The following is a 57,671-nucleotide window of genomic DNA, read 5'->3' as shown; positions in this document are numbered from 1 at the left end:
ACCTTGTCAAATAGCCAGATTTCAAACAACTATTTGAGACTTTCAATTAACTGACCTTGATTACTGCGGCCACATAGCGATAATCAATAGATCACTTCAAGGAACTAACGCATGACAGAACAAGAGTTTTTCACCGTTCACCACAGCCTCACCGCGAATATTGAACCAATGGACAGCGGCTTCACTTTACCTTCTCAAATTCAATTCGAATCTGAGATCCCTGCCCCGTTTGTCGTGGCAAGTGAATTTAGCCAATTGGATCTATTAGCTGACAGTGCTCGCAACGAACTGAAAAACAGCGACTTGAAGAATGTCATCAGTTTATTGGATGCACAGAACTCTAAATTAAACCTCTTGTTGAGCTTTATGTTATCGCAACAAGATGATGAACAATTTCGTACCCACACGTATTCATTTGGCGCGAGTCAGTTCTCTTGTTTTTCCAAAACAGATATCGAAGCGGGTCGCTTAGTTAAAGCCAAGCTCTTTATCGAGCACCCTGCCGCCGCTATTTATTGCTACGCGGAAGTCTTCGCTAGTGAACCTAAAGATTCAGGTTTCGAAATCAAATTCAAATATGCTCATCTTCGTGATACTGACCAAGACTTGTTGATCAAAGCTGCGCTTCATCAACAACAAAAGCTCTTACGTCAACGCTCTCTAGAACGAGATAACAAGTAAATAGACATGACAAAACAATCCATTTTTACACTACCTAAGCTCAAAGGTGCCGGTGATAAAAAACACATCGGTAACCTAGTTGGTTCATCTCTCGCGCTTGCTATCGCTAGACTTGCGGAGCAGCATAACAGCCATACTTTACTTGCAGTGCCCGATCCTCAAATCGCACTCAAGCTTCAATCAGAAATTGAACAGTTTACGTCACATGAAGTGGCACTATTCCCTGATTGGGAGACTCTGCCATACGATAGCTTCTCACCGCACCAAGAGATCATTTCTGACCGTATCGCTCGCCTTTATGCATTGCCAACGTTAAAAGATGGCATCACGATCGTTCCGATCAGCACGCTACTACAACGTCAGTCGCCACGTGACTTCTTGTTGCAGCACACCTTAATGGTGAAAACGGGTGATCTGTACTCGCTTGAGAAGCTGCGTCTTCAACTTGAAAAGTCTGGCTATCGTTATGTAGACCAAGTGTTTGGCCCAGGTGAGTATGCGAGTCGAGGTTCAATTCTCGACTTGTTCCCAATGGGCAGCAAAGACCCGTATCGTATCGACTTCTTCGATGACGAGATCGACACCATCCGTACTTTCGATCCTGAAAATCAGCGCTCTATTGAAGACATCTCTGAGATCCGTTTGCTGCCAGCTCACGAGTTCCCAACCTCTGAAAGTGCTATTGAAGATTTCCGAATTCGCTGGCGCCAACAGTTTGATGCGCGCCGTGAACCAGAATCGGTTTATATGCAGGTTTCAAAAGGCACTTGGCCCGCAGGTATTGAATACTGGCAGCCGCTATTCTTCGACCATACTGAAACCTTGTTTGATTATGTTGCCGATGAAGCGCAAATCCTCGTTCTAGGTGATGTCGAGACCGCGGTAGATTCATTCCTAACAGACGTTTCTCATCGATACGAACAACGCGGTGTTGACCCGTTACGACCACTGCTGAAACCTGAACAACTTTGGCTACAAAAAGACGAACTGTTCGCACATTTCAAACAAAAACCACAGGTCAATCTGAGCTTAGATTCAATTGAAGAAAAAGCCGGACGTACCAACCTTCCGGTTGTGTCTCTGCCTGATCTCAGCGTTCAACATCAGAATAAAGAACCACTCGCAAACCTAAGAAAGTTCACTGAAGCCTTCGAAGGAAAAGTGGTCTTTTCGGTTGAATCAGAAGGTCGTCGTGAAGCGCTGAGTGAACTGCTTCGTGGTATTAAAGTACGACCAAGCGAAGTTGAAAACCTCGATGCCTCAATTAAAGGCAAAGACAAGTTCAGCCTCATCCTTGGCTCTGCTGAACACGGTTTTATCCATGAAGAGCAAAACATCGCCCTTATCTGTGAAAGCGACCTGTTGGGTGATCGCGTTGTTCAGCGCCGTAAGAAAGACAAAAAAAGTGTTAACAGCGACACTGTCATTCGTCACTTAGCCGAACTTAAACCAGGTCAACCTGTAGTGCACATTGACCACGGTATTGGTCGCTACATCGGCTTGCAGACACTCGAAGCCGGTGGCATGAAAACCGAATACGTGACACTTGAGTACCAAAACGATGCCAAGCTGTACGTGCCCGTTGCGTCTTTGAACCTTATTGGACGTTACTCTGGTGGCGCCGAAGAGTCTGCACCGCTACACAAACTAGGTGGTGAGGCGTGGCAAAAAGCGCGTAAGCGTGCCGCTGAAAAAGTACGTGACGTTGCTGCAGAGCTGCTGGATGTTTACGCCAAGCGTGAGCTTAAACCTGGCTATAAATTTGTTTTAGATCGCGGGCAATACGCAACCTTCAAATCTGGCTTCCCATTTGAAGAAACCGATGACCAAGCGATGGCAATCAATGCGGTGATGTCTGACATGTGCCAAGCAAAAGCCATGGACCGCTTAGTGTGTGGTGATGTTGGTTTTGGTAAAACAGAAGTCGCAATGCGCGCAGCATTCGTTTGTACGGATAACAGTAAACAAGTGGCGGTGTTAGTTCCTACTACCCTACTTGCTCAGCAACACTTCGAGAACTTCCGTGACCGTTTCGCCAACTTGCCGATTCGTGTTGAGGTTCTATCCCGATTCAAATCAGCTAAAGAGCAGAAGTTGATCATGCAAGATGTCGCCGACGGTAAGGTCGATATCTTAGTGGGTACTCACAAGCTACTTTCGAGTGATATTAAGTTTAAAGACCTTGGCTTGCTGGTTGTCGATGAAGAACACCGATTTGGTGTGCGTCAGAAAGAGAAAGTGAAAGCGATGCGTGCGGATGTCGATATTCTAACGCTTACTGCGACACCGATCCCGCGAACGCTGAACATGGCAATGAGTGGCATGCGTGACCTTTCGATCATCGCTACACCACCCGCACGACGCTTGGCAATTAAAACCTTCGTTCGCGAGAGTGATGATGCCATCGTCAGAGAAGCGGTGCTGCGTGAAATCATGCGTGGTGGCCAGGTTTACTTCCTACACAACCAAGTCGACACGATTGAGAAAACAGCAGAGTCATTGCAAAAGCTGATTCCAGAGGCGCGCGTGACTGTAGCTCATGGCCAGATGCGAGAGCGCGAACTGGAACGCATCATGAATGACTTCTACCACCAGCGCTTCAACTTACTGGTGTGTACAACCATCATTGAAACCGGTATCGACGTACCAACGGCAAATACCATCTTGATGGACAGAGCCGATAACCTTGGTTTAGCACAGCTGCACCAATTACGTGGTCGTGTAGGTCGTTCGCACCACCAAGCTTATGCTTACTTGTTAACGCCACACCCTAAAGCAATGACCAAAGATGCGATCAAGCGATTGGATGCGATAGCTTCGCTCGAAGACTTGGGCGCAGGCTTTACCCTAGCAACTCACGATTTAGAGATTCGTGGTGCGGGTGAGCTGTTGGGTGATGAACAGAGTGGTCAAATCCAGTCGGTTGGTTTCACCTTGTACATGGAGATGCTTGAACAAGCGGTTGAAGCGTTGAAAGAAGGTCGAGAGCCTTCGCTTGATGATCTATTGCGTGAACAAACTGAAATTGAGATGCGTCTGCCTGCACTATTGCCAGACGACTATATTCCAGACATCAACACGCGTTTATCAACATACAAACGTATTGCGACTGTGAGTGACACCGACGAATTGGCAGAGTTGAAAGTCGAGCTGATTGATCGCTTCGGCCTTCTGCCTGATGCAACCAAGAACTTGTTATCAGTTTCTGAGCTAAAATTAGCCGCAGCGTCTATCAAAGCGAAGAAAATTGAAGCCCACGATAAGGGTGGATTCTTAGAATTCTACCCGGATGCTGACATAAACCCGACCTACCTTGTTAAACTGTTGCAATCTCAACCGCAAAAGTTTTCAATGGAAGGACCAACAAAGTTCAAGTTTACGATACCATTGGTCGACAGACGGAAGCGAATTCAATTTGTTAGTGATTTATTGGGCGAATTCAGACAAAACTTGCTGCCTTCAGCATAAGACCCAATCCACTTGCACATATAAATTATCCAGCCGGTAGTTCGGCTGGAAGACGGAGTAAAAATGAAAAGACTGATCCCACTGCTACTATTGTTCGTCTCACTGCCAAGTTTGGCGCAGAGACAATTTGATATAGAAGTGATCATTTTTAAGCGCGCTGTTGATGCAGAGAAGGTGAACGAATCTTGGCCAAATACACAGCCTAAGATTTCACTTGAACGCGTTGGTTCATTTCAAGATACCCAATACCGAGCAAAGAAAGGCGTTCAAATGCTACCTTACTCGGAATACAAGTTAACGCCTCAGAAAGACAAGCTACGTAAACACGCTGGCTTTGAAGTTCTGATGCATACCGCTTGGCGTCAAGGCGACCAAGGTAAGAGCTCGGCACCTGTTTTCCATATTCAAGCAGGTAAAGATTTCTCTAAACAGTTTAATGCTGATGGCTCTGAAAAAGGCGCAATCACTGCAGGCAGCGCTGATGGGTTCCAAGAAGAGACCATTGATAAGCCACTCTACGAATTAGACGGCAAGCTGCAAATCTACGTTCAGCACTACCTATACGCTGAAACGACATTAGATTTAAAAGCGCCAAGCGTTCGTGAAGTGACTCTACAAGAGCAACAAATTGAGCTAGATTCACCAGTAAGTGGCGCAGAAAGCAACGTCCAGGTAGGCAATCTAACTGAAATTTCTCCGACGGTTGAAGTCCAAGAGTTCCTTAAGAGCTACCGCATGGACCAAAAACGTCGTATGCGCAGTACAGAAACTCACTACCTTGACCACCCACTTCTTGGAATGGTGATTCAAGTTCGACGTGTAGCGCAGTAAGTTACTTGCCGATTCGGCTATAATTATATAAATAATTCAATCCGCCCTCCTAGTGAGGGCGTTTTATTAAGTGCTATCTATCTTTATTCTGTACTGACTCTCTTGGTTCAGTACTTACACGTTACTTGGTACGTCCTATGAGCCCTGAATTTCAGATCAACACACAAAATCTTAGCCTTAAAATCATTGAGGCCTCAGATGCTCAAGAATTTTCTCAGCTGGTTAAGTCCTCCCCTAGCTTGCTGCCATGGGTCGACTGGTGTCATAAAGAGTTTTCTATCGTCGAGGCCGAGAAATTTATTCTGGCAACTCGCCTGAACTGGGTGAAAGCCGATGCGTTTGGCTTTGGCATCTTTGAACGAAAAAGCGATAAGTTAGTCGGTATGGTTGCCATTAATGAGCTTTACCACACCTTTAATATGGCGAGTTTAGGTTATTGGGTCGGTGATGACTTTCAAAGGAGAGGGATCGCCAAAGAAGCGATGTTCGCCCTATTTGAATTTTGTTTCGCGCAACTCAAGTTAACGCGTTTGGAAATTGTCTGCGATACCGAGAACCTACCCAGCCAAAAGTTGATCGAGAAGTGTGGCGCTGAGCGAGAAACCATTGCCCAGAATCGATTTCTGTTTAACGGTAAGCCGAAAGATGGCGTGGTTTATTCTGTGCTACCTCCAACGTCTTAACAGCAGAAATGAGTTCAACACCTGCGATAATCCATAATCGACACGATCAAAAAAGAGCTCCGAAGAGCTCTTTTTTATTATCAGCGTAATGCTCTGAGAAGGCTTACCTGATTAGTGAAGCTTTAGGTTTGGACGAAGTACACGGTTAATACGACCAACCAGCATCATCAGTGATGTTTTGATTAAGCCGTGAAGCGCCATCTGGTGCATGCGGTACAAAGAGATGTAAACCACACGAGCAATACGACCTTCGACCATCATCGAGCCTTTCGTCAGGTTACCCATCAAACTACCTACCGTAGAGAAACGGCTAAGTGAAACTAGCGAGCCTTTGTCTTTGTAGATGTAGTCTTTCAGGTCACGACCGTTCAACTTAGCAATGATGTTGCTGAATGCACAGCTTGCCATTTGGTGAGCCGCTTGTGCACGTGGCGGAACGAATGAACCGTCTGCTTGTGTACATTGCGCCAAGTCACCGATTGCAAAGATGTTGTCATCCAGTGTTGTTTGCAGCGTGTTCTTCACAACCAACTGGTTGATACGGTTGGTTTCAAGACCACCGATATCTTTCATGAAATCTGGTGCTTTGATACCTGCTGCCCATACCATGATTTGAGCTGGGATCTTGTCACCATCTTTGGTTGTTAGGCCGTCAGAATCCGCCTGAGTCACCATCGTATTCGTACGAACGTTCACACCAAGCTTGGTTAGCTCAGAGTGTGCTGCACTTGAAATACGAGGAGGTAGAGCTGGAAGAATACGCTCACCCGCTTCAACTAGGTTTACGTTCAGCTTGCTTGAATCTAGGTCGCCGAAGCCGTAAGTACGAAGTTCTTTAACTGCGTTGTGTAGCTCTGCAGAAAGCTCTACACCAGTTGCACCAGCACCAACAATCGCGATGTCTACCGTGCCTTGACCGTTCTTAGCGTGAAGCTTTAAGAACTGATTGTTCATTTCTGTACGGAAACGGTGTGCTTGCTCTGGGCTATCAAGGAAAATACAGTTGTCACGAACGCCTGGAGTGTTGAAGTCGTTTGACGTTGAGCCTAGCGCCATCACTAGAATATCGTATTCAAGTTCACGGCTTGGCATCAGCAGTTCACCGTGCTCGTCTGTAAGCTCGCTTAGTGCAATCACTTTACGCTCACGATCGATGTCGTTCAGGCTGCCCATTTGGAAATCGAAGTAATGGTTTTTTGCGTGCGCACGGTAGCTTAATGCATCAACACCTTCATCCAGTGAGCCCGTTGCTACTTCATGAAGTAATGGTTTCCATAGGTGGCTTGCTTTACGGTCTACCAGAGTAATCTGGGCACGTTTCTTACGACCTAAAGTGCGGCCTAGCTTAGTGGCTAGTTCTAAACCACCAGCACCGCCGCCTACTACGATAATTTTTGTCACAATGACAATCCTCTACAAAATGAACAAATGGGGTTCGGCTCGATTACTCCAACCGATAAATTCTATGTATCTACTCGGCCTTGAATGCGAAGGCTGTTACAAATTGGGTTACCGCGAAAAAGAATAACGACAGCTCACCGAGTAGTTAGAGGGGTTACAAACAACAAATAATGGTTTGTTGCTTTGCTCACGTGGATATAAAAGGTGACTACCTGAGAGGCAGAACACAAATTATGGGCAAGTTTTTTCACTCGCTCTCAATTTTTTTTGATATTTGTCAAAATATTTTGCTTGGGAACATTATATATAGCAAAAAGATGACCGCAACAAAAAAATCCTTACCCTCAATGAGGATTCGCGACTAATTAGTTAACGTTTGCGCAAACTGATCTATAAATGCACAAACCGACCGATAAAACATATACAACTACTTTATCAATACCAATCTCTAAGATTCAGATGTGAAAAAGCAGCACTCATTGAGCACTGCTTTTATAAAACATCTGAATTGATTAAGCGTTTTTGAACGCTTTCATTGCTTGAAGATGTTGAGAGATCTTTTTGAATTTATGACTCTCTTTCTCATCCCAGATTACATCATAGTAATCTTCTAGCGCGGCAGCTGTTTTGGTATTGTCGTGAATTTCATCTTCACGAGAAAGCACCACTAAACAGCGTCCTTTGTTTTTCATACGGTACTGAGCAACACATTTAGTTGCGATGTCTTCGTACTCTTCTGGACGGTCAATTCGACCTACCATGTTGTTCTCAGGGTGCAGATTAGGGTTGAACACCACCTGCTTAATCCCACATAAGAAACCAATACGCTCAGACCAAAAACCACCTAAACCTACACCACAAATAATGGGATGCGGATCATCGGATTGCTCTATCACCTTATGCACTTCTTTTAGCAGATGCTGCATATCGTGTTTTGGATGCAAAGTACTGTAGTTGATGAAACGAACGTCATCATCAATGAATTGCAACTGCAGTATTTTTTCGTGATTGCCCGGGCTTGTTGAGTCGAAGCCATGTAGATAGATAATCATTGTACCTCCCCCGTTGAATATTGGTACGTTTTGATCAATCTAACACGAAAAACAAGGTTTTAAAGGTAACAGCTGAGAAATTATATTTTTCACTTCCTAAACGTGATCCTAGCTACATAAAGTGTGACTCAGAGCCTCCGCTTCACGCAGATAACTTTCATCGCCCCAAAGCTGATGAGCAAGTAAATACCATAGCATCGCCATCATCTGGCTTCTTGGTAACCATGCTTCTACACCATCAAGCCAAGGCTGAACATCATGGATTCCTCGCAGCTGACAGTACTTCTCAACCGCTTCTGTGACTGGCGCGCCAGCAACCGCAATGGTTAATGTTAAATCGAGCCTAGGGTCTGCGAGCGCAGCGTATTCCCAATCAATAATCTTAATGCAGTCACTGTTTCTCACTAGGTTATAACCACCTAAGTCAAAATGGCACAAAGACAGGTCAACATTGGTAATACTCGGAGCCACGCGCCACTCTTGATAAATCTTAGTGCAGGCTTCGGTCTTATGAATCGCATCAAGCTGCAGCCAGTAATGGTCGACTCGCGCCGTGAAACTAAATGGTTGCAGTGGTAATCGCGCAGTATTAACCAGATGAACAGAGATCAGCGTTTTCAACAGGTCATCGAGTTCTAGATCTTCGTAAAGTGTCTCACCCGCAATCCACTCAACCAGTAACCCCTGCTCATTCACTACCATTGGGCTTGGCCCGATACCGAGTCGCTCAATGGCAGACAGCACTTGGTACTCTTCATGGCGAGAAATGAAGAACGCTTTGGTGATAGGTGTGGTTGGCCGCCAAACATACGCAGTACCATCGGCATCGACCAACTTCCAACATCGATTGGTCAAACCGCCTGTTAATGTCTGTGCTCTAACTGGAGGCTCAGAAAAGTAACCGTCAAGCGAACTCAAACTGGTATCAAGAAGCTTAGCCTCAGACCAAGAAAAAATTGCCATATTTACTCCCTATAAACGTCTTCATTCCCTACAAAAAAGACACTGACCAAAAGCCAGTGTCTCTTCATAAACAGCACATCATGCACTGCATTGGCGTGTGACCAAGCTATACGCTGTCAAGATTAAGCGCTGCCAATACTAGACATTGTCAAATCCGGCTGCACATAGTTGGCAAGTAAGCGAAATTAAAGGCCTAGTAGGCTCTTAGATTGTTGCTTACGGATTTCAGTCTCGTCAGCCCATTCAATCAAGCCAGACTCAAGATCCATTAGACGCATCGTCATTTTGTAGTATACGTCTTCATCGCTACCCGCTTTCTTAACGATGCTTGATAGGTTGCCGTACAGCATGTACTGAGCACCAACCATTTTACCGAATTGAATCGCTGAACTTTGGTTTACAAGCTCATCGTTGTTTTGGAAGTTCAATTGGTCACGAACAGACTCTACACGGTCCATATCAACGAAACGGAACTTACCAGAGTTCAGCATCTTAGTACTGATAGTGTCAGTGATTGACTCAGTATCGATGTGCTCACTTGTTTTGTTCTTGATTCGCTCTACAAACACGATTGGACGCTGTTCACGAGTAATGTAAGACACAGAACCAGACGCCATCATGCTATCGACCATTTCACCCGCAATCGTTTGAAGGTCAGTTGAACCGAAATCGATTGTCGTGGTTTCTACTGCTTGTGCATCACCGTAGCTTACCTTGTTTGAACAACCGCCTAAAATAACCGCTAAACCTAGTAGCGCAATGACACTCTTTTTCATTTTGTTTCCTCAACTTATCACTGAGCGGGGTTACCCACACTCTTAAATTCTTGTATTTACGAATCATGAGACCCGTTTAATCTAACTTACTGCTCTCGGAACTGGACTCTGAACTGAGTCGCTTTCGGGTTTACCGACACTTCCGACAACGAAATACTTTCAAAACCACGAACAATCGCTTGCTTCCAAGGACCTTGTTTAAGGTTGACCTCAAGCCCGGCATCGTCGTACCAGTAAAAACGATAAAGAATATGTTGATCGCCTTTATAGTTACTGTTTAAACGAACGATTCCTCGCGTATGACCGTCGACCAGATCGGTGCGAATATCTTCAACCTGTAAACGGCTGCCCAATACCTTGTCACCAAAGAAAACGTTCTGAGTCAGACTATCGACCCTTACGCCAGCTGTATTATCAGCACAACCAGCCAGAGCCATAACCGCTGCTAAGCTCACTAACCACTTTTTCATTACAGCCTCCCTAGCTGTTTATGCCACATTGTTGCATTGTTTCCTTGTCGAGAAATCCACACCAAGGTGGTCTGCCCTTCTCGAATATCAAAGTCGTACGTTTTAGCGCCCGCTTCCAACGTATATTGACCGCTATTTGCTACAAACGTACTGCTCTTAATCTCTGCAGGTAATGATTGCCAACTGCGAGTGTCTGGTTGCTCTGTCAGTGTGTTCCACACGTTGAACAGAATATTACCGACATCATCGCCTTTGGTTGCTTCTTTTCGAATGCGATCTTTCGCGACTACACGTAGCGCTTGGCGAATAACAATGCTTGTCATACGTTCCGATAGATCGTTCTGCGCCATCGCGTTTACATCAGTGATCAAATGTTCTTGTAGCGGCTGTCCGCTGATTCGCAAGGCAGAAAAACGCTCTACGTTTTGACTTGGGTAATATGGCAGCGCAAGAGAGTATATTGCCCCCTGATCGCGACTGTCATAAACAGGCAAATCCAGTCGCCAACTGTCCATAGCTTGCACAGCGCTCTGCTCTTGAAGAACAATCACTCGCCCTTCACCTGCACTAAGTTTAGAAGATTGCTTATAGCGTTTTTCTAATGTTGCTAAATCTTGTCGCATCCCTAAACGAGCGGCTGTTGCCATGGTTCTATCGATGATTTCTTGGTTATCTGGCATCACAGCCAAAGCACGACGATAGTCAACGTAGGCGCTGTTTAAATCATTTGACGCTTCATAAAGCAGACCAGACAAGAACATCAGATACGCATTCTGTACTGACTGCAGTTTCTTACCCGCATCAGGGTAATTGGCAAGGATGCTACCCACATTGGCAGACAAGCCTTGCTTCTTCGCATCGCTGGCTGCTTTGTCTAACTCAGCCTCGCGTTGCTTCTTCGCTTGTTCTTGAACTTGGTTGGCGCGACGCATTTCAATCACCGCACCTTCTAAATCGTTTTTCTTGAGGTAATTTAAACCGAGATACAGATGAAGAAAGCCCAACTCGTAATCGGCTGGCACATACTCGGTAATATTATCATTCACAGCCAACGCACCCACACTGGTTGCACTGTCTGAGATTGAGATCACGGCTTTGCGTTGCTGCTCAGTAACCGCCTGATCAGCCACTTCAAACGAAGCCTTACTCTCAGGGTATTTTTGATCCAGCAGATTAATTCTGCCTCTTTCAAAGTTATCAAGGATGTCGCCTGCCGCGTAATCTGGTAGCTCTTGCTGAGCCTCTGAATAATCTCCAGATTTAACGGCTTGGTAGATCGCTTTGTTTTGTGCGCTGTAATGACTGAACAGGCTTCCTGCAGACATACTCGCACAACCTACGGTCAACGCCGATAACAGGGCAATGGAAGCGAATCTAAACTGTTGCTTCACTTATCGTCTCCGTGCATGTTTAAAATGCCTACTTTATTAGGGTCTGCTGACCTTTAATGGTCTCATTATCAAAACGAAACGCGTTGTAAAAAGGATCTCAAGCCAGTTGAAACCCTACTGATTTAGCCTCTGCCTAGGCGATGCCGATGTTCAGACAACAGATAGAACTTAAAGTTGGCATACAAACTACAAATTTTCCAACTAACTACTTGTGTTAACCCACTAATGAGCGCGTTTAAACTAGCTCATTAGTTTTCATTAACTCGTTAGCTTTTCATTAGCTCATTAACTTTTTATTAGCTCATTAATAGGGGGCCAAGTGGACGGCCGCCAACCAAGTGCATGTGAATATGATAAACCTCTTGGCCACCGTGAGAGTTACAGTTCACGATAAGACGATAGCCATCTTCTGCAATGCCCTCTTCTTTTGCTAACTTGCGAGCAACAGTAAACATGCGCCCCATCATCGCTTCATCTTGGACTTCAACATCGTTAGTTGTCGGAATCAGCTTGTTTGGGATGATTAGGATATGGCTTGGCGCGCGAGGGTTAATATCGCGAAATGCGGTTACTAAATCGTCTTGGTATAGTAGATCTGCTGGGATTTCTTTGTTGATGATCTTAGTAAAAATGGTTTCTTCAGCCATGTTTCTCTCCGATAAAACATTTATTTTTTAATGCTTTGAGTATGCGCTATGCCGCATCAAACCACAATAAATCTGCTTTAAAGCATAATAAAAAACACCGTTCAAATCAAAGAAAACGAGCCTTAGCTCTCAAGAATGGCATGTTGGTTATAACTGAGCGCTATTTTTGACGTGTGCGTCATAAAATGCGTAAGCCGAGCTCAATAGAATGCTGATAATTTTGTTAGTTTTACTTTGACCTGACATTAGGTCTGCATTTTTATTTAGGGAGAAAGCCATGAAGGGATCTGTGATCAAGCGTATGTACGCTGGTTTCGCACTGATCATCATCATGTTCGCAGTCACGATAACCATCATGATGAACAGCATGAATCAGATACACAGCAATTTTGAGAGTGTCTCAGAAACCTCATTACCACTTGTCGCGCTTTCAAATCAAACGAGTGTTCAATTGCTTTCTGCTGATAAGTCATTCAAAGATTTCTTAACCACACAAAACGCTGAACGCATGTCTGCAATGCGTACAGAATTTGCTGCATCACAAAACTCGTTTTCAGAAGTTCTCGGTAGTTTAGAAGCGGCAAGCCAAAACAATGCTTCACTTGTTGAACGTATCGCGCAATTAAGAGCAATGGAAGAACGCTACTTCGCCGAAGCTGACGAAGCGATGAACAACTACGTCGCGATGTTCGAAGCACAAGAACAAGTACAAAAAGCGTCTCGTGACTTCCAACGCTTACATTCAGAATTAACCGTTGGTATGAAAGAGTACGTTGCCGACCAAAAAAGCATCTCTGTAAAAGTGATGGCAAAGAGCTACTTCATCAAACTGCAAGACGCAGAAGTTATTACCTCTGATGCACTTGCTAGCTCTGATGTTGCCTTCGTTCAAAAAGCCCTTAACCAAAACAAAAAGGCCGTTACTCATCTTAACTACGCTTATCGAGGTCTATCAACACAACTACCAGCACTTAAAAATGTCTTCGATGAGTCGGTTCAGAAGTTCACCAAAGACGTTGGTCAGAAAGGTGGCGTACTAGACAAACACAACAACTACCTACAAGCCAAACAAGCGTTGTACGTGAACATCGCTAACCTAGCTCTAGAAGTTGACCAAGCGATGGCTGTTTTGGACTCATTCAACGTGACCGCTGAAGAGCAACTTAACTCATCACTCGCTGACGCAAGCAGCATCTACGACAAAGGCCTATTCAACGCGATTGCCATTGGCATTGTTGTGACTGTGTTCGCTGCTGCGATTGGTTACCACATTGCACACAGCGTACGAGAGCCATTAACTCGCATCCTCGGTACATTAGAAGGTCTAACTGAAGGTGATATGACTCAGCGTATCGATATTCGCTACGACAACGAATTCAGCCGCGTGAGCCGTCACATCAACACCTTGGCTGACAACCTGCACAATATCCTTGTGAAGTTGAATGATGCTTCAGATGACTTAACTAAGACTGCAAGTGTCAACCAGAAGACGTCATCTGAAACGCAGGCACAATTGAACAGCCAACGTGAGCAAACCGCGACTGTTGCGACCGCAATGACAGAGATGTCTCATTCTGTACAAGAAGTGGCGAACAGCGCGCAAAGCTCACTCACCATGGTTCAACAAGTAGAATCGGCTTCTGAGTCTGGTCGTCAGATCATGAACACCAACATCAGCACCATTAATCAGCTTGAAGTTCGCCTTACTGAATCAGTGGGCGCTGTAGGCGAGCTACAACAGATGAGTAGCCAGATTGGTTCAATCCTTGACGTTATTCGTGGTATTGCTGAACAGACCAACCTACTTGCACTTAATGCGGCAATCGAAGCAGCGCGTGCAGGTGAACAAGGTCGTGGTTTTGCAGTCGTTGCCGATGAAGTACGAGTGCTAGCACAGAAGACCACTCAATCAACCTCTGAAATCGAGACTATGATCAGCAATCTGCAATCAAGCTCGAAAACTGCAAGTAACGTAATTGAAAGCTGTATGAGCGATATGGACATGTCGGTTCAACAAGCTTCAAGTGCAAACAGTGCGATGGAAGAGATCCAAGCCTTGATTCTAGAGATCAGCCACATGAGTACACACATCTCTCAAGCAGCCGCTGAGCAGAGTGAAACGTCTGGTGATATTGCACGCAACATCGAAGACATCAACCACATCGCAGATAAGAGTTACCAAGCGATGTCTTCAATTGCGGAGGCAAGCCAAAACCTAACAATTTTGGCGAATCAACAAGGTGATTTAGTACATCAATTCAAACTATAGATAAATGAAGAATCGATAGATATTTAGTGAGATTGTTGAGACTTCTTACCCAATAGTGGTGACTAATTGAGCTAGGGCAACTTTTATCAAGGGTTGCCCTTGTTTTTTATGAGCTTTGTCATTATATGATTATTAAGGCTTGCTGCTTCCCGTTTTTTCTTTCACCTTTATGAGCGAGCCGCTATTAAGGAATTTATATGGCTGTTCATGTTGGCATTATCGATCAAGACCCCATTCGCTTGCTCACCCCATTACTTGATAACCGAACGGTCAGCACTCACATCGTGTTTATCGGTGACAAAAATCAAGTCAGTATGTACAAACGTTTAGACAGCGTTTTGCACAAGCGCGACATTACGAGTGAGTTTTTCGAAATTCCGACCATCGTAAATACATCTGTCATTAAAGAATCTATCCAAACCCTTGCCGAAGACCTCAAAGCACGCGGTCAAGAAGTGAAGCTCAACGCAAGTTGTGGCCTCCGTCACCGCCTACTTTCTGTGTACGAAGTATTCCGTACTTACCACTGGCCAATCTTCGTGGTTGAACCAAATAGCGACAAGCTTTGCTGGTTGTACCCTAATGGTAAAGAAGACGCACAAGTTCAAGACCGCATCACTATCGACGACTACCTAACTGTGTTCGGTGCTCGCGGTGAATTCAGCGATGTTCAGCTGTCTCCGCAACTGGATCAGAAACTTTATGAACTGGGTGAACGTTGGGCAAGTAACGCACTCGAACTAGGCCCTGGCCTTGCGACATTGAACTACCTAGCAACGACCTGCCGTAAAGAACAAAAACTTGATGTAGGCCTATCTGAGAAGCAACAAGGCTATCGCGAGCTCAACATGCTGTTGAGCGATTTGGTTGAAGCTAAAATTGCGACTTACGACAATGGTATTTTGACCTTTGCCAACGAAGACGCGCGCCGCTTCTCAAACGGTGAATGGCTTGAAACATTGGTTCACAGCACAGTTAAGCAGATCCAAGATGACATGCCGACCATTCAAGACCGTTCTTTGAATGTTCAGGTATACCGTCAACTGGGTGAACGTGAGGTTCGTAACGAGCTTGATGTTGCCTCTGTGGTGAACAATAAGCTGCACATCATCGAATGTAAGACCAAAGGCATGCGTGATGATGGTGATGACACCTTGTACAAACTGGAATCGCTTAGAGACCTGCTAGGTGGCCTACAAGCACGTGCAATGTTAGTGAGCTTCCGCCCTCTTCGCCATAACGACATCACACGAGCTGAAGATCTTGGCCTTGCATTGATTGGCCCTGACGAATTGAAAGATCTTAAAACACACCTAACGGCATGGTTTACAGCTGCGGGTGGCAGTGAAGATCTAGAGTGCTAAAAACCAATAAGCTCATGAGAGCTCAATGCTCTTAAGCAGATTGTTAAAAAGGCGAATGACGATTAAATCACTCGCCTTTTTTGTTGTCTGTTTTCTCTATTGATTACTTTCAGACGGCACAAAAAAATGGCCGCATCATACGATGCGGCCATTTTCAAAATTTAATGTCACTTGAAGACTTAATGCTCTCTAAAACTCAGAGCACTTTAAGACTTAAAGCATTTTACGAGCGGCTTCTACAACCACTTTGATTGAACGTGCTTCTGTTACTTTTAGAGTGTCGTGATCAGGCGTCTCTTTTTGAGTACGGTTGATGATTACACCAGCAACACAACCTGCTTTCAGACCAGAACTTGCACACATAGTTAGCAGTGTTGCAGATTCCATCTCGAAGTTTAGAACGCCCATGTCTTGCCATTCTTGCATAGAGCCTTGGAAGCGCTTAACAACGCGACCAGAGAACGTGTCGTAACGCTCTTGACCTGGGTAGAACGTATCGCTTGATGCCGTTACGCCCATGTGAACTGTTGCACCTGATTCATCAACTGCCGCTTTCATTGCTGTTGCAACTTCAAAGTCAGCCACTGCTGGGAACTCCATAGGAGCAAAGTGTAGGCTAGCGCCGTCTAGACGAACAGAACCTGTAGAAACAATCATGTCACCCACGTTTACGTGAGGTTGGATAGCACCAGTCGTACCAACACGTAGGAAAATGCGAACACCAAGTTGAGCAAGCTCTTCAACTGCGATAGAAGTCGATGGACCACCAATACCTGTTGAACATACAACAACTGGTTTGCCGTCTAGCTCTGCGCGGTAAAGCGTGTATTCACGGTGACTAGCAAGGAATACTGGGTTCTCCATCTCTTCTGCAATTTTTTGCACACGAGCAGGATCACCAGGGATGATCGCAAGAGTAGCACCGTTAAGATCTGCTTCAGTAACACCTAAGTGGAAAACAGCTTGAGACATAGTTCGCTCCTTTTGGCTTATTGGGCTTTTTACCCTTATTTAAGCTCATAGTAAATTCGTGGGGTACGAACACACTCTAACCAAGCTCATCACAAAATGAAGTGACACATGTCACATGAATGATCGCAACAATAATTCAAGTTTCACAAAAAACCGATTGGCATCACAAAAATAAGCAATCCGCACGCCTATGTTGCATACTAATGAGACAAAAAGCGCCTTTAACGTATTACCGCTAAAGGCGCTTTTATATTAAGAATGCTCTATGTCGGTGAGCTCGATTTAGTCCGCTTTAGATTTAAATCGAAGCAGACGCAATGCGTTCAATGTCACCAATGCAGTTGCACCACTATCCGCTAAAACTGCCACCCACAAACCGGTAATACCTAACAAGCTTGTCACCAAGAATACGACCTTCAAACCAAGCGCAAGGGCTACGTTTTGACGGATGTTGTTCATGGTCGCTTGCGACAGTTCAATCATCGCTGGCAGCTCAGTTAAACGGTTATGAGTCAGTGCTGAATCCGCCGTTTCCAAAGCGACATCCGTACCACCACCCATTGCGATGCCGACATTCGCCGTTTTCATTGCTGGTGCATCATTAATGCCATCACCGACCATCGCCACGTGCGACTGTTGAGATAACTCCTCAACGTAAGATACCTTGTCGCTTGGCAATAGGCTTGCCTTGTACTGCATACCAATCTTGCTACTGATCGCTGCTGCACTGCGCGGATTATCGCCGGTCAACATGATAGATTGAATACCTAATTCATTAAGTCGTTCAATCGCAAGCTTAGCGTCACTGCGTAACGTATCTTGCCAAGCAATCAGACCAATCACCGTCGTAGCTTGCTCTGTTGATTCTTCTTGATCTTTAACCTCAAGAGCAACCACAACCGTCTTGCCCTCACCTTCTAATGCTTCTACCTGAGAAACCACATCGGCACCAAGTTCGAACGTGACTTTAGACGGTGACAGAACCTGATACTTAACACCATCAACATCCCCTTCAACACCACTACCAATCAACGCTTTCTTGTTGTGTGATTCAGGAATCTCAATATTCAGGTCTTTTACTTTAGCGACAAGTGACTGCGCCAACGGGTGAGTAGAGCCAACTTCAATCGCCCCAACCACACGCAGCATCGCGTCTTGTTGCCACCCCGATAGAGGTTGAATATCCGTAACCTGAGGCTTACCTTCGGTCAGTGTGCCTGTCTTATCGAAGGCGATGGTTTGGATTTTACCAAGCTGCTCTAGCGCTGCGCCGCCTTTAATGAGCGCGCCACGTTTCGCTGCTGCTGCTAAGCCAGAGGTAATCGCTGCAGGAGTCGAGATAACCAAGGCACACGGACAAGCAATCAACAATAGCGCTAGGCCACGGTAAACCCATGTTTCCCATGGCTGCGCAAACAACAATGGTGGTGTGATGATGACCAACAGAGCCACTACCATCATTAACGGTGTGTACCAACGGCTGAACTTATCGAGGAATCGCTCTAGTGGTGCTTTACGAGACTCTGCTTCTTCAATCAGATGAAGAATGCGATCGATCGCGTTCTCACCCTGTTTTGAAGTGATGGTGATACGAACCACTTTATCGACCACCACAGCGCCAGCCATGATGCTATTGCCTTCGATGTGTTCAACAGGAACAGATTCACCGGTTAACGCACTTTCATCAAAGCTTGCCGCGTCTGTAATCAATTGGCCGTCAGCAGGTAAACGAGAGCCCGCGGCCACTTCAATCACATCACCTGGAACCAGTTCACTGACTGCTACTTCTACACGCTCGCCGTTGATGATCTTAGTCGAGTTTTCTGGTACCAATGCCATTAGCGCTTGAACGCCACTTCTTGCTCTTGATGAAGCAAACGCTTCTAAGCGCTCACCAATCAAGAACAACAATAGAACCATCGCTGCTTCCGCAGTTTCGCCAAGGTACAAAGCACCCAGCGCGGCAACACTCATTAAGGTTTCAATAGCAAACGGTGTACCTGAACGCGCCAGCTGAACCGCTTTCTTCGCCACCGGATATAAACCAAGCAGACAAGTTACCGTAAACAAGCCTTCACTTAATTGAGGTGAGGTGATTTTTACAAGCGCCGCAAACAGCATTGCCGCTGCAATCGCGATAATCTGTAAATTAGGTTGGATATAAGCTTGCCAAAAAGTCTCAGGTTGTTGTTTTTCTTTCTTTGAACCGACTTCCGTAAGAGGGAAACCCGTTTTGATAGAGACCTGTTCAATGGTGTCAGCAAGGCTTTCATTATCGAATTTCACAACCAGCTTTTCGGTAGCAAAGAGAACCTTCGCTTGAATAACACCGTCAATATTGCTGATCGCGTTTTCTATTTTTCTTGCACAAGCTGGGCAGTCCATTCCGGCAACCAGCCAACTTTTCGAAAATTTGGCATCGAGAGATAAAGTTGAGGACTGACTGTCTTCTTCTCCACTATCCGACGAACTACAACAATCATCTCCAGACGATGACGAAGCAGCAGAAGAGCTACAACAACCAGATGAAGTACCTGCTGCTGTGATGCTTGAAATTTTAGGGCTAGAGCAACTTGCTCCTGCCGCTTGAGGTTGAACGTCCACTTTTGCTGAGCGGCACGCTGCATGTTTTGCGCACATAATGTATCTCCTTAATACTCAAAAGCCTTGAGGTTGTTGCTAACTTACGAGCAACAGAACCTTAAGTTCATCAAAAGTATAAACCTTGGAGGCTACTCCAAGGTCAAGAAGAAGTTTTCAAGAAAACAAAAATATTATGCCAGCGCCGATGGCTTACTGAGATTTAAGCTCCGCACACTCTTCACGGTTAGCGGATACATCATCAATAAGAACCGCATCGTGTGAACAGAATGGCTGAGTGTTCAAGCTGACAATCGACACATCATCTTCCACTGGATCAACTTGAGATCCTTGCATCAGTTCAGCGATATGATGTCGAAGCACCAAGATACCTAAAATTCCGAACAAAACATTACCCAAAGCTTGACCATAGAGAACACCCAAAGCGCCATACCACTCCGAACCTAGATAGACGAACGGCAGAGTACCTAACGTCGCTTTACCCAAATTCAATGCTGTCGAGTAAAGCGGTTTACCTAGGTTATTAAAAGAGGTGTTGGCAACAAATAGTGCACCGTTAAAGGTGAAGGTTAACGCCACATAGGTACAGAAAGCCGCCACAATGATTGCTGCATCACCTTGTAAGCTAAAGCCTTGAATGACATAACCTTGAACGAAGTACAACAGAATACAAACAGCGATGGTGTATGCCGTAGTAACCAGCAATGAGTTATTGAGTGTTTCTTTTACTCGGTCCATGCGTTCAGCACCAAAGTTCTGACCAATGATTGGCCCCACAGCGCCAGACAAGGCAAAGATAACCGCAAAACAAACTGGCGTCAGACGACCTATCACGGCAAAGCCCGCGACAAAATCCTCACCATATTGTGCGATACCCGTTGTTACAATCGCATTACCGATAGGCGTTGCGGTATTGGTGATAATCGCAGGCAGCGCAATCGCCAATATTGGTCGAATATTAATGCGCCATTGCACAAAAGAAGGCGGAGCTACCAGCTGATGGCTGCGAATAAGAGGATAAAGCGAAAAGAATAGCACCGAGAAACGAGCGACAACCGAAGCGATAGCCGCCCCTTCGATGTTCCAACCAAAACCAAAAATAAACAGAGGATCGAGAATCGCGTTAACAATGCCGCCAGACAAAGTTGCCCACATCGAACGCTTAGCATCACCTGCCGCTCTTAAGCCCGCACCCGCTGCCATCGCTAACGCCAAAAATGGACCACTAGGTAGCAAAATCTGTAGGTAAGCTTGAGCGCGTTCGGCTGCAATGCCTTTGGCGCCTATCGCGGCTAGCAGCTCTGGAATATAAGCGAACATGATTGCAGTTATAGTTGAACTGATAACAAACGCAGTCAGCATGATACTGGTGCTTAGGTTTCGAGCGTGCTCTTGATTCTTGGAGCCGATGGCTTTGGACACTAATGCGCCCATGGCAATGGAAGTACCGATAGAAACGGAGGTAGAAAAGAAAGTCAGCGTACCTGCAAAGCCTACCGCAGCAGCCAATTCAACCTGTCCGAGCATACTGATAAACAGCATGTCGAGCAGATCGACCACAAATAACGCCATCAAACCGACAGAGCCAGCCCCCGACATCACCAATATGTGGCGCATCGTTGAACCTTCAACAAACTTTGCCGTTTGATTTGACATGAAACCTCCAAAAGTTGGAATACCCAAGAGCTAAAGCCTAATCAGCTGTTCAACTGTTCAACTGTTCAACTGGCTAGGGATCCAAAAAGAAAGGATCGACCAAGAAAAGCGCTATACAGAAAAAAGGCGCTAGTGCGCCTTTTTTCAATTGAGAGTATTGAGAAAAATAATCGTTCTTAACACGCTACTATACCTGATGTTTGAAGCATTCTTCCAAGTTCTTGCCAATTGCTCTCAAAACATCAGTTCTGGTGATAATACCCACCAGTTTTCGATTATCGATCACAGGGTATGCTTTAGGTTTTCCAACCTGCATCATGTCCGCCAATTCAATAATGGATAAGTCAGGTGACACCGACAGCACTTCTTGGTACATACAGTCACCCACAAGGTGTGTGTCTTGGCAGAAGTAACTGACCTTCACAAGTTTCTCGAGTAAATCCTGCTCTGAAAGGAAGCCAATCACTTGTTCGTTATCATCGATTACGGGCCCACCCATATGGTGGCTACGCATCACTTTGTCTAACGCTAGACTTAACGGCATATCAGGAGTAAATGTCACAACCTGCTGCGTCATGTAATCTTTCACTTTAATAGAATGCATTGCGTTCTCCCTAAATACTTTGCGTCATATATTTTCTATCTTGTTAAGTTAATTGTTGTCTAAAATCTTGATTTTACTAAATGGATTTCAACAATTTTATTGATAGGCAAAACCTAACAAGACAAAAAAGTGAGACAAACAAAGGGTTGAGCACGTTTTCGAACGCCAGAAAAAAGAAAAAAAAGAGCCCTTACAAAGCCTTACTTTCCCTTGCTTAACCTTACTTAGCCGAGCTAGCCTGCGTAAATAAACCCTGTAATCTTCACCTCACTAATAATTAGAAATCCCGTTTTAGGAAGTTTATGCAACACGACAACAACATGTACGCGTATATTTACGCAGGTAACGACGGCACAGAAAACACACTCATCGCCACTATCGATAATCAAGAAAAACCGCTGATATCAAGCTGCGTTGATGAGATAAAACGCATGTCATGCTTAGCCATTGATTTAGCAGCAAAACACGACCTAAAAGTGAAGCTGGTGAAATATCAAAGAGAACAAGAGATCGACTTCGGCCTATTCGTTAAATAGTGAATCCGACACTGATTTGGTTAATCTCTAACTGGCAGCCATAGTAGCATTAGCAAGCGCAATAGCCGTGAATGGCTGCCGAATTCGACCTGACAAGCCTAACGGGTAAAGGCTATAATGATCAGACGGCGCCCTTGCCGATTTTCATTGTCCAAATACGGTTTACTATGTCTTCCCAAACCCCACCTAAAACGTATCTAACGAATTCCTTATCTAAGTTAAAAAGCTACTTTAGTGAGTTATTGGATTTCCAATCACGCATTTGGGTGGTTCATATCTTTGAAGACTCTATTACCGATCAGTCGTTTGTGATTAATGAAGATGGCTTTAAAGAACCGCTAGAGTGGATGAAAAAACGTGATTACCAAGCAAGAATGCTTGATCGTGTTGATAAGATGAAAATCTCACAGGTGATTGAGATTCAGTTCGAAGACAAAATGCATCGCTTGATGCGAGTGAAGTAGCTCTATTGTTTGGGCACGTACGAAAAGCCATTACTAGAAATTAAGCATAAAAAAGGCCAGCGCTCGCTGACCTTCTCTCATTGATTACAAACCACCATCTAACGCGCACAATACTCATGCCACAGGCGCACCGCTTTCTGGTATGCCTCAGTTTTATCGTGCGTTTCTGCAAAGAGAATAGCTGTCATGCTGTCGACAACGGTATTCGCCATTAGCGCCATCTCTTCAGCCGATGTGCCAAGTACACATTGACTAGGAAGTGGCAGCTCTAGGTTCATCATCTCTTCCCAGTAGAACGATTCGACTTTGTCAGGAGAGCTCATCCACACCGTTTGGCTAACTTTAGGATTATATTCCGACTCACCGTTCATCCCTTTGAATGAAATCACCGAGTGGGATTTATTTCCGATAACATGCTCAACTTCCGCATGAAGTTGTGGAAAGCCAGGATGGAAACTGCCACGCAGACCTAAACGGCCACCACCAGGATTCAATGCTCGAACTACCGTGTTAATTGGTGTTCTCAAACCGTAGCGGTGTTTCCAACCAATCATGGTTTGTGCTTCGGGCGCAAAGTTAGCTAGCGGTAAATAAGCAATGCCGTCTTGTTCAAGAATCGACTTAGCATGTTCAGGGCTCTCAGCACTTTGCACACCGACATCTTGCAAATGGCTTTCAACGTGCGTCCTACCGCTCGGCTTATCCATATAGCCATGCATTAACACTTTATAGCCATTGTCAGCTAAGATTTTTGCCGCCAACAAGTTCCAAGGCTTGCCACTGGCGTTATCGTTACGCTTACCTGCATAACACGGCCAATCAATATCAGCGCCTAAATCTGGCACTCGAGATTGAAACGCTTTTACAAAGCCAGCGATCTCTTCATTGGTTTCATTCTGCACACGAATCAACATCAGTAGCATAGCCATTTGGTCGTCACCGACTTCTCCGCTTAAATACTCATCCATGATGCGGTAGGCTTGTTCGAACGATAAAGGCTTACGCCCTCTTTCTCCTCGTCCAACTGTACGAATACACTCTAAAATACTACTCATTGATTGTTTATTCTCTTCCGTTGATATCAATAAAATTCGAATACACTTTCGATTCTATGATACCCACCGTGCATTGCAAAGCGATTCAGTTGCTCTCGACCGAATTACCAATACGCGGATTGGTGTTCTAAAAGTAAACTTACTGGTGTAAAATTAGCGTATGTAATGCTAACCGCGACATATTGAGTAGTATCCCGATGACTGTAAAAAAAACGCTGAGCCAAAGAAAACGTGAATCGATCGTTGCCGCTGCTATCGCAGAGTTTACTGAGCATGGCTACAAGGCCACCAGCATGGATAAAATATCGAGTCGCGCAGAAGTATCAAAGCGCACCGTATACAATCACTTTGCCAGCAAAGAACGGCTTTTAGATGAGATTCTAGACAGCATTTGGAGCAAAACTCTGGCCGCAACGCATTTCCCTTATCAAGCAGAACTGCCACTTGAAGAACAGCTTTCGTCGATAGCCAATCAAGAACTTGAGTTACTTGAGTCTGAAGGCTTCATCGACCTGTCACGCGTGTTGTTCTCAGAGTATTTCCATAACGCCGAACTGGCGCATCAAGCGATGGAAAAATATTCCCAAGCAGAAAGTGGACTTACAACCTGGATTAAAGCCGCGTTGGCAGACGGTCGTTTAGTAGAACTAGACCCACAATTCGCCTCCACGCAGTTCATTGGTCTGCTTAAGTCTTTTGCGTTTTGGCCGCAAATCATTGGTCATGTGCCGTCACCGGATGCTGCACACAAGCAAGTGCTCATTACTTCAAGTGTCGAGATGTTCCTTAAACAATATCAGGCGTGATTTTGGTGGTTGACGAGAATTCAACCACAATAAAACCATCACTAGTATCTGCTGTTATTTTCCCTATACTGCAACCCACTTTCGTCATTACGACTCAGTAAAACTTCAACTTTAGGTAACCCTATGATTACTTTCACCACCAACTTTGGCGATATCGAGATTGAACTGAACCTTGAAAAAGCTCCAGTAACGTCGAAAAACTTCCTTAAATACTGCCAAGACGGTTTCTACGAAGGCACGACATTTCACCGTGTTATTGAAGGTTTCATGATTCAAGGTGGTGGTCACACTATCGACATGACAGAAAAACCAACTCGCGCCCCAATCGTCAACGAAGCAAACCGTGGTTTGAAGAATGTGATTGGTTCTGTGGCAATGGCTCGGACTGATGCACCACATTCTGCAACGGCGCAGTTCTTCATCAACCTTGATGACAACGATTTCCTAGATCACACCTCAACAACCAATGCTGGCTGGGGTTACGCGGTATTCGGTAAGGTTTCAGCAGGTATGGATGTGGTAAACAAAATTGCGAAAGCACCAACAACCATTCGCTGGGGACACGAAGATGTGCCTTGCGAAGATATTGTGATTACAAAAGTCACTATTCGCGACTAGTTCATTCACGTCCTTTCCCGCCCCTAGTGCATTCGAATTGATGGCATAAAGAAAAGAAGGCTGTGCGATAGGACTATGGTGGTAAGGGTTCGACTTTACCACCTGTATTTAAAGCTCGTTGTTAGAATAGTTACCAGCGAGAACGATAAGTACGGTGACACCCTTTGCACGTCTTATTTGCAGAATTTAACCCTTGCTCTGCACTCGACAAGTCTTGTTCAACACTCGCCTGATAAGGCTCAGAAAAGCACTTGAAGAACAACTCGTTCCTATCCCCGTTCGTTTAAACAAAGAGTTGATGAACGAGTTAGATGCTGAAGAGCAACAACAAATGCTCAAGCTACTTCAGAAAGTAGTCGCGGCAATCTGATCTTACCGCGTTCACTGCTTAGCAAGCTTAGTGCTTAGAAATTATTACACTCTGAACGTGTATTGAAAAACAACCCACACTCGGCCTTGCGCCGAGTGTTTTATTTTCGTCTCGACCATTTGATATAGCAAAATAGTGAAGCAATGATCACCGCCCCACCGAGCAGCTTCTGCATCTCTACACTTTCGCCAAGCACACTCACACTTAACAGCAGCGTCCACACAGGCTCAAGAATCATGATCAATGCCGCCACTTCCATGTTCACGGAGTGCTGACCGACCGTTTGTAGCAAGTAACGAATAGACGTTGCGATCACCGCAGAGACAATAAACCAGAAGACTAAGGTTTTGGTGATTTCGAACTCCGGCTGAGCTGTCATAGAAGCAAAGGCTAAACCACTCACACCCACCACAAACAGTTGCACACAGATTGATGCGATAGGCTTGATATTGGTAATCACACGCTTGTTCATCACAAAGTGAACAGACAACAACATCGATGCTAGTAAGAAATAAATCTGACTCTGCTCAACATGCCAGCCGTTACCCAAAGTCAGCAACAGCATGCCAATAATCGCGATCGGGAAAGACATCCAAAACGCGCGATTAGGCTTAACTCGAAACAAAATCCAAGACACAAACGGTGCAATGATCATGGCTAAGCTCATGATGAATGCCCCTTCCGACAAGCTTTCAGTCACCGAAACTGCAAACACCCATACCTGCAATGAGGCAGACAACAACAAACCCACGCCGCAAAGAGACAGAATCTGCTTAAACGAAAGCTTACGAATATGGTGAATACAAAATGGCAGAAGAATAAGACTCGCGACGAGGAATCGCACACCAATGAACACTGGCCCAGGCATTTCTAATACCACCAGCTTAGATGCAATCCATCCCACCCCAGCTAGCAGGGTGGCAAATAGAAGGTAAAGCTCTCCGCGCATCGCTTTCACGTTCATCATTTTACTTAGTCCAATAACAAAAAAAGCAACCCGACTCTGCAAGGTTGCTTTTTATAAACATTCAACAGGATCGAGATACTATCTCAATACTCTGCTTCAGGCAGCTGTTTTTAGCCTGCGTATTCTGGGTAATCCGTTAAACCTTTTTCAGCACCACCGAACAATGTGTTTGGATCGTGCGCTGCAAGTGGGTAACCATTTTGAATACGAGCTGGTAAATCTGGGTTCGCAACGAATGGACGACCAAAGCCAACCATGTCAGTTACGCCTTCAGCAACGGCTTTTTCGCCACGCTCGCTATCGTATTTACCCGCATAAATAAGGACACCCTCGTAGGCTTCACGAACTGCTGCTTTAAATGCTTTTGGCGTTTCAGGTGCATCGTCCCAATCAACTTCTGCAATGTGTAGGTAAACAATTTTGTATAGGTTAAGTAGTGCTGCCGCCGCTGTGTAAGTCTCTACTGGTGTAGCGTCAACCGTACCATTCAACGATGTGAACGGAGCAAGGCGTACACCAACACGGTCAGCACCAATCGCTTCAACCATAGCTTCAACCACTTCGCCTAGGAAACGTAAACGGTTTTCAATTGAACCACCGTATTCGTCAGTGCGGTTGTTTGCTTCAGAATCGATGAATTGGTTGATTAAGTAACCATTCGCTGCGTGAAGTTCGATACCATCAAAGCCTGCTTCAACCGCATTCAAAGCCGCTTGGCGATACTGTTCAACCACCTCTTTGATGTCTTGTTTCGTCATTTCACGAGGTTCAACCACATCAACAAAGCCCGGTTCATCAGTACCGTTATCGATGAATACCTTTACGTTTTGTGCTTTAAGTGCAGAAGACGAGATTGGCTGTTCACCACCAATGTTGTCTGGGTGTGTTACACGGCCTACATGCCAAAGTTGAGCGAAGATAACGCCCTCTTTTTCATGTACGGCATCAGTCACTTTTTTCCAACCAGCGATCTGCTCATCAGAATAGATACCCGGAGTCCAAGCATAGCCTTGACCCATAGGTGAAATTTGTGTGCCTTCAGCAATAATCAAACCTGCAGAAGCACGCTGAGCGTAGTAAGCCGCCATCATATCGTTTGCTGAATTACCAGGTTGCGTTGCGCGAGAACGCGTCATCGGTGGCATAACAATACGGTTTTTAAGCTCGATATTACCAAGTTGAATTGGTTGAAATAGTGCGTTTGTCATTGTTATATCCTCGATTAACCTAGTTGAATCAGTTCGATTTGGTAGCCGTCTGGGTCAGTAATAAAAGCGATATGAGTTGAGCCGCCTTTCACTGGACCCGCTTCGCGAGTGACGTTGCCACCTAGCGATTTGATTTTGTCACATGCTGCGTAAATATCTTCTACACCCAATGCCAGATGACCAAACGCGCTGCCCATCTCGTACTCATTCGTATCCCAGTTGTACGTTAGCTCGATAGTCGTGCCGCCTTGCTCATAGCCAACAAAAACCAATGTGTAGCGGTACTCTTTGTTTTCGTGGCGTTCAAGTTCCTTCATTCCCAATACCTTGGTGTAGAACTCGATAGACTTGTCTAAATCAGTAACTCGGATCATTGTGTGTAGGAATTTCATATTTCGCCCTTATTAGCACCACAAGCATGGCGCCGTTATTATTTTAAGTGGAGGTTATCCACTAATCTCTGAGTGAAATAATACGATTCATCGGAGAATTAAGGAAATTATCAAAAATTCTCAATGTGATAATTTTTTGTTATAAACCTCATGACTAACACGAACTCAATGACACAAAAAAGGGAAGCCAATGCTTCCCTTCGGGTTAGATTCCAATTAAAACCGCAAGCGCCTATCTTTAAGCGCCTTCGACATTGCATCTGACGTACTGATGACTTGTTCTCTGAACCATTTATGAGCAGGGTCACTGTTCTGCTTCTTCAACCAAATCAGGTAGTGAGATATCGGCTGATATTCAAAGGGTGGTTTGAACAGCTGCAAACTTAACTTTTCTTGGAACTGCACGGCCATAGATAAAGGCACTACAGTAATGTAATCGGATTGGCTACACAGCAAGATATTACTGAACAGCGAGCGTCCATGAAACACGATTTTACGTTGGGATAAATCCAAAGACGTATAGTGATTCAAACTGCGAACTTTGCGTCGGGTTCTGTCTAGTACAGCATGTTTTTCACTGAGGAACTGCGCTTCGCTGATTTCCCCTTGAATTCGCGGGTGATCAGATCGACATACGATCACAAACTCCCCATCATACAAGGTTTCAGTGACGATACTTGGATGTTCAGGCACCACAATATCGATCATCGCATCAAACTCTTGAGTCAAAAGATCTTCGTAAATTCGCTCATCACTGTCTGGTTGATCAAAGACTTCTAGCGACAAGTTTTGATTAGGAAGCGCCGCGAAACTGTTGAGCAGAACCCACTGTAAGTGCTCAGGTGCAGAAATCACAAACTTACGCTCAGAGGATTGCTCATCAAAATTAGCCATCGACTGAAACACGCCATTGAGTTCATTGATCGGCGCTTTTATCTGTTCGTATAAGCTTTGGGCATAAGACGTAGGCGCAACACCTCTTCCTTTACGAACAAAAAGCTCTTGGCCGATCTCTTTTTTTAGGCGCGCTAATGCGGTACTGATGGTCGATTGATTGGTACTGAGTTGATCCGCAGCCTTACTCAAACTGCCCTGCTCCATCACCGCAGAAAACACAGCAAGTAGGTTGAAGTTGGGGATTTCGTTGCTCATATATCATTACTCGTTAGGCGACCATGAGCACTATGCTATCGTAAAAACGATTAAATAAAATAACAATCCCTCGTTTAACGTCGCAAATTGAGACAGTAGCACCCCTTCATACCGATCACTTTTGAAGAAGGGCCTCATCGATGAGTGATTCTCCAATAACAACGAAAAATGCACAATTGTCTCGTTTGTCATGACACTGTGTTGAGTGTCATTGAGATATACATTTGAGTAACTAGCGCTACAATATTCAAATTGAATCTTCTACGAAGGGAGCTTATCTAAAAACTAAACCCATATATTTGACACATCATCGGTATAATTTTCTAACCTTTAGTGAATATTTTTCCGACAGGCAAAACTTATTATCAGTCATCTATAATTCATCATTCATATCCATCACTCCTTTTATTGTAAAAACTGTGTAAAAAGATTAATTTCGACAAATTACTTATTGATGCTTTTATTAATCATTTCATTGATCCAAGCCAATTTAACTCACAATGTTTTAAAGCCGAATTTGAGCGCTAGCAAATAATTCAACCTGCCAATTCAGAACCACAACAACTCATCGTAATTACGATATTATCAAATCGTATTTCTGGGTAGATACCGCTCAAAACTCTTCCTATTATCCTGCCAACAAATCAATTATTAACCCAAACAGAAAGCTGACGAATATTTTTACTGCAATGTGTCAACTGCCATGGAAGAGCCCCTCGATAATTGAGGTATTACACATAATAACGACAGCGGCTAATAAAACAGGTCGAATATATTTTCGATAGCCAAATAGCCATTCAGTTTACGTCTGCCAACAAGGATTGATTTGTAATGAAGCACATTAGCTTCTTGATACCGAGAATCCGTTGTCTGGACTGCGTAGTATCACTTTAAATACCATCTAATACTTTTGTTTATTATGCGCATCAATCAACCCAAATAATAAACACCTACTTTTTAAGATGTTGTTAAAGTTAAACTTCTAGGCTGCAAATTCTCTCTTCTTATTTATGTAGGTTGAGATATGAACTTTATAAAAATCGTTTTGCAGAAAATCTGGGCCATTGTGATGGTCTTGGTCAAATTCTGTCTGTTTATGGCAGTGATGTTTGCTGGTGCATGGGCGCTTGCACCATTAGGCACAATCCACTCTAAAGACATCGACATGTCTCAGTTCAACAACCACCCCAATGAAATGATGATGAACTTCTTCCAGATGGAGTCCTTCTCTGGCTACTTGTTCTCAGTGACAATTGCTGTGGTATTAGCCGGTGTTTACGGCATGTGGCAGTTACATGAACTGGGTGTGCATAAAGCAAAAGAACACAAAAGCGCTCACGTTCAAATCGTGTTTGCACTGTCACTTTGCGGACTCTTCATCAGCAAAACATTCTGGGTTATCGCCTTGGTTATCGCGCTAGCGAACTGGAAACATATTGGTCAATCACTGAGTGATGTTATTCGCCGTGGTGTTCAGCCTAAACAAGACGCGACCAATACAGAGACAGCCGCAGTCCACGTATCACCTGAACAACCGGTAACAGAGCCGTCTTCAGTAGAGCAATCTTCAAAAGAACAGGCTTCAGAAGAAAAGACTCCAACAACACCATCCGCTACAGAAAAAGAGGTCGCATAATGAAAGAGATGATGATTCCATACATCCTAATTGTATGGTCACTGTTTGCGACAGGTGCACTGAAGAAGAACTTCAAAAACTACACGTGGGCTGCCATTGGCGGCGTAACAATCCTTGCCGTATTAGCGGTTATCTCTCGCTTATGGGCACCGGTTGATTTAACCAACTCAACCACAGTGAAAGCACCACACGCGGTAATGTCACCTATCTTTGGTCAGCAGATCGACAAAGTGCTTGTTGAGCACAACCAAATTGGTTAAAGAAGGCGACGTAATTTACACACTCGTCGACATCGATTCTGCCGCAGACAAAGCAAAGATCGAATCTTCAATTGTTCAGAAAGAAGAAGAGATCAAGCAAATGAATCGCGACTTAGAGCGTGCTGAAACGTCACCTGAAATTTTCAATATGCGTGACGTAGAAAAGTACGACTCTGATCTTCGAGTGCTGCATGCTGAACTGGTGTCGTTAAAAGCCGATTTACAAAAAGTAAATTGGGCGCAAGAGAAAAAGACCATTAGAGCTGAGTTTGATGGTCAGGTATCGATAGTGAATATTGCTGAAGGTTCTGTCATGGGTAACATGCACCTCTACAACACCAGCAAAAAGTTTCTTGAGATGCGTATTTCAGACCAAACTTATGGCTATGTTCAAGTAGGAGACTTCGCTGAGTTCTTCGTTGATGCATACCCAGGCCACGTGTTCCGAGCAAAAGTACACAGCTTTAATGCCGGTACCGGTGAGTCGAGTATTTCTCCACTTCAGGGGCCACAAAGCGTCGGTCAACACGTGGTAAGAAACGGCAATGGTTTAGGTCGTACTATCGTACTTGAGATCATTGAACCAGAAGGTTACAACATCCCTATTGGTTCAACTGGCGCGGCTTGGATCTCAGCTGAGAAGCCACATCCGTTCTGGGGCTTCATCGATGTAATCGGTGCAGCAACGGTTCGCCTACAATCTTACAAGTCATACTTAGGTGCTTGGTAAACGATTAGCTCTTGATAAGCAATTAAATATTCAATGATTTGGCTGTTATTCACTCGTATCACAGCCACTCATGAACTAGCGACTAGTTGTAAAACAAATGCCCTGAATTTCAGGGCATTTTTGTATCTGTTGCAAGCTCATTTACTAATTGATTTAGATCAAAATTAATCGCCAATACAATCGTTTATCAAACAAATCATCGAAAAAACGATAGATTGAAATATTATTAGCGCGTAGATAGCGACCTCCCCCACCTCTATCATTTGGCTCAAGAAATCCAATTCCTGTATCCAAATATAAGGTCACTACCATGACTAATACATTCAAAAAAATGGCGCTTCCTGTTGCTATTGCGAGCACTCTACTTGCTTCTGGTTTTGCATCTGCAACGCCAACTGTAGAAGCGACATCGAAAGTCGGCCAAGAACTTCAGACGGCAAATGCTGCGCAATACCAAAACATTGATCTTGATGCTCGCTACAAGAGCGAGGTTCTATTCGAACACAAATCAAACATGTTCTGGGGAAAAGGCGAACGTATTCAAGTTGTTTCTAAAACAGGCGATTCTCTAGCTTACACTGCTGAGTCTGACCATGTTCACCCAATCCTCACCAAGCATGGTCGTAAAATGGACCAAGCAATCATCAAAGTTGATGACAACATTTACCTTGGTTACGGTTTTGGTCTCGATACACCAGTAATGATCGAAGGTACTGACGGTATCATTATTGTTGATCCAGGTGAGTCGGTAGAAATGGCTCAATCGGTTAAAGAGCAGTTTCGTCAAATCACAGACAAGCCAGTTAAAGCCATCATCTACTCTCACAACCACATCGACCACATCTCAGGTGTGCGTGCATGGGTAACGGATGAAGAAGTGGCATCAGGTGAAGTAAAAATCATCGCTGAAGAAGGCCTAACCGCTGCAGTGGCTAACTGGTCTTCAAACCTAGGTACTCTATTTGGTCACCGTACTTCTTACACAGGTGCTAAGCACGTAGAAGAAGGCGAGCACGGCACAGTAAACGACGGCCTTGGTCCACGCTTCATGCAAGGTGCTATCTCGTTCATCGAACCAAACCTGCTTGTACCAAGCCAAAGCCACATCGAAATCGAAATTTCTGGCGTGAAAATGCACATCGAGAACGTGCCATCTGAAACTAAAGATGAGTTAGTGGTTTACTTCCCAGACCAGAAAATCCTGCACGCGGCTGAAGTACTTCAAGGTGAGAACTTCCCTAACCTTCACACCATCCGTGGTACTAAATTCCGTGACCCATCAATGTGGTTCAAGGGCATCGACGTAATGCGTCAATTCGATACAGAAATCATGATCAACTCGCATGGTCGTCCTGTTGAAGGTAAAGAAGCAGTAGCTGACGTACTAACGGCTTACCGTGATGCGATTCAATACACTCATGATCAAACTATCCGTTACATGAACAAAGGTATGACGCCAGACGAGCTAGTTGAAGTAGTTAAACTTCCTAAGCACCTTGCAGAACACCCTTGGTTAGGTGAACACTACGGTACTGTTGCACACGCCGTGCGTCAGATTTACGTAGGTTACAACGGTTTCTTCGAAGCGGATCCATGGCAGCTAGAGCCAATGGCTTACGAGCAACGCGCTAAAGCCTTCGTAGAGGTCATGGGCGGTCGTGACAACATCCTTACGACTGCACAAGCAGCAATTAAGGCAGAAAATTACACATTTGCAGCAGAAATTCTTTCTTACCCGATCACGGTAAACAAGCAAGATATGGAAGCTCGCGAAATGAAAGCACAAGCTTACAAAGCATGGGCTGCTGACCAAGTGAACATCAACTGGCGTAACTGGGCACTTAACGCTGCTGCTGAACTTGAGAACAAGCGTGACTTCTCTAATATGATCAGCTTCGCTTCTGTTGACGTTCTTACTGCGCTACCAAGCAAGCAGATCTTCGACATGATGACCTCAACGCTTATCGCAGAAAACTCGTTAGACGTAAACATGATGCTAACGTACAACTTCTCTGATACGAACGAAGCATTCACTATCGAAATCCGTAACGGTATTGCTCAGTTACACGAAGAAGCAGTGAAAGGTGCAGACGTTCAAATCGACACTACTCGTGCCGTACTGAACCAAATATTGATTGCGGGTCCAAACGCTCAACAAGTGATTGGTACTAACCTACAGTCTGGTGCATTCAAGTTCTCGAATGGCGACATCAAAGGCTTCGGTCAATTCATGAGCTACTTCGATAAGCCAATGACTCCAGAAGAGATCATGCTCATCGTTCGCTAATAGCGAGTTCGAACGGTCGCTCTTCGGCGATAGCTCTTCGATGATAACTCTTCGATGATAGCGTGTTAGTAAACAATCACTAACACGCTATCAACCAATACGCTGACCGCTTCACATGGACGACAAACAAATACAGGGACCCTTTGTGGTCCCTTTTTTTATCGTCAGGTTCGGCTTCTGCCGTCAGATTCTTAACCCTGTTATAGGTCTCGATAACCATTATGTTAAAACGATTTGCTCTGATTCTTTCACTTACCTCTTCACTCACGTTTGCCTGCGGTCTTCACCAAGAGACAGGGTTTAGTTTAGTGACAGAGCCCGGTTCACTCGAGGTATTTGGCAACGTCATTACAGCCAGACAAGACGATGAATTCAACAACCTCAATAAGCCAGATCACTTTCGACTCTTTGCCATCAAGGCTGCGCTTGCGAAACCCCACCCAAGCAAAATTGAGTTCAATTTATTCGAAGCAATTAAAGGTCATTACAGCCAAGTGAAGATCGAGAAGGGCGTCGATGTGTCAGGCAGAGATACTTTGCCTACTGAAGAAGATCTATTGTTAATTACTGAATTAGATGTGTTCGATGCGCTAGCAACTGGCACCATATCTTGGGATCACGCGACACTAAACGGTTTGGTGATCATCAACGGCCCACAAGATAAACGAGAGCAGCTTGAAGATTGGCTTAGTGATATTTTTGAAGGGTAATAGCTTAAAGCGGGACAGATAAAAAGTCGTCAAACCCTCGGACTTCAGAACATTGAGGGTTCAACGACAAACTTAAATCAAAAAAGCGTAGGCAACGGAATCAACTCCAGCCCCAGTACACCACTGATGCTCATGACCACCAGCAGAGAGACCTTGAAGACGGTCTTTGACCACTGGATGTAGTTGAGGCAATCGACTTTGCGGAATGTCACTTTGGTCCACATAAAACAGACTGCTGCCGACACCGCTAGGTATTCATAACCTGCTTCCCCGAGTAGGAACAGCGCCAACGAGACTGCGCCAAACGCTACCACATAGGCTTTCATGTGCTGATGCGCTTTGTCGACGCCCTCTTTCACCGGTAACACAGGAATGCCTGCATCTCGATAATCTTGAAGGCGGAACATCGCGATCGCGTACGAGTGTGGCATTTGCCATAAACAGAACATCGCGAACAACAAAACCGCTTCCAAACTAATGTAATTCGTCACCGCCAAGTAACCCACCAATGGTGGAACTGCGCCCGAAATACTGCCGACTAAAGTGCCGTAAACCGATGTACGCTTGTACCACATGGTGTAGAAAAAGACGTAAAACACATAGCCAAGCAACACCATGACCGCAGAGATCGGATTAGCGAACTGAAACAGCAGCGCTGTGCCTGCTAGCAGTAAAACCAAGGCATAGACGAAAGCGACGTCTGTATTGATGTTGCCCTGAACCAATTCTCGATTTTGTGTGCGCTTCATCTTCTGGTCGATGTCTCGATCAAAGATGTTGTTCACAACACAACCTGATGCAATCACAAGTCCCACACCCGCTAATGTTGTCAGTAACAACATCGCACTGGCTGGTTCTGTTTTTGCGGCGAGGAAGAACCCCGCCGCAACAGAAATCAGGTTGCCGAAAATGATGCCCGGTTTAGTGATAGACAGATATCTTTTCAGCATACCCTAGCCTACAACTTCATGTTGACGTTCATGTTGTAGATGATCCATACCGAGCCAGCGATAAGAATCAATACAACAATGGCGGTAAACATCAGTGACACCAAGTTCCAACGCCCATCGGAAGATTTCGCTTCCATATGCAAGAAGTACTTAAAGTGCACAAAGATTTGCACCAGCGCACAACCGAACAAGATCACGTAAGTTTCCGTGCTTGGTAGCGCATGTGACCACACAATGTAGAACGGAATAATGGTCAGAATTAGTGACGCAATAAAACCTTTCACATAATCCGTTGCACCGCTGTCTAGATGCTGTTCCATTACATCACCCCCATTAAGTACACGATGGTAAATACGCAAATCCAAACGATATCAAGGAAATGCCAGAACAGGCTTAAGCACTGGAAACGCATCGACATGTTGTCGTTCAAGCCTTTGGTTGAAAGCTGGTGATACGCCACCGCCATCCAAATCAGACCGAACGTTACGTGCAATCCGTGTGTGCCAACCAAGGTAAAGAACGCAGAAAGAAACGCACTCTCTTGAGGACCATAGCCTTCTTCAATCAAGTGATGAAACTCGTACACTTCCATACAGATAAAGGCTAAGCCCAATACGAAAGTGACTTTTATCCATCGCTTCAGTCCGGTAACGTCTTTGCGCTTCATTGCAATCATGCCAAAGCCAAAGGTGATACTACTGAACAGCAGCATCATGGTTTCGACAAACACGAACGGCAGTTCAAAGATGTCCTTGCCTGTCGGCCCTGCGATTGATCCACTCTCAAGCACGGCATAAGTCGCGAAAAGCGTGGCAAACAGGACACAGTCACTCATCAAGTAAACCCAGAAGCCAAACAACTTGTTGCCCGCCGCTTCGTGGTGATGATCATGCGAGTGTGCAAGATCATAAGTGTGTGACGGAGTATTAGCTTGCATACGTCGTCTCCAAATCATCTTTATTTTCGTTGTTGTCACCGTCGTCAGCGCTGTTACCACGACCAGAGTTGTCGCCTTTCACTGACTGTTTCTTTGCTTCTTCAAGTTGTGCACGTCGAGCCGCTTCAATCGCTTTGATCTCTTCAACTTCCACGTAGTAGTCCACATCGTCGTTGTAACTGTGTTGAATACACGTCACCACGATGCCCACTAGGCTTGCAGCTGCTAGCCACCAGATGTACCAGATCATTGCGAAGCCAAATGCCAACGCCCATGCAGACACATAAATGCCTGTCGGTGTGTTCTTCGGCATGTGAATACGTTCGTATTCTTCTTCCTGAGTTGGATCAAACTCACCACTTTGCTTTTGATACCAGAACGAATCGATCTCATCGCCCTTAGGCAATTTTGCAAAGTTATAGAACGGTGGTGGTGACGATGTCGCCCATTCGAATGTACGTCCGCCCCAAGGGTCACCGGTTAGATCTCGGTTTTGGTCGCGGTCACGAACACTCACGTAAATCTGAACGAACTGACACACCACACCCATCGCAATTACGCCCGTACCTGCAGCCGCAACCGCCAATAGTGGGAAGAACTCAGGGTTAATGTCTTGGCTCAAACGACGCGTCATGCCCATAAAACCTAGAGCGTAAAGCGGCAAGAACGCCATCAAGAAGCCGATGATCCAGCAGTAGAATGCGCGTTTGCCCCAAAGCTCGTTCAGAGTGAAGCCGGTCGCTTTCGGGAACCAGTAACCAATCGCAGCGAAACAACCGAACACTACGCCACCGATGATTACGTTGTGGAAATGCGCAATCAGGAATACTGAGTTATGCAGAATGAAGTCTGCACCCGGTACTGCCATTAACACGCCCGTCATACCACCAACGGTGAAGGTGATAAGGAAGCCAACTGTCCACAACATAGGTGTTGTGAAACGGATACGACCTTTGTACATGGTGAACAGCCAGTTGAAGATCTTAACCCCGGTCGGGATAGAGATAATCATGGTTGCGATGCCAAAGAAGGCATTCACATTGGCGCCTGAACCCATGGTAAAGAAGTGATGCAGCCAAACCACAAACGCTAAAATAGTGATAGCCACCGTCGCCCATACCAGTGAGGTATAACCAAACAGTTTTTTGCGAGAGAAGGTTGCAGTCACTTCAGAGAACACACCGAAGATAGGCAAGATTAGGATGTACACCTCAGGGTGTCCCCATGCCCAAATCAGATTCACATACATCATCACGTTGCCACCAAGGTCGTTGGTGAAGAAGTGCGTGCCGATGTATCTATCCAACGTCAGAAGCGCGATGGTTACCGTTAGGATTGGGAAAGAGATGATGATCAGGATGTTGGCACACAGAGATGCCCAAGTGAATACTGGCATCTTCATCATTGGCATAGAGGGAGTACGCATGCGCAAAATGGTCGCAAAGAAGTTCACACCCGTTAGCGTAGTACCCACACCGGATATTTGCAGCGCCCATATCCAATAATCGACACCCACACCCGGGCTTGCCTCAATGCCGGAAAGCGGCGGATACGCCAACCAACCCGTACGGCCAAACTCACCTAAGCCCAGTGACATATTGGTTAGGATAATACCCACCACAAACAGCCAGAAGCTCAGGTTATTCAAGTAAGGGAATGCAACATCACGAGCACCGATTTGCAACGGCACGATGATGTTCATCAAACCGATAACCAGAGGCATCGCTACGAAGAAAATCATGATCACGCCGTGAGCCGTGAAGATTTGGTCGTAGTGATGTGGCGGTAAATAGCCAGTCTCACCAGCTGCAGAAAGCAATTGCTGACTGCGCATCATGACCGCATCGGCAAAGCCACGAACTAACATCACCATCGCGACCGCAATGTACATGAAGCCTAGTTTTTTGTGGTCTACAGACGTAAACCATTCATTCCAAAGGTATTGCCACTTACCGGCTTTTGTTACCGCATACACCACTAAACTACCCACTAAAGCGATCATGGTTAAGGTGATCAAAATAATGGGTTCGTGGTAGGGAATTGAGTCTAGAGTTAATCTTCCAAACATGACGATTATCCTTGGGTTTCCGGCAAACAGTTCATTGAACCAGGGTGCTGGGTCACGACATCAGTGAATAAAAATGGTGGGATACTAGAAAACAGCGTCACAGGTTCAGCCACACTTGGCGCGGCCAATGAACGGAACTGCTCCCAATCTTCAATACGATCAGGACTTGCTTTCACTTTCTCCACCCAGTTTAAAAACGCCACTTGATCAGGCATGGCTGATGCGGTGAATTTCATTTGAGAGAACCCTTTACCACTGTAGTTCGATGCAAAGCCTTTGAAGTCACCTTCGTGGTTCGCGATCAAATTCAGCTTGGTCACCATTCCTGGCATCGCGTAGATCTGCGAACCAAGACGCGGGATAAAGAACGCGTTCATGATGTTGTCTGAAGTTAGCTTAAACGTCACCGGTACATCTTTCGGGAACGCAACATAGTTAACCGTCGCAATGTTTTGCTCCGGATAGATGAACAGCCACTTCCAGTCCAGAGAGACCACTTCGATCACCATAGGCTTAACGTCACTCTCCAGAGGCTTGGAAGGCTCCAGTTCGTGTGTTGTTCGCCAAGTGATGGTGGCCAGAATCGCAATAATGATGATTGGAATCGTCCATACCACTATTTCAATTTTGGTTGAGTGCGCCCAGTCAGGTGCATACTCTTCTGTGGTGTTGCTTTCACGGTATCTATAAGCAAAGTAGATGGTCATCAGGATCACGGGGATGACGACAATCAGCATCAGCAACAGAGCAGTAATAATCAGCTCCTTTTCCTGAACGCCAACGCTACCTTTTGGGTCGAGCAATGCGGAGTTACATCCTTCGAGCATCAGGACGGTTCCCACCAAACCAATCCTCGACAGATTTGCTCTCGATAAAATGCGTTTATATCTTGAAGCTTCCATTAACTTTCTCGATGGTTATCCAGCCTCAGAACGAACGCCCGAGTACTGGTTGTCATGATCATTAGAATATTTATGTGTTGAGCATGTGAAACGCCGCATCTCAAAAAGCAATGCAAGTAAGGTTCGTTACTGCTGGGTTAAAACCACACAGAAAACATGACTTAATTGTTACACTTTGAAACACATTGTTACATTTGGCGCATTATGAAGAGTTGAAATTGAAAGCTCACCAAACAAACTTGGAAACTAACCTTCCATTTATGAAGACGAAAACTAAGAAGCAGTAAGCGATTAAGACACACATCAATTGCGTGCTACACGGATGGAGCCAGTACTGACAAGGGATTTAGAAAAAGTAGATAAACACTCACTCACCACTAAAGCTCGGGGCAAGTTCAAGGTACATTAGAAAGAGCGAATAAATAGAAGTGTGACGCCCGTCAAAATTGTGAATTCACATACCATTTACAAGGTATTCACTGGTTAGATTATTCAAAACCCACACCCATTCACCAAAAAGATAATCAAGCATTCATCGATGCACTAATGTGACGAATTGAAAGAATATAATGACTAACAGAAAGGATAATTTGACTAATTGAGGGCGTAATAGCGGTGAAAAGCACAACAAAAAGGTAGGAATTGGGATGAATTTATCGAGAATAACAACACCATAATCGAGCCTGATACGGCTCGATTATGGGCAATTAAAGAGTAGCTAAATTGAAGAGCAGTTAAATTGAAAAACAGTTATGCCGCTTGAGTAGCGATGGTTTTTCGCTGATTTTTAGTCATTAAATGATAAACCACCGGCACAAAGTAAAACGAAATAAGCGTGGTTAATACGGTACCGCCCACAATAGCGACCGCAAAAGGAGGCCAGAAGCCACCACCCGCGATGATCAGCGGTATGAAGCCACCAACAGTTGTGATTGTGGTTGAACTGATATGTCGAGTACACGACATCACCGCCTCAACGACCGCATCAACATTCCCAGAGGAAGCCTCCTTGTCTAGCTTCAATTCGGTCAGAATGACAATGGCCGCGTTGATCGCCAAACCTGCAATGCCGAGCATCGCGATGATCACCGTAAAGCCAAACGGATAACCGAAAGTCCAAACCGACAACAACCCTAGCCCACCCGCCAATCCTGCTACCATGAAGATGATGCTGCTCATTCGGAACGAGTTGAATGACATCACCACCACCAGCACCATCAATACCACCACGACTGCGACATTCGAGATCAGGCTGTTGACTGAATTATCTCGTTCAGCAGATTCACCACCAAAACCAATCGTATAGCCTGATGGCATCTGATAGTTTTCTAGGCGTTTTTGGAATTCATTGAGCACGGTTTGAGGCAAGACACCCGCTTCAATGTAGCCCTCAATGGTATTCACACGCTGCCCGTTACGACGAGTAATCGCACCGCGACTGGTCGTCAATTCCAGTTCGGCCAGTGTCGATACGTTAATACCTGTCGAGTAGACATCTGAACTGATTGGCAAACGAATATTGCTTAAGTGAGCCAAGTTTTCACGCGCCTCATCTGCCACACGAACACGGATTGGTACCGACTCACTGCCTTCAATCACAGAGCCACTTTCACGACCTGTCAGCGTAGTTTGCAGCATACCTGCGAACTGGTTCAATGAAATACCATTCAGCTTTGCGGTGTCTTCATCAACCTTCAACCACACCTTCGGCGTACCTGGTTGCAGCGTTTCCCTTGTGTGCGTCACATGAGGAACACCCGCCAAAATCAATCGCACATCCTCACCAATCGCTTTCAACGTATCGAGGTTTTCACCATACACTCGCAGTTCAACGGGCGCGGTAAATGGAGGCCCTTGATTAAGCTTTCGTACCAAGATTTGTGCTTCCGGCACCTCGTTATCCAACATCTTTTGCAACTCAGGAATCAGCGTATTGGCTTGATCAAAGTTCTCTGTTTTCACCATGGCTTGCGAGAAGTACGGCGCGTTATTTTGCCTTGCTTGCAGGTTGTAATAGAAGGATGGGAAGTTTGCGCCCACTAGCCAATCGATACGCTCCACTTCAGGGTAACGATGAATGATATCGTCGATTTTTTCAGAGGTGTTTTTGGTGGCGTAAATGCTCGCTTGCGGCGGCATGTAAACCTGAATCTCAAACATATCTCGGTCTGATGGCGGGAAGAATTGCTCAGTCAGCTGAGACATACTCCAGTAACCAGTAAACGGAACCAACAACACCAAAGCAATCGTGATGATTGGATGCGTGACGCCAAAGCGAACAGAAGATGAGAACCAGCGCGTCAAAGCCGGGATTCTCAAACCCGTCATGTACCAATGGTGCTGCCCTTTCTTGTCGACATCACTGAGTTGTTTCGGCAGTAGCTTAGTCGCTAAGCCTGCGATTAAGGTGTGCGAGATGATGTAAGAGCCGATCAATGAGAAAGAAACGGTAATCGCAATTCCCCCCACAAACTCACCTGATGCACCCGGCATCAAGATAATCGGGGCAAACGCCAACACGGTAGTTAAGGTTGAGCCTAATAACGGCACCCATAAATGCTTCAACGCATTCATGGTCGCTTCAGCGCGCTGTTGCCCTTTCAAACGATAAGCTTGAATGGTATCGACCATCACCACCGCGTTATCAACCATGATCCCGAGCGCCACAATTAGGCCTGTCACCGACATTTGGTTAATCGGTACACCGGTCATTTTCATGATCGACAGAGTCAATAATGAGGTTAACGGCAGAGAAATGGCCACTAAGATCGCGGCACGCACGCCTAAAGTGACAAACAACACAATCAAAATCAGACCGAAACCGATCATCAAGCTTTTGCCTAAATCGTCTAAGCGAGTTTCGGTATAACCTTGCTGATTAAACAGCACCCTCACCTTTACGTTACTTGGTAACTCTTGCTCAAATTTACCAATCAGAGCATTAGCTCGCGACGTCCAGTTATCGACTCGCAGATCAGGGTGCATTCTTGCCGCGACAATCACACCCGGCTCACCATCAATAATGGCAATCTGGTCTTGCGGGGTTTTCTCACCACGTTTCACCGAAGCAATGTCTTCCATACGGATGATGTGACCTTTGCTATCAGTGGCTATTGGCACTTGCTTAATACGTTCAATAGAATCGAGTTCAGATTTAATTTCTAAGCCAAAGCGAGAATAAGCACTGACCAATTCACCGGCAGAGTTTTTCGCATCTGCTCCTTCCAAAGATTCTGCGATATTGGCACTTGAACGACCAAGCGCGGCTGCATCTGCGGTACGTAAACTGATTTGAATCTCTTCTTGTGGCATCCCGTATTCATCAACGAATTCAGTACCCGACAAAGTTCTTAGTCGCTTAGCGAGTTCTTTGGCATAACGACCCAGCGTTAACCTGTCAGGTTCACCTGCACCAGACCAGGTTAGAGATGCGATGGTTGTGAAAGCATAAGTATGGTCGCTATCGAGATCGGGAGAATGAGAGCCCGCAGGCAAAATGGATTCGATGTCAGATAGCTTGTCGCGAGCTTGAGACCAAACCGGCTCAGGCTCGGTGATGGTGTCATTCAATTCTAAGGTGACAATAGACACGCCCGGCCTAGAGGTTGAGCTCACGAGTTTAACTTCACTCAGCTCACGCAGCTTGTTCTCGATAACTTCTGTTACCAAGGTTTCAACACGCTCGGCACTGGCGCCGGGGAAGCTGGTTGTGATGTTCGCGTAACGGTTGATGATTACTGGGTCTTCTGCACGTGGCAACGTCATGAACGCCGAAATACCACTCACCATCAGCAGCGCGGTCATCAAGATAAGCAGTCGAGTGTTGGAAATAGTCTCTATTATTTTCATACTATTACCTACTCAGCCGCACTGACTGGTTTCACGATTTGGCCCGGAACTAAGCGATGTAAACCACTGGCGATGACCTGTTCACCGTCTTCAATCGCCCCACTCACATACGCTTGTTGATTGTTGGCAAACAACACCTGAACACTTCTACGTTCAACCTTATTGTCTTCACCAATCACAAAGATGTTCCACACACCGCGCAATCCATCAATCAAACCCGTTAATGGCACCCAGTAACCTGAGTCATCAATCTGCTCATCAAATTTAAGGTAGGCAAGTTGCCCTTCCAATACCGATGATTGTTCAGGGAATAGGTAACGCAAACCGACACTGCGAGATTGGGTGTCGACCATTGCGCCGGGATTCAATAGCTCCACGGCATAATCTGTTCTCCCAACTCGGATGTTAGGCGAAGAAAGTGAGGTGACTTTTTGCATTTGGTGAGCAGGAATACCGATGAAGGCCTCTTTGCCCTCAGAAGCGAGCAGTGTAAGAGTTGGATTACCCACATTCACCACATCTCCGAGCGAAACAAAGCGCGTCGCGATGGTTCCAGAATAAGGCGCAAGCACTGTCGACTTCACCAATTTCAGTTCATTGCCTTTTACCGATGCATCGATGCGCAACAAGTTCGCCTGCAATACGCGTTGCTCACTGGTGAGAGAATCAATCTCCGCTTCGGCACTGAAGCCTTTCGCTTTCAATGAACGTTGACGTTTAAGGTTCGCTGCCACCAAACTCAATTGAGCTTTGACTTCTTCAGCCTGCGCTTTCAGTTGGCTAGACTCGGTTTCCAAAAGTTGAGTATCCAATCGGATCAATGGCTGACCCGTTGTGACTGTGTCACCGACATCCACCAGAATCTCATTGACCTTACCCGCCAATTCAAAACCCAAATTCGCCTGCTGCCCGGCCTTTACCACACCGACATATTCACGCTGTACCGCATACGATGGAGAGCGTTCCAAAGCGACAGTTTCTACTGTTAAGACTGTCGACGCTGCACTACTCGATTCCACTGCAGCATTATCTGCATCGGATGCTGTCTCGGCTTGTGTATTTTCACCACACCCGACAAGAAGAGTCGACAACGCCACTGCTACTGCGCTTCCCTTCATCAATTTATACATACTTCCTGTTCCTATGCGGTACTCAATTATGTTCTTTTTTTAGACTAACCAAACCAAACTAGACTGTCTAGTTTGATTATGTTAAAAATAAGTTTCATGGTTAGTGTTTGATAAAACCATCACAAAAAGCATAATGCTTAGCGCCAAATGAGACACCTATAGCGGAGTATCAATAGGCACTAAGCAAAGAGACAAGCTAGGTAACGACCCAACACCAAGTAACGAGAAGCAAGCACGTGACAAAAATCATCAAGAGTGAACAGAAGAGATCGCAGATCTTAACCGCAGCCAGCCAACTTTTCTCTGAACATGGCTTCAAGATCAATATGGATCAAATAGCCAAAGCAGCGAACGTTTCCAAGCAAACGGTCTACTCTCACTTTAAAAACAAAGACGAGCTTTTCGAAACCTGCATGCAAACTAAGTGTGCCGAGCGCGAACTCAGCCCTTCTGCTTTTGATATGAATGCCACTTTGGAAGACGAATTGGTGAAGTTTGGTGTGAAGTTTCAAGATTTGTTACTTGATGAGCAGTCCAGACAGACCTTTCAAAATGCTGTGAGCCAATCCAACACGCACCCAGAGATCGCCTCTATCTATTTAGAAACTGGGCCTCAGAAAACCACCAAATTACTTGCTGATTATTTGCAGTCGAAAATAGACTCTGGTGATCTCACACTGTCGACATCAAGCTCACCAGTCATTGCAGCACGCCAACTGTTGCTGATGTTTCACGGCAAATCGGCGTATTGGTCATTCTTCGGTCACGATAGCGGAGAATCCGAAGAAGAAAGGCTTCACTACACTCGCGAATGTGTCGCGCTATTCTTGAACGGCAACCAGCCTCGTTAATTGTAGCTCTATCTTTGAATAAAAAAGGCACAGAGAAATTCATCCTCTGTGCCTTATCAATCATCAGTCACTCTCAGCAATAACAGCGATCGGTTTATTGGGTATGTTCCACAACGATCAGCTCATCGGTATTGAAGCCACGCTCTTTCGACATGGCTTTAAACTTCTCCATCACTTCTAGTGCGACTTCAGGCGTTCTTGCGAGTAGCCATAAGTAATCAGTGTCGGGCCCAGAAACAAACGCGTATTGGTAGCCCTCTTTGTCTAATTCAAACACGACATAAGCGCCGTAGAAAGGGCCAAAGAAAGACACTTTCAAATAGCCTTGTTCAGAGCCCTCAACGAAGTACGCTTTTCCTTCCGCTTCGTTCCACTCACCTTCTTCCGCCGAATAACCACGGTTAATCACCTTCACGCCGCCATCATCACGAAGGCTGTATTCAGCGCTGATGTTGTCTAAGCCACGCTCAAACGAGTGATCCAAACGAGCCACTTCGTACCATTTCCCTAGGTATCGTTCCAACTCAAACTGTTGAACAGGCTTTACCGTTTCGGGCATGCCAACACAACCACCCAATAAGATCACGCTAAGCAGCAATAATATTTTTTTCATCCTAACCTCGACTTGTTTTTATTAGTAATGCGAGTAAGTCTCTTGAAAACATAAACTTACATCCTTGGTAATACGTTAAATCCATTTTTATAGCTCACTTAACTGTAATTTATTCAGAACCTTATGTGAATTGTTTAGTCTGCGAATGGATTCGCAATCCTTTATTGACGAGCTGTATTCCCACAACCACCTCAAAAGGCACTGGAATTACATTCAAACAAGAGAGCAACCAAGGACACTTTATTATTAAAAATTCACGATATGATTCTCGCCACTCGCTTTCTATACTTACTAAACCGTGGAACATGGAAGACATAATAATGAATAACAAGCTCACTCTGCCACGTACTGCATGGATAGCATTACTCACAAGCTTATCGGCCGTAGCGCCGGTGCTTGCACAAGCCAACACTATTGTTCAAACACAAACACCAGTTCAAGCGCAAACATCTGTTCATAACCAAAGTGCTGACCAGATCTTTATCAATGCTGATATATACGGGCATCGTGAGTCGGACTCGATCGTTACCCACAAAGGCAAGATCATCTTCATTGGTAACCAATCACAGGCGCAGACTTTTCAAGGGCAAAGCACTGATGTCATTGATTTAGACAATGCCTTTGTCCTTCCGGGATTTATTGATAACCATAACCATGTGTTTGAAGCCGCCTCAGAGCTGGGTGGCAATTGTGAACTCGACTCTGAAGCAACGTTAGAAGAGCAAATCCCCTACTTAGAAGCGTGTAAGATCAATGCTGATACCGATGGCAGAGGTTGGCTTATGGGCTATGGTTTTTCTTTGGAAGCGACGCTCGATAGCGACTCTGACTACACGCCACTAGAGATCATCGACAGTGTCTTCCCTAATCGCCCCGTGGTGCTTATGGAGCAGACTTCACACTCGATGTGGGTCAACTCAAAAGCACTAAAAATCGCTCGAATCAGCCAACAATCTCCAGACCCACAAGGCGGTGTTTATTTAAAAGACCAAGACAGCAGCAAGCTCAATGGCATCTTGCTAGACAATGCTGGCGATCAAGTGATGGAGATGGCTTGGAATAGCCAAAGTGAACTGTTTGAGCAAAGCTACCAAGGCTTAATGTTCGGGCTTGAGGAAGCGGCAACCCACGGCATCACCACCATTGGCGACGGTCGCATGTATTGGAAACGAGGTTGGTATGACGTTTGGCTAGAGGCCGAGCAAAATCAAGACTTAACGGCGCGAGTATCGCTACGCCCTTGGGTGTACCCATCGATGGTGATGTCTTCTCAATTAGAAGTCTTTGAGAAAATGCATTCCGACGATAAAAGCCATCTGTTACTTGTCGATCAGGTGAAAATGTACAGTGATGGCATCTTTATCAATGGCACCGCCAAAACACTCGCGCCCTACTTAGATACTTATCTACCCCAGTCTCCTAATGGCTTGAACTATATTCCGCCAGAACAAATGAAAGAATGGTTAACTGCGCTCGAGAAAATCGGCTTTAGCGCCCACATTCATGCGATTGGTGATGGAGCGGTTCGTGAATCTCTTGATGCGATAGAAAGTATTCGCAAACAAGGTTCAACCAAACCCTACACCCTAACCCATGTCGAATTAATCAATGATGAAGATGTGCCACGCTTTCGCCAGTTAGATGTAACTGCAGATTTCCAAGTTGGCTCTGATTACGTTGCAAGGCATCAACACCAATGGGCTGAAGCTTTCCTAGGTGCTCGCCGTGCTAAAGCCATGATGAACCTCGATGCAATACTCAAGACCGACGCGAATATCACCTTAAGCAGTGACTGGAACGTACACGACATCAACCCTTTAGTCGGCATCGCGAACAGCTTAATCATGGGCCAAACCGGCCTAACCGATATCTACACAGCCATCGACGCTTACACGCTCAATGCCGCCAAAAGTCTTGGAATTGAAAATGTAACAGGTTCTATTGAGGTAGGAAAATCCGCTGACTTCGCCATTCTCGACCGCGACATCACCACAGTATCAGCAAGACAAATCGCTAAGACTCAAGTGTTGATGACGGTGTTACGCGGGGATGTGGTTTACGAAAAATAAAGCCAATTCGCGTATCGAATTGGTTATCGCAACTCAAACGAAAACGAAAACGAGCCAGCTTATTCAGCTGGCTCGTCAGTTATTCACATCTGTATTTTAGTTCTGTTACGCGTTGGTCTCTTTTAGTGCTTTCTCTGTTGAATCTTGTTTGTCATCAAGTGCAAAGTAGATCTTCGATACAATCACTTCAGCAACCAGAATCGTAAATACCACCGCGAAGAAAGCAACCACGCCGCCCCAAGGTCCTGTAAAACTCACCTTATCTCCGAACAGAAGGTTAATCGCTTCTAGCATCACGAACTTTGAGCCCACCAAGATAATGTAAGTGGTGATTGCTCGGTACACCTTAGGTGCAGTGCCAGGCTTGCTTTTAAAGTGCTCGGCAATCTTGTGCTCTAAACCAATAGAGAGCTTCAATAATAGCTGCAGCAACAATGCCGCAATCAAAGAGATAGTGAAAGACTCAATGTTAACGAAGTCCCAGTACTCATCGAAGAAGTTAAGCACTACTAAGTCCACCAGCACGGCTAACGTGTAACCTACGAATAGACGTTGTGGTGTGTTGAACCCGTAAACTTTGTCTGATTTAGTCATTCTGTCTCTCTCTAATCTAATTTGATAAGTCGCCTTGATTTGAAATACATCTTAGCGTTCGAATCGAAGCAAAACTTACCATTTCATGACATCGCCAACATTCATTCCTCAAATTAATGATTCGACAAAAATCCCCTTTGCCTCTCTTATAGCAATAGCAAAAACACGCCCAATTCATCACTGTCACCAAATGGCCATTCTTCAAATGCTGCGCCCCATAAGATGACTCCATCAGCGACACACACTCATTTCCAAAAGGTGCAGATTATGAAAAAACTAATCACTAACGCGAACGTATTTAACGGTGTTGATAACAACTTAATCGAGAACGTATCAATCCTCATCGAAGATAACTTGATCACTCAGATTGGAGAGATTGACCCAACGATTGCCGATGAAACGATTGATGCTCAAGGTGGCACGGTCATGTCAGGCCTGATTGATGCGCACGTTCATATCACTTTATCTGCACCATTCAATGTCATTGATACCATGACGCATGAAGAAGTGGCGATTCGCTCAGCAAAGATTTCTGAAGAGATGTTAATGCGTGGCTTTACCACCATTCGTGATGTAGCAGGTAACACGCTTGGCCTTAAAAACCAGTATCGACAACGGCTATGCCACTGGCCCACGTATTCTGCCTTCAATGGCAGCTATCTCACAAACCTGTGGTCACTCCGATTACCGTCAAAACCAAGCACAAGAGCGTTTAGCAAACGGCCATGAAGACTCACCTATGAGGAAGCTTGGCGCAATGAAAGTGGCAGATGGTCGTTCAGAAGTCTTAAAAGCGGTTCGCGAACAGCTATTTATGGGCGCATCCCAAATCAAGATCATGGCGGGTGGTGGCGCATCTTCAACCTTCGACCCGCTAGACACATTGCAATTTACATCAGACGAGATGAAAGCCGCAGTTGAGGCCGCTTCCGATTACGGCACTTATGTCGCTGCGCACATCCACACCTCTGATGCGATGCGCCGAGCAGCTGAAGCGGGCGTGATGTCTTTCGAACACGCGACCATCATGGACGACGACATTGCCGAGATCATTAAAGAGAAAGGCATTTGGGTGATTCCTTCTTACTTTACCTCTTCATTGATTGCAGAGCGTAAGATCCCACTACCAAACGAAGAGACATACCGCAAAACAGAACGCGTAGGTAAAGCCATGTTCAAGTCGGCAGTACTGATTAAGAAATACGATATCCAAAACATCGCCTTTGGTACCGACTGTGTGGGTGAAACCAACGTTCATGCGACACAATTAAATGAACTTGGTGCGATTGAGCAAGTATTCGATACCATCACCGCGCTTCGCATGGCGACATCAAACTGTGGACGTTTGTTCGAGATGTCGACTTATCAACACCCGTACCAAGAAGGCAAGTTAGGTCAGATCGTTGAAGGCGTGTATGCCGACTTATTGATCATCGATGGCAACCCACTGGAAAGTGTTGCTTGTGTGGCAAACACAGAGACACAAAAACTGATCATGAAAGACGGCAAGGTATATAAAAACACGCTTTAGTGTTCAATATACTCACTAAGTAATGAAACCTCTCAGGCAAGCAAGCGAACTTTATAGTCGTTTGCTTGCCTTTTTATTAAGCGCTGTTTTATTGCTACTATTAAACTCAGGTTATTGATTTATGGATAAATCGGGGTGGGATAAGGATGAAATTAGAATGAAGCTATTACTTACTGCACGCTTAATCAGCACAGTGCTATTACTCAGTTCACTGCTGTCAGGGTGCGGTAACTTTAGAAATCTATCTAATGAGATACAAGCCATCGACTCCATAACCAATCAATACATGGTTACCTTGAATCAACATGCCTCCGGTTCTGCCGTGGTGATTGAACAAATCAAAGACATTAACAAAGGCGAGGTTGATGGCTACGATGGCATCATAGACAGTGACAGTATTCACTTACATGTATCGAATAACAACCACTACCTACTTATCTTTGAAGATAAGAATCAAGACCTTACCCTACAAGCCGATGAAGCTTTCAGTGTAATCAACCTACGTGATCACCAAGACAGATCAACAATAGAAGTCTCACTAACGGTTAATGAGAGTGAAGCCCCAAGAGCGTTTGTTGATCGTTCACTATCTTCACTGTTAAAAATCGAATTGGATTTGATCGACATAGGCACAGTCGTGAGCTTGGAAGCTCCACCTTTTGACAGAAAAAATGGCAAACTCGGCATGTGGCAGCCGCTGACCTTTTTGCTCGAAGATAACGCTGGGCTCTACTTTCTGTCAGAGTTCGACCCAAACAAAATCCCGATCTTGTTTGTGCATGGCATCAACGCCACTGCGTTAGATTTTGCCCCACTGATTGAAAAAGTCGACCAATCTAAATATCAGATCTGGGTCTTTAACTATCCTTCAGGCTTGTCTCGGCTTTGAACTCCAAAGGCCTGAATAACCTCATGCACACGGTGTTAACGGAATACAAAATCCAACAATTACATGTTGTGGCACATAGTATGGGCGGGCTTGTCGCCACCAACAGTCTTCGCCAGTGCCGTATTGGGCAGCTATGCGATTTTGTAAGCAGCGTAGCCACCATATCTTCGCCGTTTGGTGGTGTCGAGTCTGCTAAACAAGGGGTCGAGTACTCTCCCGTAGTAATGCCGGCATGGGTTGATTTAAATCCAGACGGGAAATTTATCGCTGACTTATTAATTGACAGCAGTAAGATTCACATTCCCCACTTTTTAGCCTTTGGTTATAACTCGGGCGACCTATTTAATACCAACAGCAACGATGGTGTGATCAATTTATCAAGCCAATTGTCGCGCCCAGCCCAACTCCACGCGTCACAAATCCTCGGCTACAACGAAACCCATTTGAGCATCTTAGATAACGATGACCTTTTTGAAGACCTGTCCGAGTTTTGGCTAAGAGCTGAAGAAGCACATTGATTTATGATTCGGTGCACTAGGCGGCGTAGGTAAATCAGATATTAAAATTGGAACGCTTAGGCATTCCAATCTTTTGGGTGAAGCGTAATGTTTTTCTGAATTGAGAGCATTGATATCCTGTGCGTTCGGGCTGATTTCGAACACCCACCCCCTCTAACTCCCCCTCCAATTAAGTTTATCCCCCCTCTAGATTGACGACCGAGGGGGAGAACCTTCTTTAGCGCTGAATGTGTAACTGCACATGTAACGATCTGTATTCAGTTCCTCCCCTTTCTACGAACCACAATGGATTGTAGATACTGATTAAGGGGAGGCTAGGAGGGGATTTTTAGTAGGACTAACACGGATTTGCCCCAAAATCACTTAGATTGAATACTCTACATCGTTTAGGATGCGAACATTTTCCCTACTAAAAGTCATCCATCCTTATGAACTTTAGTTGTGAACAATTGCTATGTATCACATCAACCATTTAGTCACTTTATCTTCACGGGCTGGGGGTAAAATCACAACAAACTGTATGATATCTTTTATATTATTTAAAGGTACAGGGAAAGTGACATGACTGAAGAGATAGTCAGCTTGATACCTCACACTCCTATATAAAGGGTGTAATCCATCAAAACTCGAACTTAAAGTTAACTGAAACGAAAACAAGGCTCTAATTGAACCTTGTTAAAAAATTGGATGAGTCTATGAGTTAACGACGGAGACCATCTTCAAATCGCTTGCGATAATTGTTTATCACGGTGATTAACGACTTTTTAATATCAACAATTTGTTTGGAATGTGGACACCAAAGCGCGAAGCCAAACTTGAAGCCCTCTAGCATCTCATCGGCTTCAACTGGCTCAATAGCATGATTGGCAAACTCAGTATTAGCAAAGGTTTTAGGCAGTAACGCCCAACCCAACCCCGCTTCGACCATCTTTATCACTAGGGCAAGTTGATCGATTGCTTCATTGTCTGAGCTGTAAATAATCTTCTCTGACATACCTTCTTCAATAAAAGATCGTAAGACAAATTGTTTGCTGTTTTTCAGAGCCACCAAGACTGCACTTTTCTCCAACCTAGATAGATCTCCACCTTTTTGAACAAAAGGGAGAAATTCGAAATGCCCAAGGAAAGTAGCATCAAAGCTATACATCGCCTGACGGTCATGCACATTGACGATACCAAAATGGTATTCGCCACTATCTATGCCTCTTTTGATGTCCTGTTTATTCCTAACAAAAAAGTTCACGCGCATTAGCGGAAAATCGCGAAGAAATTGCTGGCGGATTTCAACCAAAGCGCGATGAGGAATCACACTAGAATAAGCGATGTTGACGCTTTCTAATCCACCATAAGAGAGGCTTAGCGCCAATTTATCGAAAGTACGCGCTTGCTCGATGGTTAATTTAGCATTGTGATAAAGAAGGTGACCATCTTCAGTTGGCTCTACCGAACGCCCCACTCGTTCAAACAAACTGACCGCTAGTTGGTCTTCAAGGTTGGTAATCACCTGCCCTATCGTAGTTCGGTGCTTATTGAGTTTGACCGCGGCTTTGCTAAACGAGAGTTGTTCATAAACGGTCACGAACGCGAGAAGTTGTTCAAAACTAAAATTCATAGGTTTCGCTTCCTTTCTAGAGTGATTTACTTAAAATATGATAACTGATCTGCACCAGTGATACTGGACACTCGACTAAGCGAGTTGCCCTACTTCTGTTAATTCATGACTTACTAAATTAGATAAAACGCAACTCGGAAATGTCCAGAGGCTTCATAGACCTGAGGTTTGACTCGTGTGATCACGGAGCTAGACATTTGGTACTAAACTGACGGATTGCACTTTGCCTACTGGCAACTAGGAAGGAATTCTTCCTGGTTCAACTCATTCCTGCCCCATTCTTAGCCTTGCAGTTTATACTTATCTTGGTTGATGCTGTTTTTCTAAACTAAAGTAATGTTATTGCTCACTGAGACCAAACATAACTCTCCATTGAAATGGAGTGATGCAAGATTGGACTTTCCAACACCGTAAGATTATCAGCGTCATCTTTTGCTCCCATAGCAATAACTAACGGCAAATAATGCTCAGAGGTAGGGTGTGACTTCGTATAGTGAACAGACTTAACGTGAGGCTGTTTTGCCTCCGCTAAATTGCCTTCAAGAGCGATTTTCCGTGCCCAATTTTGGAATTTGTTTGCATAATCTGCGACGGGCTCGTGACTCATTCGAATGTCATATAAATTGTGCGTCAGGCTACCTGAGCAGATAACCGCAATATTCTGCTTACGCAATTGTTTCAAGGTATTACCGAGCTTTTCTAGTTCATCTGGTGACAGATCAACATTCAGCGACAATTGCACTATTGGCTTGTCTGCATTTGGGCGCAAGTGACACGGCGGTACCCAAACACCGTGATCCCAGCCTCGGTAATTGTCCGCCTTGGTTTCGAAACCATTGTTGTTTAATAAGTCGATGACTTTATTACCAACAATGTGTGAGCCCACAGCAGGATAGTTCAACTCGTACAATTCAGGTGGAAAGCCACCAAAGTCGTGAATGGTTTCTGGTTGGTCGTTGGTGATAACGACATTACCGCGGGCAACCCAATGTGGTGATATCACTAATATAGCTTCCACATCATCAAATTTAGCTACTTGATGGGTTAAATTATCGGTCGCCTGTTGTTGAGCCACGATGCTTGCGCCTAACGCAAACATCGGAGAACCGTGACCGACGAACATCAGAGGTGCTAGTTTCATACTCCCTCCGGTAAATATTTAAACCAATCCAAGTACGGCCCCTGAGGAATTATGCCAGATGGATTTAGCGCAGTTACCGAGTAATAGCCCGCTTTAATATGATCGACACGAGTGTTTTTCGCAAAGGCTTCGATTTGTAATAAGCGGTCCAAATACGCTGACAACGCAGGGTAGTCAGAGATGGCTTTGATGTTAGTTTTAAATAGGCCATGGTAGGCCACATCAAATCGGATCAAGGTAACGAATAACCGAATGTCGCTTTCGGTTAGTTGGTTGCCAACGGCAAAATCGTTATTCGCAAAATGTGTTTCCAGTTCTTCTAAGCGAGCGAAAATATCAACCATGGCTTCGTCGTAAGCTTTCTGGCTGGAAGCGAATCCTGCGCGATACACGCCATTGTTTAAGCTGTCGTAGATACTGCCATTAAACTCTTCAATTTGTGACTGCAACTCAGTCGGGTACAAATTGATGTTTGAATTATGAATCGGTCGTAAGTCTTCGTTCAAAATATGAAGAATATCAGCAGACTCGTTGTTGATGATTTTGTTATCACCACAATCCCAAAGTACAGGCACAGTCGCTCGACCAGTGTATTGGTCATCAGTCATCGTATAGAGATGGAGAGCGTATTGCACTCCCTCAATGCCACTCTCTGTAGAGCCTACCGTTGAATCAGATTCACCCCCAAATTGCCAACCGAAATCTGTTAGTACTGGGTCTAAGATTTTTACGTCAATTACATCTTCTAAGTTAAACAACGAGCGAGCAATTAATGTGCGTGTTGCCCAAGGACAAATGTAAGCAGCATAGAGTCGCAAACCTTTATCGACTGCTGACTGTACATCGTCAATGCGATTTGTAAATGCGCTGCTTTGGCGGATGAAGCGGCCTTCACTGTCTTTCTCTTGAACGGGATCCCACTTGCGTTCCCACTTACCATTTACCAACATAATCTTTCCTTTTTTCGAAGAGCCCCCTGCGAGCGTACGCCATGGGCGTCTGTTGTTTGTCTAATTTGTTTCGAGTCCAATAGCTTTTATTAAGCGGTTTTGGTTGCACCAAGTAAGCGGTTATCAATGGCAAACTTTCCGCCACCTTGAATGGCTAGCGCTAAAGTGGCAGCGAATAACGCCAAAGCAAACTCGTAACCGTTATTGCTGATAAATAAGCCATGGCTGATGTGAACGCTGAAGATTGCCACTAACATGGCAAATGCATTGACTAGTGCTGCTGGGCGAGTCAAAAGGCCAAATATCAAGGCTAAACCTCCGAAGAATTCTGCACTGCCAGCCATCAATGCCATTAGGTAACCGGGTGCTAGCCCAATGCTTGCCATCCATTGGCCAGTGCCTTCAAGTCCATAGCCACCAAACCAGCCAAACAGCTTTTGCGCACCATGTGCAGCCAAAATGATTCCTACCGGAACTCTCAGTACTAGTGCCGCAAAGCCAGCATTGGATTGAATTACTTTGTTAAAAATGTGCTTGTTCATGGTATTTCCCTCAGAGTTGATTTATTCAAGTAAGTCTTAACTTGGGAATAAGATTAATCCTTCTCCTTTAGATGATAAATGGCATTATCATTGAATGATTTCCAATGTATTGTTGGTAATTGACTTATTAAAAGGATTTGTTTAATGGATAGGATTGACACCATGAAGGCGTTTCTCACGGTCTCTAGAGAAGGCAGTTTTACCAAGGCAGCAGAGAAACTGGGAACGTCAAATCAGTTGGTCAGTAAGTACGTATCTCATTTTGAGGAACAACTCGGGGTACGCCTGCTGAACCGCACGACGAGAAAAGTACACCTTACAGAAGCGGGCGAGCGATGTGTGCAACACGTTCAGCACATTTTGGAAAGTATTCAAGACATGGAAGGGAGCATGGGGCAGTTAAAGAATGAGGCGCAAGGTTTACTGCGTATCAGTGCTCCGGTGACTTTTGCTACCAAGCATCTCGCTTCACTTATTCGGGATTTTAAGCAGCTCAATCCGGCTGTGGGTATCGATTTGCAACTCAACGATCGGAAAGTCGATGTGGTTGAGGAGGGCTTTGATTTAGCGTTACGGATCGGGCAATTAAAAAGCTCATCCTTAATTGCAAAGCGTGTTGCTCCGGTTCGGTTGGTTATGTGTGCTTCCCCAGACTATCTTGAACGGCATGGAACGCCAGAGCATCCGGAACAGCTTATTCCAGAGCATCTGCTAAGCTACAGCTACATGGATTACAGTCAATCCGAGTCCCCACTTATGAATGCGCTGAAGCGCTCGTCAAAAGAGGAGAGTTCCGGTATTTCCTGCAACAACGGCGATATCCTCGTTGAGTCCGCTATAGCGGGAGAGGGCTATGTTTTTCAACCCACCTTTATCGTGTCTGACGCAGTAAAGAAGGGCCAACTTAACGTTATTCTAAAAGAGTTTGAGCCAGAACCCATGGCGCTATATGCGGTGTATCCGCACCGTAAGCTGATTGCGACTAAGTTGAGTGTTTTTATCGAGTTTCTCAGTAACTATTATGGTGATTTACCGTATTGGGATGATGTTTTTTAAGACTTGAACGGCTCCTGTAGTAGCTAAGTGAACTTGGCCACGTAGCTAGAGATTTGCAATACCTGAGTTAATCCTTTAAATGCTAATTTAGCAGAATCACTGACTCATAAATGTTCAAAAGTTTGTTCGAGGAAGCTGTAATATGTGTGCTGTACTAATACCTTGCCAACTAACGAAGAATTCGTGATCGCCCAGCAGTCGGTTGAACTGCTGTAATTTTTTCAAAAACAGATAGTTAAAAGCGAGCTTAGTGCTCGCTTTTTTGATCTTATATGTTGGATAGACCATCGCAAAGCACGCGAATGCCGAGCACTCATCGCTCCCTACATTGACTGCTGCAATTCACTTTTTAGCTCCAAACTAGTGAGGTTAGTGTTGGCTTGTTTATGCCCAGACTTTTCTAAGCGCGATCATTGCTTGCCCCATTTCATATATGGAATCCACGTATT

General features: G+C 45.1%; 45 protein-coding genes and 5 pseudogenes. 20 read left to right on the top strand and 30 right to left on the bottom strand.

Features of this window, described 5'->3' with window-relative positions; translation table 11 throughout:
* The first annotated feature begins 111 nt into the window (after positions 1-111).
* From AB4493_RS09140 to AB4493_RS09125, 4 genes are all read left to right on the top strand, one after another.
* Positions 112-681, top strand: a complete 570-nt coding sequence (locus AB4493_RS09140) for a hypothetical protein (protein ID WP_004736257.1) — start codon at positions 112-114, stop codon at positions 679-681.
* A 6-nt stretch (positions 682-687) separates the two neighbouring features.
* A complete protein-coding gene (gene mfd, locus AB4493_RS09135; RefSeq protein WP_372154900.1) occupies positions 688-4,149 on the top strand; it encodes a transcription-repair coupling factor in 3,462 nt (1,153 codons plus the stop codon).
* A gap of 63 nt (positions 4,150-4,212) precedes the next feature.
* Positions 4,213-4,980 carry a peptidoglycan binding protein CsiV gene (locus tag AB4493_RS09130; RefSeq protein WP_017065298.1) on the top strand — a complete coding sequence of 256 codons (768 nt, stop codon included), beginning with the start codon at positions 4,213-4,215 and terminating at the stop codon, positions 4,978-4,980.
* A 137-nt stretch (positions 4,981-5,117) separates the two neighbouring features.
* Positions 5,118-5,663 carry a GNAT family N-acetyltransferase gene (locus AB4493_RS09125; protein ID WP_017060225.1) on the top strand — a complete coding sequence of 182 codons (546 nt, stop codon included), beginning with the start codon at positions 5,118-5,120 and terminating at the stop codon, positions 5,661-5,663.
* A 111-nt stretch (positions 5,664-5,774) separates the two neighbouring features.
* Here AB4493_RS09125 and AB4493_RS09120 read toward each other — a convergent pair whose 3' ends face one another.
* The 7 genes from AB4493_RS09120 to hinT form a co-directional block, all read right to left on the bottom strand.
* On the bottom strand, positions 5,775-7,064 hold the full coding sequence (locus tag AB4493_RS09120; protein WP_009847154.1) for an NAD(P)/FAD-dependent oxidoreductase: 1,290 nt from the start codon (positions 7,062-7,064) through the stop codon (positions 5,775-5,777).
* Positions 7,065-7,576: 512 nt separating this feature from the next.
* Positions 7,577-8,116, bottom strand: a complete 540-nt coding sequence (gene ycfP / locus AB4493_RS09115; protein WP_009847155.1) for an alpha/beta hydrolase YcfP — start codon at positions 8,114-8,116, stop codon at positions 7,577-7,579.
* Between the two features lie 108 nt (positions 8,117-8,224).
* Positions 8,225-9,079 carry a phosphotransferase gene (locus tag AB4493_RS09110; RefSeq protein ID WP_017060224.1) on the bottom strand — a complete coding sequence of 285 codons (855 nt, stop codon included), beginning with the start codon at positions 9,077-9,079 and terminating at the stop codon, positions 8,225-8,227.
* Between the two features lie 185 nt (positions 9,080-9,264).
* Positions 9,265-9,855, bottom strand: coding sequence for a penicillin-binding protein activator LpoB (gene lpoB / locus AB4493_RS09105; RefSeq protein WP_017060223.1), 591 nt, complete (start codon positions 9,853-9,855; stop codon positions 9,265-9,267).
* An 86-nt stretch (positions 9,856-9,941) separates the two neighbouring features.
* Positions 9,942-10,325, bottom strand: a complete 384-nt coding sequence (locus AB4493_RS09100; protein WP_017060222.1) for a YcfL family protein — start codon at positions 10,323-10,325, stop codon at positions 9,942-9,944.
* Complete coding sequence (locus tag AB4493_RS09095; RefSeq protein WP_017065296.1) at positions 10,325-11,716, bottom strand: COG3014 family protein; 1,392 nt, start codon at positions 11,714-11,716, stop codon at positions 10,325-10,327. The genes AB4493_RS09100 and AB4493_RS09095 overlap by 1 nt, the downstream gene beginning before the upstream one ends.
* Positions 11,717-12,012: 296 nt before the next feature.
* The gene (hinT, locus tag AB4493_RS09090; protein WP_017060220.1) at positions 12,013-12,363 is read right to left on the bottom strand and encodes a purine nucleoside phosphoramidase; all 351 of its coding nucleotides are present in this window, start codon (positions 12,361-12,363) and stop codon (positions 12,013-12,015) included.
* Between the two features lie 277 nt (positions 12,364-12,640).
* Between hinT and AB4493_RS09085 the strand changes: the two genes are divergently transcribed.
* Positions 12,641-14,632 (top strand): methyl-accepting chemotaxis protein, encoded by a 1,992-nt coding sequence (locus tag AB4493_RS09085; RefSeq protein WP_017068093.1) that lies wholly within the window; start codon positions 12,641-12,643, stop codon positions 14,630-14,632.
* Positions 14,633-14,829: 197 nt separating this feature from the next.
* Positions 14,830-15,996 carry a DUF1887 family protein gene (locus AB4493_RS09080; RefSeq protein WP_017060218.1) on the top strand — a complete coding sequence of 389 codons (1,167 nt, stop codon included), beginning with the start codon at positions 14,830-14,832 and terminating at the stop codon, positions 15,994-15,996.
* 213 nt (positions 15,997-16,209) lie between these two features.
* Here the strand turns inward: AB4493_RS09080 and udp are convergent, their stop codons facing one another.
* From udp to AB4493_RS09060, 4 genes are all read right to left on the bottom strand, one after another.
* Entirely contained in the window at positions 16,210-16,968 is a 759-nt protein-coding gene (udp, locus tag AB4493_RS09075; RefSeq protein WP_372154899.1) for a uridine phosphorylase, read from the bottom strand.
* A gap of 282 nt (positions 16,969-17,250) precedes the next feature.
* Complete coding sequence (locus AB4493_RS09070) at positions 17,251-19,608, bottom strand: zinc/cadmium/mercury/lead-transporting ATPase (RefSeq protein WP_137001571.1); 2,358 nt, start codon at positions 19,606-19,608, stop codon at positions 17,251-17,253.
* Positions 19,609-19,761: 153 nt separating this feature from the next.
* On the bottom strand, positions 19,762-21,225 hold the full coding sequence (locus AB4493_RS09065) for an MATE family efflux transporter (RefSeq protein ID WP_371724662.1): 1,464 nt from the start codon (positions 21,223-21,225) through the stop codon (positions 19,762-19,764).
* 187 nt (positions 21,226-21,412) lie between these two features.
* Entirely contained in the window at positions 21,413-21,829 is a 417-nt protein-coding gene (locus tag AB4493_RS09060; RefSeq protein WP_017060213.1) for a CBS domain-containing protein, read from the bottom strand.
* Between the two features lie 302 nt (positions 21,830-22,131).
* Here AB4493_RS09060 and AB4493_RS09055 point away from each other — a divergent pair, with 302 nt between their 5' ends.
* Positions 22,132-22,365 carry a hypothetical protein gene (locus AB4493_RS09055; RefSeq protein WP_017060212.1) on the top strand — a complete coding sequence of 78 codons (234 nt, stop codon included), beginning with the start codon at positions 22,132-22,134 and terminating at the stop codon, positions 22,363-22,365.
* Between the two features lie 167 nt (positions 22,366-22,532).
* The gene (locus AB4493_RS09050) at positions 22,533-22,829 is read left to right on the top strand and encodes a hypothetical protein (RefSeq protein WP_029235295.1); all 297 of its coding nucleotides are present in this window, start codon (positions 22,533-22,535) and stop codon (positions 22,827-22,829) included.
* A gap of 98 nt (positions 22,830-22,927) precedes the next feature.
* Here the strand turns inward: AB4493_RS09050 and AB4493_RS09045 are convergent, their stop codons facing one another.
* The gene (locus tag AB4493_RS09045; protein WP_081325165.1) at positions 22,928-23,914 is read right to left on the bottom strand and encodes a glycosyl transferase family protein; all 987 of its coding nucleotides are present in this window, start codon (positions 23,912-23,914) and stop codon (positions 22,928-22,930) included.
* Positions 23,915-24,081: 167 nt separating this feature from the next.
* Here AB4493_RS09045 and AB4493_RS09040 point away from each other — a divergent pair, with 167 nt between their 5' ends.
* Both AB4493_RS09040 and AB4493_RS09035 read left to right on the top strand, forming a co-directional pair.
* Entirely contained in the window at positions 24,082-24,690 is a 609-nt protein-coding gene (locus AB4493_RS09040; RefSeq protein ID WP_372154898.1) for a TetR/AcrR family transcriptional regulator, read from the top strand.
* Positions 24,691-24,813: 123 nt separating this feature from the next.
* Entirely contained in the window at positions 24,814-25,308 is a 495-nt protein-coding gene (locus AB4493_RS09035; RefSeq protein WP_017060208.1) for a peptidylprolyl isomerase, read from the top strand.
* 130 nt (positions 25,309-25,438) lie between these two features.
* Here the strand turns inward: AB4493_RS09035 and AB4493_RS09030 are convergent.
* Positions 25,439-25,555: pseudogene (locus AB4493_RS09030) on the bottom strand (cytochrome c); the annotation flags it as partial.
* On the opposite strand from AB4493_RS09030, the pseudogene AB4493_RS09025 reads away from it, so the two are divergent.
* Positions 25,553-25,678 (top strand): annotated as a pseudogene (locus tag AB4493_RS09025) (MarR family transcriptional regulator); the annotation flags it as partial. The pseudogenes AB4493_RS09030 and AB4493_RS09025 sit on opposite strands and share 3 nt — an antisense overlap.
* Positions 25,679-25,778: 100 nt before the next feature.
* Here AB4493_RS09025 and AB4493_RS09020 read toward each other — a convergent pair.
* From AB4493_RS09020 to AB4493_RS09005, 4 genes are all read right to left on the bottom strand, one after another.
* Complete coding sequence (locus AB4493_RS09020) at positions 25,779-26,645, bottom strand: DMT family transporter (protein ID WP_017060207.1); 867 nt, start codon at positions 26,643-26,645, stop codon at positions 25,779-25,781.
* Between the two features lie 110 nt (positions 26,646-26,755).
* A complete protein-coding gene (locus AB4493_RS09015) occupies positions 26,756-27,853 on the bottom strand; it encodes an alkene reductase (protein ID WP_017065285.1) in 1,098 nt (365 codons plus the stop codon).
* Between the two features lie 14 nt (positions 27,854-27,867).
* Positions 27,868-28,245: a lactoylglutathione lyase gene (gene gloA, locus AB4493_RS09010; RefSeq protein ID WP_017066787.1), complete on the bottom strand. Its 378-nt coding sequence runs from the start codon at positions 28,243-28,245 to the stop codon at positions 27,868-27,870.
* Positions 28,246-28,461: 216 nt separating this feature from the next.
* On the bottom strand, positions 28,462-29,397 hold the full coding sequence (locus AB4493_RS09005; RefSeq protein WP_372154896.1) for a LysR family transcriptional regulator: 936 nt from the start codon (positions 29,395-29,397) through the stop codon (positions 28,462-28,464).
* A 1,024-nt stretch (positions 29,398-30,421) separates the two neighbouring features.
* On the opposite strand from AB4493_RS09005, the gene AB4493_RS09000 reads away from it, so the two are divergent.
* The 4 genes and pseudogenes from AB4493_RS09000 (at position 30,422) to AB4493_RS08985 (ending at position 35,020) form a co-directional block, all read left to right on the top strand.
* On the top strand, positions 30,422-31,033 hold the full coding sequence (locus tag AB4493_RS09000) for a magnesium transporter (protein WP_372154895.1): 612 nt from the start codon (positions 30,422-30,424) through the stop codon (positions 31,031-31,033).
* Positions 31,033-32,023, top strand: a pseudogene (locus AB4493_RS08995) (HlyD family secretion protein). The gene AB4493_RS09000 and the pseudogene AB4493_RS08995 overlap by 1 nt, the downstream one beginning before the upstream one ends.
* A gap of 310 nt (positions 32,024-32,333) precedes the next feature.
* Positions 32,334-34,310, top strand: a complete 1,977-nt coding sequence (locus AB4493_RS08990) for an alkyl sulfatase dimerization domain-containing protein (RefSeq protein WP_372154894.1) — start codon at positions 32,334-32,336, stop codon at positions 34,308-34,310.
* A gap of 221 nt (positions 34,311-34,531) precedes the next feature.
* Positions 34,532-35,020 (top strand): hypothetical protein, encoded by a 489-nt coding sequence (locus AB4493_RS08985; RefSeq protein ID WP_136974190.1) that lies wholly within the window; start codon positions 34,532-34,534, stop codon positions 35,018-35,020.
* 77 nt (positions 35,021-35,097) lie between these two features.
* Here the strand turns inward: AB4493_RS08985 and cyoE are convergent, their stop codons facing one another.
* The 7 genes from cyoE to AB4493_RS08950 form a co-directional block, all read right to left on the bottom strand.
* Positions 35,098-35,970: a heme o synthase gene (cyoE, locus tag AB4493_RS08980; protein ID WP_004736301.1), complete on the bottom strand. Its 873-nt coding sequence runs from the start codon at positions 35,968-35,970 to the stop codon at positions 35,098-35,100.
* Positions 35,971-35,978: 8 nt separating this feature from the next.
* Entirely contained in the window at positions 35,979-36,290 is a 312-nt protein-coding gene (cyoD, locus tag AB4493_RS08975) for a cytochrome o ubiquinol oxidase subunit IV (RefSeq protein WP_010439794.1), read from the bottom strand.
* Positions 36,290-36,907 (bottom strand): cytochrome o ubiquinol oxidase subunit III, encoded by a 618-nt coding sequence (gene cyoC / locus AB4493_RS08970; RefSeq protein WP_016792947.1) that lies wholly within the window; start codon positions 36,905-36,907, stop codon positions 36,290-36,292. The genes cyoD and cyoC overlap by 1 nt, the downstream gene beginning before the upstream one ends.
* Positions 36,897-38,975, bottom strand: a complete 2,079-nt coding sequence (gene cyoB, locus AB4493_RS08965; protein ID WP_372154892.1) for a cytochrome o ubiquinol oxidase subunit I — start codon at positions 38,973-38,975, stop codon at positions 36,897-36,899. Before cyoB ends, cyoC begins: the two co-directional genes overlap by 11 nt.
* 5 nt (positions 38,976-38,980) lie before the next feature.
* On the bottom strand, positions 38,981-39,877 hold the full coding sequence (gene cyoA / locus AB4493_RS08960) for a ubiquinol oxidase subunit II (protein WP_077680639.1): 897 nt from the start codon (positions 39,875-39,877) through the stop codon (positions 38,981-38,983).
* 750 nt (positions 39,878-40,627) lie between these two features.
* Entirely contained in the window at positions 40,628-43,726 is a 3,099-nt protein-coding gene (locus AB4493_RS08955) for an efflux RND transporter permease subunit (RefSeq protein ID WP_372154891.1), read from the bottom strand.
* Between the two features lie 8 nt (positions 43,727-43,734).
* Positions 43,735-44,856, bottom strand: a complete 1,122-nt coding sequence (locus AB4493_RS08950) for an efflux RND transporter periplasmic adaptor subunit (protein ID WP_372110962.1) — start codon at positions 44,854-44,856, stop codon at positions 43,735-43,737.
* Between the two features lie 236 nt (positions 44,857-45,092).
* On the opposite strand from AB4493_RS08950, the gene AB4493_RS08945 reads away from it, so the two are divergent.
* Complete coding sequence (locus AB4493_RS08945; protein WP_102393158.1) at positions 45,093-45,707, top strand: TetR/AcrR family transcriptional regulator; 615 nt, start codon at positions 45,093-45,095, stop codon at positions 45,705-45,707.
* Positions 45,708-45,801: 94 nt separating this feature from the next.
* Here the strand turns inward: AB4493_RS08945 and AB4493_RS08940 are convergent, their stop codons facing one another.
* Positions 45,802-46,320, bottom strand: coding sequence for a lipocalin family protein (locus AB4493_RS08940; RefSeq protein WP_372154890.1), 519 nt, complete (start codon positions 46,318-46,320; stop codon positions 45,802-45,804).
* A 320-nt stretch (positions 46,321-46,640) separates the two neighbouring features.
* Between AB4493_RS08940 and AB4493_RS08935 the strand changes: the two genes are divergently transcribed.
* Positions 46,641-48,389 carry an amidohydrolase gene (locus AB4493_RS08935; protein ID WP_372154889.1) on the top strand — a complete coding sequence of 583 codons (1,749 nt, stop codon included), beginning with the start codon at positions 46,641-46,643 and terminating at the stop codon, positions 48,387-48,389.
* A 105-nt stretch (positions 48,390-48,494) separates the two neighbouring features.
* Here the strand turns inward: AB4493_RS08935 and AB4493_RS08930 are convergent, their stop codons facing one another.
* A complete protein-coding gene (locus AB4493_RS08930; protein ID WP_372132330.1) occupies positions 48,495-48,983 on the bottom strand; it encodes a hypothetical protein in 489 nt (162 codons plus the stop codon).
* Between the two features lie 267 nt (positions 48,984-49,250).
* Here AB4493_RS08930 and AB4493_RS08925 point away from each other — a divergent pair.
* Positions 49,251-50,514 (top strand): annotated as a pseudogene (locus tag AB4493_RS08925) (amidohydrolase family protein).
* A 157-nt stretch (positions 50,515-50,671) separates the two neighbouring features.
* Positions 50,672-51,921, top strand: a pseudogene (locus tag AB4493_RS08920) (lipase family alpha/beta hydrolase).
* Positions 51,922-52,621: 700 nt separating this feature from the next.
* Here AB4493_RS08920 and AB4493_RS08915 read toward each other — a convergent pair.
* The 4 genes from AB4493_RS08915 to AB4493_RS08900 form a co-directional block, all read right to left on the bottom strand.
* Positions 52,622-53,533 (bottom strand): LysR family transcriptional regulator, encoded by a 912-nt coding sequence (locus AB4493_RS08915; protein ID WP_017069525.1) that lies wholly within the window; start codon positions 53,531-53,533, stop codon positions 52,622-52,624.
* Between the two features lie 346 nt (positions 53,534-53,879).
* Positions 53,880-54,674 carry a class III extradiol ring-cleavage dioxygenase gene (locus AB4493_RS08910; protein ID WP_372154888.1) on the bottom strand — a complete coding sequence of 265 codons (795 nt, stop codon included), beginning with the start codon at positions 54,672-54,674 and terminating at the stop codon, positions 53,880-53,882.
* A complete protein-coding gene (locus tag AB4493_RS08905; protein ID WP_372124125.1) occupies positions 54,671-55,624 on the bottom strand; it encodes a glutathione S-transferase family protein in 954 nt (317 codons plus the stop codon). Before AB4493_RS08905 ends, AB4493_RS08910 begins: the two co-directional genes overlap by 4 nt.
* An 89-nt stretch (positions 55,625-55,713) precedes the next feature.
* Positions 55,714-56,166, bottom strand: a complete 453-nt coding sequence (locus tag AB4493_RS08900; protein ID WP_017037256.1) for a DoxX family protein — start codon at positions 56,164-56,166, stop codon at positions 55,714-55,716.
* A gap of 144 nt (positions 56,167-56,310) precedes the next feature.
* Here AB4493_RS08900 and AB4493_RS08895 point away from each other — a divergent pair, with 144 nt between their 5' ends.
* Positions 56,311-57,222 carry a LysR family transcriptional regulator gene (locus AB4493_RS08895; protein WP_372154887.1) on the top strand — a complete coding sequence of 304 codons (912 nt, stop codon included), beginning with the start codon at positions 56,311-56,313 and terminating at the stop codon, positions 57,220-57,222.
* The last annotated feature ends 449 nt before the right edge of the window (positions 57,223-57,671 follow it).

This window comes from Vibrio sp. 10N.222.55.A1 (assembly GCF_041473835.1).
In the GTDB taxonomy this organism is placed as follows: Bacteria; Pseudomonadota; Gammaproteobacteria; order Enterobacterales; family Vibrionaceae; genus Vibrio; species Vibrio crassostreae_C.
This window is presented reverse-complemented; position numbering and strand designations above follow the sequence as displayed.

Bases quoted from the DNA above. Each gene is read 5' to 3' on its own strand.
- AB4493_RS09140 (WP_004736257.1), top strand. From the start codon at position 112: ATGACAGAACAAGAGTTTTTCACCGTTCACCACAGCCTCACCGCGAAT.
- mfd (WP_372154900.1), top strand. From the start codon at position 688: ATGACAAAACAATCCATTTTTACACTACCTAAGCTCAAAGGTGCCGGT.
- AB4493_RS09130 (WP_017065298.1), top strand. From the start codon at position 4,213: ATGAAAAGACTGATCCCACTGCTACTATTGTTCGTCTCACTGCCAAGT.
- AB4493_RS09125 (WP_017060225.1), top strand. From the start codon at position 5,118: ATGAGCCCTGAATTTCAGATCAACACACAAAATCTTAGCCTTAAAATC.
- ycfP (WP_009847155.1), bottom strand. From the start codon at position 8,116: ATGATTATCTATCTACATGGCTTCGACTCAACAAGCCCGGGCAATCAC.
- AB4493_RS09110 (WP_017060224.1), bottom strand. From the start codon at position 9,079: ATGGCAATTTTTTCTTGGTCTGAGGCTAAGCTTCTTGATACCAGTTTG.
- lpoB (WP_017060223.1), bottom strand. From the start codon at position 9,855: ATGAAAAAGAGTGTCATTGCGCTACTAGGTTTAGCGGTTATTTTAGGC.
- AB4493_RS09100 (WP_017060222.1), bottom strand. From the start codon at position 10,325: ATGAAAAAGTGGTTAGTGAGCTTAGCAGCGGTTATGGCTCTGGCTGGT.
- hinT (WP_017060220.1), bottom strand. From the start codon at position 12,363: ATGGCTGAAGAAACCATTTTTACTAAGATCATCAACAAAGAAATCCCA.
- AB4493_RS09085 (WP_017068093.1), top strand. From the start codon at position 12,641: ATGAAGGGATCTGTGATCAAGCGTATGTACGCTGGTTTCGCACTGATC.
- AB4493_RS09080 (WP_017060218.1), top strand. From the start codon at position 14,830: ATGGCTGTTCATGTTGGCATTATCGATCAAGACCCCATTCGCTTGCTC.
- udp (WP_372154899.1), bottom strand. From the start codon at position 16,968: ATGTCTCAAGCTGTTTTCCACTTAGGTGTTACTGAAGCAGATCTTAAC.
- AB4493_RS09070 (WP_137001571.1), bottom strand. From the start codon at position 19,608: ATGTGCGCAAAACATGCAGCGTGCCGCTCAGCAAAAGTGGACGTTCAA.
- AB4493_RS09065 (WP_371724662.1), bottom strand. From the start codon at position 21,225: ATGTCAAATCAAACGGCAAAGTTTGTTGAAGGTTCAACGATGCGCCAC.
- AB4493_RS09060 (WP_017060213.1), bottom strand. From the start codon at position 21,829: ATGCATTCTATTAAAGTGAAAGATTACATGACGCAGCAGGTTGTGACA.
- AB4493_RS09055 (WP_017060212.1), top strand. From the start codon at position 22,132: ATGCAACACGACAACAACATGTACGCGTATATTTACGCAGGTAACGAC.
- AB4493_RS09050 (WP_029235295.1), top strand. From the start codon at position 22,533: ATGTCTTCCCAAACCCCACCTAAAACGTATCTAACGAATTCCTTATCT.
- AB4493_RS09040 (WP_372154898.1), top strand. From the start codon at position 24,082: ATGACTGTAAAAAAAACGCTGAGCCAAAGAAAACGTGAATCGATCGTT.
- AB4493_RS09035 (WP_017060208.1), top strand. From the start codon at position 24,814: ATGATTACTTTCACCACCAACTTTGGCGATATCGAGATTGAACTGAAC.
- AB4493_RS09020 (WP_017060207.1), bottom strand. From the start codon at position 26,645: ATGATGAACGTGAAAGCGATGCGCGGAGAGCTTTACCTTCTATTTGCC.
- AB4493_RS09015 (WP_017065285.1), bottom strand. From the start codon at position 27,853: ATGACAAACGCACTATTTCAACCAATTCAACTTGGTAATATCGAGCTT.
- gloA (WP_017066787.1), bottom strand. From the start codon at position 28,245: ATGAAATTCCTACACACAATGATCCGAGTTACTGATTTAGACAAGTCT.
- AB4493_RS09005 (WP_372154896.1), bottom strand. From the start codon at position 29,397: ATGAGCAACGAAATCCCCAACTTCAACCTACTTGCTGTGTTTTCTGCG.
- AB4493_RS09000 (WP_372154895.1), top strand. From the start codon at position 30,422: ATGAACTTTATAAAAATCGTTTTGCAGAAAATCTGGGCCATTGTGATG.
- AB4493_RS08990 (WP_372154894.1), top strand. From the start codon at position 32,334: ATGACTAATACATTCAAAAAAATGGCGCTTCCTGTTGCTATTGCGAGC.
- AB4493_RS08985 (WP_136974190.1), top strand. From the start codon at position 34,532: ATGTTAAAACGATTTGCTCTGATTCTTTCACTTACCTCTTCACTCACG.
- cyoE (WP_004736301.1), bottom strand. From the start codon at position 35,970: ATGCTGAAAAGATATCTGTCTATCACTAAACCGGGCATCATTTTCGGC.
- cyoD (WP_010439794.1), bottom strand. From the start codon at position 36,290: ATGGAACAGCATCTAGACAGCGGTGCAACGGATTATGTGAAAGGTTTT.
- cyoC (WP_016792947.1), bottom strand. From the start codon at position 36,907: ATGCAAGCTAATACTCCGTCACACACTTATGATCTTGCACACTCGCAT.
- cyoB (WP_372154892.1), bottom strand. From the start codon at position 38,975: ATGTTTGGAAGATTAACTCTAGACTCAATTCCCTACCACGAACCCATT.
- cyoA (WP_077680639.1), bottom strand. From the start codon at position 39,877: ATGGAAGCTTCAAGATATAAACGCATTTTATCGAGAGCAAATCTGTCG.
- AB4493_RS08955 (WP_372154891.1), bottom strand. From the start codon at position 43,726: ATGAAAATAATAGAGACTATTTCCAACACTCGACTGCTTATCTTGATG.
- AB4493_RS08950 (WP_372110962.1), bottom strand. From the start codon at position 44,856: ATGTATAAATTGATGAAGGGAAGCGCAGTAGCAGTGGCGTTGTCGACT.
- AB4493_RS08940 (WP_372154890.1), bottom strand. From the start codon at position 46,320: ATGAAAAAAATATTATTGCTGCTTAGCGTGATCTTATTGGGTGGTTGT.
- AB4493_RS08935 (WP_372154889.1), top strand. From the start codon at position 46,641: ATGAATAACAAGCTCACTCTGCCACGTACTGCATGGATAGCATTACTC.
- AB4493_RS08930 (WP_372132330.1), bottom strand. From the start codon at position 48,983: ATGACTAAATCAGACAAAGTTTACGGGTTCAACACACCACAACGTCTA.
- AB4493_RS08915 (WP_017069525.1), bottom strand. From the start codon at position 53,533: ATGAATTTTAGTTTTGAACAACTTCTCGCGTTCGTGACCGTTTATGAA.
- AB4493_RS08910 (WP_372154888.1), bottom strand. From the start codon at position 54,674: ATGAAACTAGCACCTCTGATGTTCGTCGGTCACGGTTCTCCGATGTTT.
- AB4493_RS08905 (WP_372124125.1), bottom strand. From the start codon at position 55,624: ATGTTGGTAAATGGTAAGTGGGAACGCAAGTGGGATCCCGTTCAAGAG.
- AB4493_RS08900 (WP_017037256.1), bottom strand. From the start codon at position 56,166: ATGAACAAGCACATTTTTAACAAAGTAATTCAATCCAATGCTGGCTTT.
- AB4493_RS08895 (WP_372154887.1), top strand. From the start codon at position 56,311: ATGGATAGGATTGACACCATGAAGGCGTTTCTCACGGTCTCTAGAGAA.